Consider the following 46056-nt stretch of genomic DNA (forward strand, 5'->3'; position numbering starts at 1 on the left):
GATGGTCAGGGCGAATTGGGGTTGATTGGCGGGTGCGAACATTCCGTGTTCCTCGAGTTTTGCAACGTGCGCCGATTACCTGAAAGGCCTCGACGTACGCCAAATGTTCGGAGGCATCGACCTGCAAGACGCGTCGATGCCTGTAACGTTCAGCTGCGGTTAAACGACGGGTGAGCGCCAGTCATCGGAACCGGAAGTGCCGGAGACTTCGTGGGTCCAGGTGATTTTGCGGTAGGTGAAATGCACCTCTTCCAGGTGTGTGTAGTGCAGGTTTTCCGGGTCCTGGCAGTTGTGCATCTTGTTGTTGATGGCAACGATGATCGCGTCTTCCAGTTTGGTGGTGTAGTAGTGCTCCTGGGTGCCTTGTGCGGAGGTGCGGAACCACTGGATCTCGATTTCCGTCATGCGCTCGCCGGACGTCAAGGCGGCTTGCAGCAGCGGCGAAGCCTTGTCGAAGACCTTGGTGACCACAGCGGGTTTGTGAATGCGCTGACCGGTTGGCTGACCGGATTGCGGGTCACGCGGGATGATCACGTCGTGGGTGAACGCCTGAACCATGACCTGGTCTTCGTGACCTTCCTGGTAGGAATTGCCAACGGAATCGGCGGTGAACGCGCCGGCAGTGATCAGGCCTTGTTTTTCGCCGGTAATGGACATGTATGCGGGTGTAGCCATGGGGGGTGCTCCTTGCTGAAATTTCAGGGGTTCCCAGAGGGCAAAATCGCCCGATGGGTGCCTGAGTCCTAGTCAAGGAACGTGCCAGAAATATTGAGGGCCAATAAAATCGGGTAGATTAAGTGTTTTTAGCCGATTTTTGAAACATTTAGACGCCAAATGACCCCAAAAAGTGCGCAAGAAGTTGCGCAGTAATGTGCAACTTCTTGCGCACTCCTCTGTAAGCCTCGAAAAGCAAAGCGTGCAGAAAGGTGTCCACAGCTTTATCCACATTTTTTTGCGCAACTTCTTGCGCAGTTGGGCCCTGACGCATCATCCGATTTCAGGGGCGAAATCATGGCAATCACCTGCCCAGTTTTTTCCTCATCAATAGCCACAAAAAACCTGCTTTCTCCCTTACCTGTGCATGAACAGAATACAAATTCCCACGCACAGGAAACGACAGGAGTAAGTCATGACGTTCTCGATTATCGGACGTTGCCCCGAGACCGGGCAGCTCGGCATTGCCATCAGTTCTTCAAGCATTGCGGTGGGCGCGCGTTGTCCCTGGGCGCGGGCAGGGGTCGGAGCGGTGTCTACGCAGAACATCACGCTGCCGGCGCTGGGGCCGCAGATTCTCGATCTGCTGGAGCACCAGCATCTGGAGGCTGAGGCGGCGCTGGACAAGGCCCTGAGTGCCAACGGCTGGAGCCAGTATCGGCAAGTCACGGTGATCGATGCGTCCGGGCGGATTGCCTGTTTCAGTGGCAAGGAGTCGCTGGGCGTGCACAACGCCGTGAAGGGCGAGCAGTGTGTGGCGGCGGGCAATCTGCTCAGCGATGTGCGGGTGATCGAGGCCATGGTCGCGGCGTTCGAGGCCGAGCCAGGGCAGTTGGCCGATCGGCTGCTGGCGGCGATGCAGGCTGCCATGGCCGCCGGTGGCGAGGCGGGGCCGGTGCATTCCGCAGCGCTCAAAGTGGTGGGCGATTACACCTGGCCGATCATCGACTTGCGGGTCGACTGGGCCGAGGAAGATCCCATCGGTCAGCTCGCGGGTCTCTGGCAGGCCTACCGGCCGCAAATGCAGGACTACCTGACCCGCGCGCTCAACCCGACAGCGGCCCCGAGCTACGGAGTGCCGGGGGATGAGTGAGGTCTCCAGCCGCGACCTGTTGGAGCGCCTGGTCGGCTTTGCCACCGTCAGCCGCGACTCCAACCTGGAACTGATTCGCTACATCCAGGATTACCTGGCCGGGCACGGCGTGCAGAGCGAGCTGTTCTACAACGACGAAGGCACCAAGGCCAATCTGTTCGCCAGCATTGGCCCGCAGACCTCCGGTGGTGTGGTGCTTTCGGGCCACACCGATGTGGTGCCGGTCGACGGGCAGGCCTGGACGGTGGAGCCGTTTCGCCTGAGCGAAAACAATGGGCGTCTCTACGGGCGCGGCACGGCGGACATGAAAGGCTTCATCGCCTCGGTGCTCGCGGCGGTTCCGCTCTTTGTGCAGCGCCCGCTTCGGGTCCCCGTGCATCTGGCGTTTTCCTACGATGAAGAAGTGGGTTGCCTGGGTGTCAGGCCGATGCTCGAAGAGCTGCAGAAGCGTCCGCACAAACCTGCACTCTGCCTGATCGGCGAACCCACCGAGCTCAAACCCGTGCTCGGTCACAAGGGCAAACTGGCGATGCGCTGCGAAGTGCGCGGCGCCGCCTGCCATTCGGCCTATGCGCCTTATGGGGTGAATGCGATCGAATACGCCGCGAAGCTGATCGGTCGGCTGGGCAGCATCGGCGAGCAACTGGCGCATCCTGATCACCATGATCCGCGTTTCGATCCGCCGTATTCCACGGTGCAAACGGGGGTGATCAAAGGCGGCAGGGCATTGAACATCGTGCCGGCTGAATGCGAGTTCGATTTCGAGGTCAGGGCGCTGCCGAACTTCGATGCCCAGCAGGTGGCCAGCCAGTTGCAGGCATATGCCGAGCAGGAGCTGTTGCCGAAGATGCGGGCGGTGCAGGCGGATACGGACATCAGGTTGCGGCCGCTGAGCGCCTATCCCGGTTTGGCCACGCCGCCGGAGAGTGAGGCGGCGCGGTTGCTGGCGATCCTTAGCCAGTCTTCGGATTTCGGCACCGTGGCTTTTGGTACCGAGGGCGGGCTGTTCGAGCAGGCCGGGATTCCGACGGTGGTGTGCGGGCCGGGCAGCATGGATCAGGGGCACAAGCCTGACGAGTTCGTCTCGGTGGAGCAGTTGCGCGGGTGCGATGCGATGCTGGGGCGGTTGGCGGATTATCTGAGCTCAGACACAAACATCGCCCCCTTGTAGGAGCTGTCGAGTGAAACGAGGCTGCGATCTTTTGATTTTGAAGAGCAAGATCAAAAGATCGCAGCCTGCGGCAGCTCCTACAGGGGATTGGATTGGTTCTGCCCGGCCACCTTCTGACTCAACTGCTCCCGGCAAAAATCCACGAACAATTGCGCAGGCTTGGTCAGTTGACTGCGCTTGAGGCGCGCGGCCGCGAGGCCCGAGGCGGTCACCGGTTCCTTGATATCCACCGACACCACCTTCTTCCCATCATAAGTACATTCCGAATGCGGCCGGGTCACCAGGATCGAGAAGCCGAAGCCCTGGCCGACCATGCCGCGCACCATCTCGATCGACGGCGAGCTGAACACGATGTTCGGCGTCAGATCCAGTTCGTGGAACAGGCTGACGAAGTAGGTCCGGCTCGGTTGCACATCGAGCAGGATCATCGGCTCGCCACACAGATCCCTCAGCGAAATGGCCTGCTGGTCGGCAAAGCGATGCCCCTCAGGGAGTAGGATGTAAGGCTTCTGCGGTGGCATCAGCGGGGTGGTCTGGATGGTGCTGTCCAGTCCGTGATCGTAGAGGAAGGCGACGTCGAAGGTGCCGGCAGTCAAGCCTTGCACCAGGTCCTGCTGCTCGCCGTCGCGGATGCGGATATCGACGCCCGGATACAGCTTGCGAAAGTCGGCAATCAATTGCGGCAGGTACAGCGGGGCGACCGTCTCGAAGCAGCCGATGTCGATCTGTCCGGACACCGTATCGTTGTCCGCCAGCGCATTCTGCTCGAACTCCCGAGCCATGCGCAGCAGCTCCTGCGCTTTGTGGTAGAAGCGTGTGCCGGTGGGCGTCAGGGATACGCCCTGGGCATGGTGGCGGATGAACAACTGGACGTTGAACGACTCTTCCAGGCTCTTGATCGCCGTCGATACCGAAGGCTGCGCGATGTAGAGCTGCCTCGACGCCTCCGCCACGCTGCCGGCTTCCACCGTGGTGACGAAGTACTTGAGTTGCCGCAAGGTATAGGAAGCCACACGCACCTCTTTGTTTTTCGCTGACGCAAGAATGCCTGGCTGAACCTTACCTCATGGCGGGGCCGGGCTGGCCAAACCCTTGCCAAGTTTTTTCTTATGTCCCGAGCATATTTTTAATAATTTTCCGATTCGCACGGCTGACGCACTATCTGTCCAATCAGATAACAACCCCGACCATCCAAATGGTCGTAAAGGGAGCGTAGCGTGTTCGACCTCGACTACTGGCAGCAGAGAGCTGCCCGGCAAACCTTCTCCGATAAAGCCTTGATCGATGGCCGGCAGATCTCTGCCGCTTCAGGCGCGACATTCGATTCGATCAACCCGGCCACCAACCAGTTGCTGGCCCGCGTTGCAGCCTGTGGCGAAGTCGAAGTGGATATGGCCGTTCGCAGTGCGCGCCGTGCCTTCAACGAAGGCCCTTGGGCGCGGATGGCACCGGTGGAGCGCAAGCGCGTGTTGCTGCGCCTGTCCGAGCTGATGCTGGCCCATCGCGAAGAGCTGGCCCTGCTCGATTCCCTCGACATGGGCAAACCGGTGATGGATGCCTACAACATCGACGTGCCGGGCGCTGCCCATGTGTTCGGCTGGTACGGCGAGGCGCTGGACAAGCTCTACGATCAGGTCGCACCCACCGCGCCATCGGCGTTGGCGACCATCACCCGTGAACCCTTGGGCGTCATCGCTGCCGTCGTGCCGTGGAACTTCCCGTTGGACATGGCGGCCTGGAAGCTCGCACCGGCATTGGCCGCCGGCAACAGCGTGGTACTCAAGCCCGCCGAGCAATCGCCGTTCTCGGCCCTGCGTCTGGCGGAGCTGGCGCTGGAAGCCGGCTTGCCGGCCGGCGTGCTGAACGTGGTGCCGGGTCTGGGTGAGTCCGCCGGCAAGGCGCTGGGCCTGCATCCCGATGTCGATTGCCTGGTGTTCACCGGCTCGACCCAGGTGGGCAAGTACTTCATGCAGTATTCCGCGCAGTCGAACCTCAAGCAGGTCTGGCTGGAATGCGGCGGCAAGAGCCCGAGCCTGGTGTTCGACGACTGCCGTGATCTGGATCTGGCGGCGGAGAAAGCCGCGTTCGGCATCTTCTTCAACCAGGGCGAAGTCTGCTCGGCCAACTCGCGTCTGTATGTGCAGCGTTCGATCAAAGACGAGTTCATCGAGCGGCTCATGGAGAAAGCCAAAGCCTGGATGCCGGGCGATCCGTTGAACCCGGCAAGCCGCGCCGGTGCCATCGTCGATGCCAGCCAGGCCGCGCGGGTGATGAGCTTTATCGAACGTGCCGGGCAGGACGGCGCGCGTCTGGTCACCGGTGGCCGGCGCTTGAGCTTCAACGGCTCCGACAACTTCATCGAGCCGACCATTTTTGCCGACGTCGCCCAGGACGCGTATCTGTCCCGCGAAGAGGTCTTCGGGCCGGTGCTGGCAATTTCCACCTTCGACAGCGAAGAGCAGGCGGTGCAACTGGCCAACGACAGCATCTATGGCCTGGCGGCCTCGGTCTGGAGCGACGATCTGAATCGCGCGCACCGCGTGTCCCGCGCCCTGAAGGCGGGCACCGTGTCGGTCAATACCGTCGACGCCCTGGACGTCACCGTGCCGTTCGGTGGCGGCAAGCAGTCGGGGTTCGGTCGCGACCTGTCGCTGCACTCTTTCGATAAATACACCCATTTGAAAACCACCTGGTTTCAATTGCGTTGAATTGCACTTGACTAATTAACCGCGCACTCACTGTGTGCGGTTTCAAGAATAAAAAAGATGTCCCGACGCGGAGAGTCAATCGCGTACTTGCGGCCGCGTGGTCGTGACTGCCTCAGTAACCAATCACAATTAAAAAGTGAGGGAGCTTTATATGTTCAAGTCTTCGAGCGTTACAGCGGTTGCTGGTATTTCAGCACTCCTTGCATTCACGGCACCGGTCATCGCTCATTCCGAGAGCCTGACGGTGATTTCCTTCGGCGGTGCCACCAAGGCGGCGCAGGAAGGGGCTTACTTCAAACCCTTTGAAAGCAGCGGCGCCGGCAAGGTGGTGGTGGGCGAGTACAGCGGTGAGCTGTCCAAGGTCAAGGCCATGGTCGATGTCGGCCAGGTCAGCTGGGATGTCGTCGAGGTGGAAAGCCCCGAGCTGGTGCGCGGCTGCGAGGAGGGTCTGTTCGAACGGATCGACCCGGCCCTGATCGGTGATGCCGGCAACTACCTGCCGGGTGCGGTCAGCGAATGCGGCGTGGCCAGTTATGTGTGGTCGATGGTGCTGGCCTACAACGCGGGCAAGGTGGGCGCGGCGCCGACGTCCTGGGCGGACATGTGGAACCTGCAGCAGTTTCCGGGCAAGCGCGGTCTGCGCAAGGGCGCCAAGTACACCCTGGAAGTGGCGCTGCTTGCCGATGGTGTGAAGCAGCAAGACCTCTACAAGGTGCTCAACACCAAGGAAGGCGTGGACCGGGCGTTCAAGAAGCTCGATCAGATCAAGCCTTCGATCCAGTGGTGGGAGGCCGGCGCACAACCGCCACAATGGCTGGCCGCCGGCGATGTGGTGATGTCCGCCGCCTACAACGGACGCATCGCGGTGGCGCAGAAGGAAGGCTCGAAACTGGCGATCTCGTGGAACGGTCACCTCTACGATCCGGATCACTGGGCCATCGTCAAAGGCAGCCCGAACAAGACGCTGGCGCAGAAGTTCATCGTGTTCGCCAGCCAGGCCAGCGGGCAGAAAACCTTCTCCACCCAGATCCCGTACGGGCCGATCCGCAAGGACGTGCTGGAGCAGTTGCCGGCCGACACCCTGGCGCAACTGCCCACCGCCCAGGCCAATCTGGCCGAAGGGCAACTGGTGGACGCGACTTTCTGGGTCGATCACGGCGAAGAACTTGAGGAACGTTTCAACGCCTGGGCCGCACGTTAAGCGCTGCTGTTTTTAGATAACTAACGGGCTCGCGTCTTTTGAAACGAGCCCGTTAGTTGTTTTTAGTGCCAATAGTTTCCCGCAGAAAACGACAAAGCTTTTTTCTGGCTAATAACGACAAAAATCATAATTTCGTTATTCGCGCACTCTGAACACAATACAAACACCCCGCAAATAAAGTTTAAGCGCGGAACTTGATTATCAAACTGTCGCGACACCGTCGCCTCTTTGAAGGACACAAGCATGACAACTAACAAGATTGAAATCGATACGCTTGTTGTCGGGGCCGGCCAGGCTGGCGTCGCCATGAGCGAACACTTGACCAAGCTTGGGGTTCCGCACCTGGTGCTGGAGCGTAACCGCATCGCCGAAGCCTGGCGCACCGGTCGCTGGGATTCGCTGGTGGCCAACGGTCCGGTCTGGCACGACCGCTTCCCGGGCCTGGCCTTCGAAGGGCTGGAACCGGACGAGTTCGCCTCCAAGGAGCAGGTGGCGGCCTATTTCGAAGCCTATGCCGAGAAGTTCGAAGCGCCGATTCGTACCGGTGTCGAAGTGAAGAAAGTGGTGCGCAACGCTGATCGTCCGGGGTTCACCATCGAAACCTCCGAGGGTGTGATCGAGGCCAATCGCGTGGTGGCGGCGACCGGTCCGTTCCAGCGTCCGGTGATTCCGCCGATTGCCCCGAAAGACAGCCCGATCACGCAGATTCACTCGGCCCAATACTTCAACCCTCAGCAACTGCCCGAAGGTGGCGTGCTGGTGGTGGGCGCCGGTTCTTCCGGTGTGCAGATCGCCGATGAATTGCAGCGCTCGGGCAAGCAGGTCTACCTGTCGGTCGGCCAGCATGACCGTCCGCCTCGCGCCTATCGCAACCGCGATTTCTGCTGGTGGCTGGGGGTGCTGGGGCTGTGGGATGCCGAAGTCATGCAGCCTGGCCGTGAGCACGTGACCATTGCGGTCAGCGGCGCCAGGGGCGGGCAGACCGTGGACTTCCGCGAGCTTGCCCAGCAAGGCGTGCAGCTGGTGGGCCTGACCCAATCCTTCAATGATGGCGTGGTGACCTTCCAGCAGGACCTGGCCCGCAACATCGCTGCCGGTGACGAGAACTACCTGTCGCTGCTGGATGCGGCAGACGCCTACATCGCGCGCAATGGCCTGGACCTGCCGGAAGAGCCTGAAGCGCGCCGAACCCTGCCGGACCCGGACTGCATCACTAACCCGATCCTGGAGCTGGATCTGGCCGAAGCGGGCATCACTTCGATCATCTGGGCCACCGGTTATGCCGTTGATTACAACTGGCTGCAAGTCGACGCTTTTGACGACAAAGGCAAGCCTCGTCACCAGCGCGGCGTATCGAGCGAGCCGGGGGTTTATTTCGTCGGGCTGCCGTGGCTGTCGCGTCGCGGGTCGAGCTTCATCTGGGGCGTCTGGCACGACGCCAAGCACGTCGCCGGCCACATTGCCACCCAGCGCCAGTACCTGCAGTACCGCGATCCGTCGCAGCGCTGAGTCATTTTTCATACATTCATTTTCAGGACATTTTCGATGCCAACTCACACACGAATTCGCATGTTCAACACCAAGGACACCTATCCGAACCAGTCCCTGGACAACGACCTTTGCCAGGCGGTACGGGCGGGTAACACGGTGTATGTCCGCGGCCAGATCGGCACCGATTTCGAGGGCAATCTGGTGGGTCTGGGCGACCCGGCGGCCCAGGCCGAACAGGCGATGAAGAACGTCAAACAGTTGCTGGAAGAGGCGGGGAGCGATCTTTCGCACATCGTCAAAACCACCACTTACATCATCGACCCGCGCTACCGCGAGCCGGTTTATCAGGTGGTGGGCAAGTGGCTCAAGGGCGTGTTCCCGATCTCCACGGGGCTGGTGATTTCCGGGCTGGGGCAGCCGCAGTGGTTGATGGAGATCGATGTGATTGCGGTGATTCCGGATGATTGGAAAGCGGATTAATCGCCGCTTGTTGATGCAACACTAAACCCTGTGGGCTTGCTCGCGAAGAGGCCGGCACATTCAATATCGATGTTGCCTGACACGCCGCCTTCGCGAGCAAGTCGAATCGTCGCACCGCCGCTCCCACAGGTTATGTGGTCTGTCTCAGGTTCAGGGGGTTGCCGGCAGCAGGAACCGGGCAATCACCGGCAAGTGATCGGAGATACGCAACGTATCATCCTGCCGCACCGTCGCCTCGACCCGCTTGATCCGCGGACTGTAGAACAGGTAATCGACAGTACGGTCCGGGCCATTCAGGCCGGGATCATTGGGATACTGAGTCAACCAGCGAGCACGGTCGATACCGCTGGCTTCGTTGTTGGTGGGGATCATCGGGTACTTGTCCCACAGCACATGCAGGGCGCTGTCGGCGGAGTAGGGCGTGCGCTGTTCGCTGGGCAGGCGCTGGTACTGCCCGAGCGGCAACAGATTGAAATCCCCACCGATCAGCCACGGCGTGCCGCGGCTTTCAAACTTGTCGAGCACCTTGGCCACAGCGGTCACCTGCGCCTGCAAGGTCTCGTCCGGTTGCGTCACACGGTCCAGGTGAGTGTTGAGCACGGCCATCTGGCCGCCATCGTTCAGGGGCAGATAAGCCGCCAGCAAGGCATTTTTCGGCTTGAACTGACGACTGATCAAGTTGGCCTTCGCCACCGGCAATTGCAGGCGCTGGGCGTGATCGATCTGAAAGCGGCTCAGGGTCGCCAGCTGCCGGCCGACACTGCCGAAGATGTGCGGATCGGGGACAAAATCGGCTTTCCAGTCGTAGGCGGCGACACTGCACGGGTACAGGTCGGCGACCCGTTCGTGCAGCAGTTTGAGCTGGTTCTGGTAATCGCTGGCCTTGGCGCCATCGTCCAGTTCCTGCAACAGCACCACGTCCGGCTGCTCGTCACGAATCACCCGCGCCACTTCGTCGAGGCTGAAGGCCATGTCTTCGGGGGTGGGCGATTCGTCGGTGCCGTGGGCCAGGTCATTCCAGAACACGTAGCGCTTGCCCGCCAGGTACTGGACGTTCCAGGTCATGACCTTCAGCGCCTGACCGGACGCCAGGGTCGGTGCCCGGGTGCTGCAACTGACCGGCAGCACTTCCCGGGCGTCGGGGCGCCAGGTGAGGCTGTAGATCGACAGGCCGATCAGCACAATCGCAATCAACAATGCCAGCAAGGTGTAGCGCAGCAGTCGGGTCATGGCTCGGCTTAACGCGTTACGAAAGTTGGTCCCGAGGATACCCGAGCCACAGGTTCAATCCCAATAGGCGCCGTGCTACAAGGTTGCGTGCCACGCTCAGCGTGGCCCTTCGATTTTTTCCGGCACCTCGCCGATCAGCATGAACAGGCGGAACAGCACCACGCTGGTGAACAGTTGCAGGAAACTGTGGGCGCTGTCGATCAGCAGCGAAATCACCGGGTTCTGCGGTTCGGGATAGACCGCCATCGTCGCGCCCTTGAGCAGCCACAAGGGCCCCATCACGCACAGGATGCACACCAGGATGCGGATGAAATGACCGCGGGTCAGGCGCAGGCTTTCTTTCATCGCCGCCAGTGGCGACAGGCCTCGCAGCACCAGCAGGTATTCGCCGAAGGCCAGGGCGACCATCAGCCAGATGCCCGGCAGGAAATACAGCGACAGGCCCAGCAGAATCAGCAGGGTATTGAGAGCGGTCAGCAGGGCGAAGCGCGGCCACAGGTAGGCGGACCGGGACAGCAACTCACGGTTGCTCGGCGATTCGCCCCGGCTGCGGGCGTCGAGAAACAGGATCAGCGCGGCGGTGTACAGCGGATACACCAGCAGGCCCACGATCACGCTGATGCCGGGGATCGTGTCTGGCTCGGTGGAGTGGTCGACCACCTGTTGCAGCAAGGCTTCGATGATGACAAGCGGCAGGCACAGCTGGACGATCTGGCCCAGATTGCGCTTGAAGAAATACAGAGAGTCACGCAGTACGTCGAACGGGTTCATCAGTCGGCATCGTCGGTATAAAACAGTCACTCACTGTAACCGATGATGTACCGCCTGAAGCAAACGTAAACATTCGGTAAAGGTCATTGAAACATCCGGCATCAACCTCCATTAGGGATGAGCACCTTATCCACAATGGGTAAGGGCGACGATTTTCCCGGCAATCTACGAGGTCGCCATGAACAACGAAGAACAAACCCTGATCGATGGACTGTTTTCCCGGCTGCAACAGGCCGAAACGGACGCAGCCCCGCGCGATGCCCAGGCTGAGGCGCGGATCAAGGAACACCTGAACCGCCAGCCGGCGGCAGGTTATTTCATGACCCAGGCGATTCTGGTGCAGGAGGCGGCCATCAAGCGCCTCGATGAACAGAACAAACAGCAGGCCCAGCAGATCCAGCAGTTGCAGGCCGATCTTCAGCAGGCCAGGGCGCAGACAGCGGCGCCGGCTCCGAGCAGCGGTGGTTTCCTGTCGAGCATTTTTGGTGGCGGATCCCGCGATCCACAGCCTGCGCCGAGCCAGAGCGCACCGATGTCCGGCGGTGGCGGCTGGCGCGAGCCGGGGCGCTCTTCGTTCAATTCGCAGCCGCCGCAGCAGAACTTCGGTGCGCCGCAGCAAAACTATCCACAGCAAGGTTATGCACCTGCGCAACAGGCTCCGGCGGCCGGCAGCAGTTTCCTGGGTGGCGCTCTGAAAACTGCGGCGGGCGTGGCAGGTGGCGTGATGCTGGCCCAAGGCATCAGCAGTCTGTTCAACCACAATCAGCAACCGCAGGAAATCGTCGAAGTCATCAAGGAAGAGCCGGCCCAGGTCAGCGACCAGGGCAACAATGATTGGGGCGATGATCAGCGCATGGCCAACAACGATTCCTGGGGCCAGGACTCGGGTGGTTTCACCGATGCCGACTACAACGATGACAGCTCATCGTTCTTTGGCGGCGACGACGACTCCTACGTCTGATGCACCATTCGTCCGGAGCGCTGCGGCGCTTCGGGCCGATTATTCGCGGAATTCGCCTTCGCACTGGCATACTGGGCGCCTTTTCGGGCCTGGTGCCTGACCAGCCTGTGCTCTTTTGAAGGTGTCCGGTGAAAAAAATCGCAGTGTTCGCCGATGTCCAGAACCTCTATTACACCGTGCGTCAGGCCTACGGTTGTCACTTCAATTACGCCGCCTTGTGGGCTGAAATCAGCAAACAGGGGCAGATCGTCGAGGCCTACGCCTACGCCATCGATCGCGGCGACAGCAAACAGCAGCAGTTCCAGCAGATCCTGCGCAACCTGGGCTTCACGGTGAAGCTCAAGCCCTACATCCAGCGCAGCGATGGCTCGGCCAAGGGCGACTGGGACGTGGGCATCACCCTGGACATCATGGACGCGGCCGATCACGTCGACGAAGTGGTGCTGGCCTCCGGCGACGGGGATTTCGACATGCTGCTCGAGCGCATCATCAGCAAGCACGGCGTGCAGGCGGTGGCCTATGGCGTGCCGGGCCTGACCGCCAACTCGCTGATCCGCGCCGCCAGCCGCTACGTGCCGATCGAAGGCGCGTTGCTGCTCAAGAATTGATTTATACGGAGTTGTAAAAGGTTGGAACGCATCGCAGTCATCGACTTTGAAACCACCGGGATCTCCCCTAGCAGCAGCTGCCGCGCCACGGAAATCGCCGTGGTCATCCTCGAACAGGGGCGCATCGTCGATCGTTATCAGAGCCTGATGAACGCCGGCGTGCGTGTGCCGGCCTTCATCGAGCAGCTCACCGGCATCAGCAACGCCATGCTGCGCACCGCACCATCGGCCGAACAGGTGATGAACGAGGTTAACGAATTCGTCGGCATCACGCCGTTGCTGGCGCATAACGCCGCGTTCGACCAGAAGTTCTGGGATTTCGAACTGGGCCGCATCAAACGCACTCGTCTGCAGAACTTCGCCTGCTCACTGCTGCTGGCCCGCCGCCTGATGCCGGCGGCGCCGAACCACAAACTCGGCACCCTCACCACCTTCGCCAACCTGCCCCACACCGGCAAGGCCCACCGCGCCATGGCCGACGCCGAAATGGCGGCCAACCTGATGGCGCATCTGGCGGATGAGTTGCGGGAGAAGCATGGGGTAAGGGAGTTGTCCCATGAGTTGCTGTGCAAGTTGCAGAAGGTGCCGGCGGCGAAGATCAATGAGCATCTGAAGCGCCATCGCGGCATCTGAAAACATCCTGGTTTACGTCCATCCCTGTAGGAGCTGTGTGTTTAACGGCCATGTGAGATCGGCGATTCGTCCTGCGAAACGTTGGGAATCGTCCGTCTTGTCCGGCTTCTGTGGCATCTCTAACCTTTGGGACGTCGCTGCCAAATCAGCGACCAGGTCTGCAAGCCTGCCGATAGTTTGTTAAGCACCTACCAGCGCTCCTATAATCGCGTCGCTTTATCAAGCGTCCATCGATTTATGGTGGCTGTGTGTGGGAGACCTTCGGGTCTGCCGAGGTTGCCTAACGACTCGGTCTTGCAGCCCATGCACAGCTGCCACCCACCACCTGCAAGTGATGCTGGTAGCTCCCACTGTCGTTAGGAAGTTCACCATGATCAAACATTCTCCAAATCCCCTGAACACACCGCTGGGTTCGCCTGCGGGACATGCCGGGGCTGTTGTCGGCGAGTTTTAGCGGGGCTTGATTCCGTGTAGGAGCGAGGCTTGCCCGCGAAGGCGTCGGTACAGTCAGCGTTGATGTCGAATGTACCGGCCTCTTCGCGGGCAAGCCTCGCTCCTGCAAGGGTTTGGGGTGTTTTCAGGGTTTGCCGTTGTTTTCGATATGCCCCAATGGCACGCGCTTTTCGATTGCGCTGGACAGGACGATCGAGGTTTTGCTGAAGCCGAAGGTGGCGATTCGGTTGATCAGGTCTTCGAGTTCCGGCATCGAGCCGACCGCCGCCTGCATGATCACGCAGGGGTCGCCGGTGACCCGGTGGCATTCGGTCAGTTGCGGGATTTTGATCAGGTCGTCGTAGGCTTTCTGGTTGCCGTGCTGGTTCAGGCGCAGTTCGATGACGCACTGGATCGGCAGGCCCAGCTTGGCCATGTCGACTTTGGCCTGGTAGCCGGTGATCACGCCGCTGGCTTCGAGCTTGGCCACCCGTTCGGCGACGGCCGGGGCGGACAGGTTGACCTTGCGCGCGAGGTCCGCGTAGGACGCGCGGCCGTTTTCCAGCAGGGCGCTGAGCAGCATGCGATCGTATTTGTCCATCACGGTGACTCCTGAAAATGGCCGACTTTCGAAATCACGGTTTAATGCCATCAACTCCGTGTTTTGAAAAGTGTACTGGCGCATTAAACAAGTTTTGTAACTTATTTTTCGCCAACAGCCTTTTTAGAATAGCGGTTCACCTGTCCTGCCTGTGAGCTGCCCCCATGCCCGGCCTTCGTCGCTTTCCCTTGCCCTTGATCGCTGCCTTTTTCGCCTTGTACGTGATCTGGGGTTCGACTTATCTGGTGATCCGCATCGGCGTTGAATCCTGGCCGCCGTTGCTGTTGGCCGGCATTCGTTTTGTGATCGCGGGCACGCTGATGTACGGCTTCCTGCGCTGGCGCGGGGCTCCGGCGCCGACCTGGGCGCAGTGGAAAGCGGCGGGGATCATCGGCGTGTTGTTGCTGGCGGGCGGCAATGGCGGGGTCAGCGTGGCCGAGCACATGGGCGTGGCCTCCGGGGTGGCGGCGCTGGCGGTGGCGACGGTGCCGCTGTTCACCTTGCTGTTCGGTTATTTCTGGGGCTCGCGCAATACCCGCCTTGAATGGGCCGGGATTGTGCTGGGGCTGATCGGCATTGCCATGCTCAACCTCGGCTCCAACCTGCAGTCGAGCCCGTTGGGCGCAACCTTGTTGATCCTGGCGGCGGCCAGTTGGGCGTTCGGTTCGGTCTGGAGCAAGCATCTGCCGTTGCCCCAGGGCGCCATGGCTAGCGCCGTGGAAATGCTGGTCGGTGGCGTGGTGTTGCTGATCGGCAGCGCGGTCAGTGGCGAGCATCTGGAGAAGGTGCCGCCCATCGAGGGCTGGATCGCCCTGGCGTACCTGACAATCTTCGGTTCGATCATCGCCTTCAACGCCTACATGTACCTGTTGAAACACGTGCGCCCGGCGGCGGCTACCAGCTATGCCTACGTCAACCCGGCGGTGGCGGTGTTGCTGGGGATCGTGTTTGTCGGCGAGACCATCGGTATCGCAGAAGCATTGGCGATGCTGGTGATCATCAGCGCCGTGGTGCTGATCGGCCTGCCGCAGTGGCGCCGCCCGGTTGTACCACCGGTGGCGAAGGTCGTGCCGACGGCGGTGCCGACAGAATCCCGCGTGAATTAGGGTAAACTGCGCGGCATTGCAAACTCGTTTCCGCACAACCGCGCTGAATTTTCCTACGGTACTTCCATGACTTTCGCCACCCTTGGCCTGATCGATCCCTTGCTGCGCTCTCTCGAGAAGCTCGGCTACCAGACCCCGACGCCGGTTCAGGCACAGGCCATTCCGGCAGTGCTGGCCGGTCGCGACCTGATGGCCGCCGCCCAGACCGGCACCGGCAAGACCGCCGGTTTCGCCTTGCCGCTCCTGCAATTGCTGGCCATGGAAGGGCCGAAAGTCGCCGCCAACTCGGTGCGCGCACTGATTCTGGTGCCGACCCGCGAACTGGCCGAGCAGGTTCACGAAGCCGTGCGCCAGTACGCCGAGAACCTGCCGCTGCGCACCTACGCGGTGTACGGCGGCGTCAGCATCAACCCGCAAATGATGAAGCTGCGCGGCGGCGTCGACCTGCTGGTCGCGACCCCGGGCCGCTTGCTGGACCTGTTCCGCCAGAACGCGCTGAAATTCAATCAGCTGCAAACCCTGGTGCTGGACGAAGCCGACCGCATGCTCGACCTGGGCTTCTCCGAAGAACTGGCGAACATCTACCGGGCACTGCCGAAAAAGCGCCAGACGCTGCTGTTCTCCGCCACCTTCTCCGATGACATTCGCCTGCTGGCCGGGCAGATGCTCAACGACCCGCTGAGCATCGAAGTCAGCCCGCGCAACGTGGCGGCCAATACCGTCAAGCAGTGGATCGTGACGGTGGACAAGAAGCGCAAGCCGGAACTGTTCGTGCACCTGATGCGCAAGGGCAAGTGGAAGCAGGTGCTGGTGTTCGCCAAGACCCGTAACGGCGTGGATGCACTGGTGGAAAAACTCCAGGGTCTGGGCGTCAATGCCGACGGCATCCACGGCGACAAGCCGCAAGCGACACGTCAGCGTGCGCTGGACCGTTTCAAGATCGGCGAAGTGCAGATCCTGGTCGCCACCGACGTTGCGGCCCGTGGCCTGGATATCGAGGACCTGCCGCTGGTGGTCAACTTCGACCTGCCGATCGTGGCCGAGGACTATATCCACCGCATTGGCCGCACCGGCCGCGCGGGTTCGACCGGCGAAGCGATTTCCCTGGTGTGCGCCGATGAAGTGAATCTGCTGTCGGCCATCGAAATGCTGACCCGTCAGACCTTGAAGCGGCAGAACGAGCCGGAGTTCGAGCCGGAGCACCGGGTGCCGGAAACCGACGCCAGCGGTCAGGTGATCAAGAAGCCGAAAAAACCGAAGAAGCCGAAGGTTTCCGGTGGTGGCGGCAAGCGCAATCTGGGCAAGTGGGTGGACAGTGGGGATGCCGCGCCGGCGGAGCCTGCGGTGAAGCCTGTGCGCAAGGTGCCGGTGTTCAATACGGGGCCGCGTAAGCGCAAGCCCTAAAGGCAGCTTCAAGCTTCAAGCTTAAAGCTGCAAGCGGCAAGTTAAAACGGCGCCGTCTTGCAGCTTGCAGCTTAAAGCTTGCCGCTGCTCCTGAGCCACTCCACCATCCCCAACCCCGCCGCCCGCCCACTGGCGAAGCACGCGGTCAGCAGATAGCCCCCGGTCGGCGCCTCCCAGTCGATCATTTCCCCCGCGCAGAACACCCCAGGCACCTGCTTGAGCATCAGGCGCTCGTCCATCGACTCGAACAACACACCGCCAGCGCTACTGATGGCTTCGTCCAGTGGCCGGGTTTTGACCAAGGTCAGGGGCAGGGCCTTGATCGCTTGGGCCAGCGACGCCAGGTCGGCGAAGGTGTCGGCAGAGGTCAGTTCGCGCAATAGCGCGGCCTTCACGCCGTCGATGCTGAGCTGGCTGTGCAGGTGCTTGGACATCGAGCGAGAGCCACGGGGCTTGCTCAGGGCGGCGAGGATTTTATCCACAGGTCGGCCGGGCAGCAGGTCGATATGCACGGTGGCGCTGCCCTGTTGATTGATCGCCTCGCGGATCGGTGCCGACAGTGCATAGATCAGGCTGCCTTCGATGCCGGTGGCGGTGATCACGCATTCGCCGAGGCGTGGCACGTCGTCGTTGAGGCCGATGGCGACGTTTTTCAGCGGGGCGCCGGCGAATTTGCTGACCAGCAATTCGCTCCATGCCTGCACCTCGAAGCCGCAATTGCTCGGCTGCAGGGGCGCCAGTCCTACGCCGCGCTTCTCCAGTTCCAGCATCCAGGCGCCATCGGAACCCAGGCGCGCCCAGCTGCCGCCGCCGACGGCGAGCAGGGTGGCGTCGGCCTGTACGGTTTTTTCGCCGTCGGGGTTGTGGATAAGCAAGTTGCCTTGTGTGTCCCAGCCCAGCCAGCGATGGCGGGTGTGGATAACTACGCCGCTGTCGCGCAGGCGCTTTAGCCAGGCGCGCAGCAGGGGTGCGGCTTTCATGTCGGTGGGGAATACCCGGCCGGAGCTGCCGACAAAGGTTTCGATGCCCAGGTCGTGAATCCACTGGCACAAAGCGTCCGCGCCGAAGCCGCGCAGCAGCGGCGCAATCTGCGGGGCGCGCTCGGCGTAGCGGGAGAGGAAGGCGGGGTAGGCTTCGGAGTGGGTGATGTTCATGCCGCCGACGCCGGCCAGCAGGAACTTGCGGCCTACCGAGGGCATGCCGTCGTAAAGGTCGACCTGGATGCCGGCCTGGCTCAACACTTCGGCCGCCATCAGACCGGCGGGGCCGCCGCCGATGATGGCGACTCGGGAAGAGGAGGGTGTTGAAGGCTGGGTCATGGCGTGCGCTGCGGTCTGGCGGGATAGGCCGGGCATTCTAGCAGCCACAAAACCCTGTGGGAGGTGAGTTTGAAAGGGGTGATCAAAAAGTGATCAGTAGTCTGTAGGCCATAGGCGGCAAGGCCTGCAGTCCCTTTCACTCAGGTTATCCACAGGCGGCTCCACAGCCATTGTGGGTAAAGCATCCACAACTCAGTGACAGCCTGATGACGCCCAGACCCGCTGTGCGCTGTGATGCAGGATGCCGTGGCGGCGGGCCAGGGCCTTGCGGTCTTTGCTGTAGCCGCCGCCGATGACCCCGACCACCGGGATATCGCGGCCCAGGCAATGGCGCATGACGCTTTCATCCCGGGCGGCAACGCCCTGGTCGGTGAGTTTCAGGTAACCCAGGGCGTCGTCCTTGTGCACATCCACGCCGGCGTCGTACAGCACCAGGTCGGGCTGGTAGAGCGGCAGCAGGTAGTTGAGCGCGTCGTCCACCACCTTCAGGTAATCGGCATCGCCCATGCCATTGGGCAGCGGAATGTCCCAGTCGCTTTCGGCCTTGCGTGCAGGAAAATTCTTTTCGCAATGCAGGGAAACGGTGATCGCTTCCGGGGTGTCGTGCAGGATGCGTGCGGTGCCGTCGCCCTGATGCACGTCGCAGTCGAAGATCAGCACGCGGTTGACCCGGCCGCTTTGCAGCAGGAAATGGCTGATCACCGCCAGGTCATTGAAGATGCAGAAGCCAGCCGGATGGTCGTAATGCGCGTGGTGGGTGCCGCCGGCCAGATGGCAGGCCAGGCCATGTTCCAGTGCCTGCTCGGCCGCCAGCAGCGAACCGCCGACCGCCCGCACGGTGCGCCGGGCCAGGGCCTCGCTCCAGGGCAGGCCGAGGCGCCGTTGATCCTCGCGGGACAACTCGCCACCCATGTAGCGTTCGATGTACGAAGGGTCATGGGCGAGGGCGAGAATCTCCGGCGGGCACAATTGCGGGCGCAGCAGGTCGGCGTCGCGGGTCAGCCCGCTTTCCACCAGGTGATCGCGCAGCAGGCGAAACTTGTCCATGGGGAAGCGGTGATCCGCCGGAAACTCCGGGCTGTAGTCTTCGTGGTAAATCAACGGCAGGGGCATGGCTGAAATGTCTGACATTAAGGCAGGTAGGAACGAGTGAAGGATCCTACCAGCGTTGTAGACTGGCGACATGGAAATGGGGGAACGGACCGATGGAACCGATACTGCAATTGGAAAGCGCGCGACTGCTGATGCGTCAGTGGCGTGATGAAGATTTGCCGGATTTTGCCGCGATGTGCGCCGACCCGCAGGTCATGCGCTATTTTCCCGCGCCCCTGAGCCGTCTGGAGAGCGCGTCGATGATCGGTCGGGTGCGCGGTCATTTTGCCGAGCACGGTTTTGGCCTCTGGGCGCTGGAACGCAAGGACACCGGCCAGTTCATCGGCTTTACCGGGCTGGGCATGGTCGGCTTCGACGCACCGTTCACCCCAGCCATCGAGATCGGCTGGCGCCTGGCGCGCCAGCATTGGGGCCTGGGTTATGCCAGTGAAGCGGCGTGGACCGCTCTGCGCTGCGGGTTTGATCGTTTGGTGGTGGATGAAATCGTCTCCTTCACCGCCGACAGCAACCTGCCTTCGCAGAAAGTCATGCAGGCCATCGGCATGCACCACGACCCGCTCGACGACTTCGAGCACCCCAAACTCGACGCGGGTCATCCTCTACGCCATCACGTGCTCTATCGCATCAATCGTGAGCAATGGCTGCAAACCTTGCATGGATAACCTGACACGGACGTTTACAATGGCCCCTTGTTGGCCCGGGCCAGAATTTGAATCGACCGACGCAGCCAGAACTGCGCGGCGTTGTGTTGAGTGAGGAGAGTCTGAATGAGCCATGTGTTGGAAGATCTGGTGGACCTGCTGACCCTGGAACCGATCGAGGAAAACCTGTTCCGTGGCCGCAGCCAGGACCTGGGGTTTCGTCAGTTGTTCGGTGGCCAGGTACTCGGCCAGTCGCTGTCGGCGGCCAGTCAGACCGTTGAAGAAGCCCGCCATGTGCATTCGATGCATGGTTACTTCCTGCGTCCGGGCGATGCCGGGTTGCCGGTGGTGTATCAGGTTGAACGGGTCCGCGATGGCGGCAGTTTCAGCACCCGCCGGGTGACGGCGATCCAGAAGGGCCATCAGATTTTCACCTGCAGCGCCTCGTTCCAGTACGACGAGAAGGGCTTCGAGCACCAGTCGCAGATGCCTGAAGTGGTCGGCCCGGAAAACCTGCCGTCGGAGCTGGAGATCACCCAGCAGCGCGCGCACCTGATCCCGGAGAAGATGCGCGAAAAGCTGCTCTGCCCCAAGCCCATCGAGTTTCGCCCGATCACCGAAAAAGACCCCTACAACCCGCAGCCGTCGGATCCGATCAAGTACGTCTGGTTCCGTGCCGACGGTGCGTTGGCCGACACCCCGGCGCTGCACAAATACCTGCTGGCCTATGCCTCGGACTTCGGTCTGCTGACCACGTCGATGCAGCCTCACGGCAAGTCGGTCTGGCACAAGGACATGCAGGTCGCCAGCCTCGACCACGCGCTGTGGTTCCACCAGGACCTGCGCGCCGATGACTGGCTGCTGTACGCCATGGACAGTCCATGGGCCGGCAATTCCCGCGGCTTTTCCCGTGGCAGCGTGTTCAACCGCGCCGGGCAACTGGTGGCCTCGGTTACCCAGGAAGGCTTGATTCGTCACCGTAAGGATTGGGCATGAGCCTGGCCGACGTACGCCACTGGGTGTTCGACATGGACGGCACCCTGACGGTCGCGGTGCATGACTTCGCGGCGATTCGCGTGGCCCTGTCGATTCCGCCTGAAGACGACATTCTCACGCATCTGGCAGCGCTGCCGGCCGAGGAGGCCGCGGCCAAGCATGCCTGGCTGCTGGAACACGAGCGCGACCTGGCGCTGGGCTCGAAGCCGGCGGTCGGCGCTGTCGAACTGGTGCGGGAGCTGGCCGGACGCGGTTATCGGCTGGGCATCCTCACGCGCAATGCTCGCGAACTGGCCCATGTCACGCTGGAGGCCATTGGCCTGGCTGACTGCTTCGCGGTGGAGGATGTGCTCGGTCGCGATGAAGCACCGCCCAAGCCGCACCCGGGCGGTTTGCTGAAGCTGGCAGAGGCCTGGAATGTGCCGGCGAGCGAGATGGTGATGGTGGGCGATTACCGTTTCGACCTGGATTGCGGTCGCGCGGCGGGGGCGCGGACGGTGCTGGTGAATCTGCCGGATAATCCGTGGCCTGAGTTGACGGATTGGCATGCGGTGGATTGTGTTGAGTTGCGGCGGATGCTGTTGGCTTGAGTTTGTTGGTGTCTGATTAACCGTCTTCGCGAGCAAGTCGAAGAGGCCCTTCCTGACGCTACAAAAACTACTGTCCGAACAACGCCTTTTGGCCTTCGGGCGAAGTAAACATCCCTTCCCCGTTATGCCCCACACCGGGCACCTCGACCAGTTGCTGGTTCAACCCCTGCGGTGCCAGCCGCTTCAGGTAATCGACATAAAACCGCCCGCGGGCCAGTCGGTAAGGCCCTTGCGCCTTGGCCTCACAGCGCTTGTCCAGCGCCGGATGGTTCGGGTCGATGTCCTGCTGCCCCAACAGATAAACGACGTCACGCTTGAGGTACTTTTCCTGCAGCTGCGTGGGGCTTTGTCCTTCGGCATAGGCGGGCAGATCCGCCAGGCCGTACTTCCAGCGATTGAAGTCCGGGCAGGCGGCGTGATTGAAAGCCACCGGTCGACGCTCATCGAAATACGCATAGGAAGACGGGTTGGCGACCACGTAGCGCAAATGCACGCCAGCGGCTTCAAGCGCGGCTTGATCGTGGCCCAGCAGGGCATAGCGCTGGACCACCTGGGCGCCGCCGGAGTGGCCGGCGATGACGATCTGCTTCACATCCGGAAACTGCTGGCGATTACTCAGTCGGGCGATGATTTCGTCCAGGGCTTCGAACGAACTCAGGCGAAACGGCGCGGTGGATTCGCCGCCAGCCATCCATTCATTGCCTTGCCAGCGCAGCACCGTGTCGGCCACGGGATGCAGCGCGACGTCGGTTTCATTGAGAAATTGCGGGGCGATCACCAGGGTCGTCGCGCTTTGCCCGGCCAGTTCCACGGCCTTTTCCGCGCTTTGCAGGTAGGTCTGCGCATTACGCGGACGACCGTGAACGACAATCAGCACACGTTCGATCTTGCCCGGAGCGGGGCTGAGCCCCACCGCGATCTCGCCTGATCTCAACAACAGGCGACCCGGACTGATTTCCTTGACCCCCTGCTCGGCAGCCTGGGTACTCGCACACGTGAACAACAACGCCAACAACCATTTATTCATCTACAGATTTTTCGTCGCAAAGGTATCGCACTGGCCAACCTGGCCCTGGGCGAATCCGGTTTTGAACCAGCGCACCCGTTGCGCTGACGTACCATGGGTAAACGAGTCGGGTACCACGCGGCCCTGACCCTGTTGCTGCAAACGATCGTCGCCAATGGCATTGGCGGCGTTCAGTGCTTCTTCGATGTCGCCCGGTTCCAGCCAGTTCAAGCGCTTCTGCGCATGGTTGGCCCAGACTCCGGCCAGGCAGTCGGCCTGAAGTTCCTGGCGGACCAGCAAGCCACCGTCGCCTTCCATCTGCCGGCCCTGCTGGCGAGCCGTCTGAATCTTCGCCGAGACGCCGAGCAAGGTCTGCACATGGTGTCCGACTTCGTGCGCAATCACGTAGGCCTGGGCGAAGTCACCGGCGGCGGCAAAGCGTTGCGACATTTCCTGGAAGAACGCCATGTCCAGGTAGACCTTCTGGTCCGCCGGGCAATAGAACGGACCGGTCGCCGACGTGGCCATGCCACAGGCCGAGTTGACGCGATTGCTGAACAGCACCAGGGTCGGGTCCTTGTATTGCCGCCCGCCCTGCTGGAAAACCTCGCGCCAGGTGTCTTCGGTGTCGCCCAGGATCGAGCGCACGAATTCGGCCCCTTCATCGTTGGCCGGCGGCGCCTTGCGCGTCTGGTTGCCGGCCGGTGCCGACTGCTCCATTTGACCGGTGAGCTGGCCGAGAATCTGCAGCGGATCCTGGCCGGTGATCCAGCCGATCCCGACAATCAGAAGGATGGCCGTCAGGCTCAGACCCTTGCCGCCACCGAATCGCATCCCGCCACCACCACTGCCGATGTCATCGCCGCGGGCATCGACCACGTTGTCGCTGCGCCGGCCTTTTCTCCATAGCATGTGGGAATCCTCTGATTGGTCGTGCGATGAGTGTTGCTGCTGTGCAGGAGCGGCGCCAGTCCGGTCGTCAGACAGTGCCTGGCGCCCTGGGTTCGGTGACGGGAGAGTTCGATGATGGACGGAGGCGTACCCTGTAGGCGCTGCCGAGTGAAACGAGGCTGCGATCTTTTGATTTTTTAAGAGCAGGATCAAAAGATCGCAGCCTGCGGCAGCTCCTGCAGGTTGCTGGTGTTGAAGGTGTCGCAGGCTTCAATGCGACCTGTGTCGAAGCCGGATTTGAACCACTTCACCCGTTGCGCCGAGGTGCCGTGGGCGAAGGTCTCGGGCCGAACCTGGCCGCTGGCCTGACTTTGCAGATTGTCATCACCAAACACCGTGGCAGCCTGCAGCGCCGCTTCCACATCGCCCGGTTCCAGCCAATCGAGGCGCTGCTGCGCATGGTGTGCCCAGACGCCGGCCAGGCAATCGGCCTGCAGCTCTGCGCGAACCTCCAGGCCGCCATCGCCCATCACCGGTTTCTGGTCCCGCAGCGCTTGCTCGAAAGGCTCGGAAAGCCCCAGCTCCAGCTGCACGTGATGGCCGATTTCGTGGGCGATGATGTAGGCGCGGGCGAAGTCAGCGACCACGGAAAACCGCTGCTCAAGGTTCGTGAACAGCGCCAGGTCGAGGTACACCTGTTGATTGCTCGGGCAATAGAAGGGCGCGCTGGCGGGGCCGCACTCGGAGGTCATGTGGTTATCGAACACCACCAGCGTGGGCGGTGAGTAGTGACGTCCGGTTTGGGCGAACAGCTTCGTCCAGGTGTCTTCGGTCTCGCCCAGGACGGACTGGACGAACTTCAGTTGCTGGTCTTCGTCCGGCGTGGAGTTCAGCGTCGAGTGAAGTACGGCGCCGGTCAGCGCGATGGCCGCGAGCCCCGCACCGAAAAGTTTCCCTGTGTGCTTGCGGGCATCCTTGCCCTGTCGGGTGTCGTTGACGTTGTCGCTGGGTCTGGCTTTTTTCCATAGCATGTTTGCGGTCCTTCATGGATGGGCGGGATTCGCCGTGGGCCATGAATAACCTCATTGAAAATGCGCTGTGGGAAAAATGTGTAAGGCCAGGTAAGACCCCGGTCGCCCTGACGGCAATCCGAGGCCCTTTCCCATCACACGTCGAACGCGTCCCACACCGGTGCGAAGTCCGGGCTGACCTGGCGTTCGCGATTGGACAGACCTGGGATCAGGCGACGATCCTCATCATCGAGCTGCATGCTCGATCTCCTGTTCGTAAGCGGTAACGCCAGCAATGTGCCGGGCGGCGATGTAGCCGAAAGTCAGCGCCGGGCCGATGTTGATGCCGCCGGCCGGGTAGTGCCCGCCCATGATGCTGGCCATGTCGCCACCGGCCGCGTACAGCCCGGCGATGACCTGGCCCGCGTCGTCGAGGACCTGGGCATGGGGGTTGACCTTGAGCCCGGCAAAGGTGCCGAAGCAGCCGGGCCGGACCTTCACGGCATAGAAGGGGCCTTGTTCGAGGACGGCGACGCAGGGGTTGGGCTGATGCAGCGCATCCCCCTGTTTGCGGTTGTAGGGCGTCGAGCCACGGCCGAATTGCGGGTCTTCGCCGTGGCGGGCATGGCGGTTGTAGTCCGTCACAGTGGCGCTCAAACCCTGCGGATCGATACCACAAGCCTGCGCCAATTCCTCCAGGGTATTGCCGGTTTTCAGATAGCCGCTGCGGACAAAGGATGACAGCGGTACGGGAAACGGCCGGGAGATGCCCAGGCCATAACGCCGTTGAAAGGCGTGATTGCAGATCAGCCATGAGGCGACTTCTTCACCTTGGGGCGCGGCGGCGACCATGGCGGTGACGTAGTCGTAATAGCCGTTGGCCTCGTTGACGAAACGCTGGCCGGTGCTCAGGACGCCGATGATGCCGGGCTTGCCGCGTTCGATGATGTGCGGGAAGTGGCCGATGCTGCCGTCGCCGTGGGGCACTTCGGACACCGGGGCCCAGGCGACGGGGGACTGCATGTCGGTATCGACGTGGGCGCCGACACGTTCGCCCAGGCGCAGGCCATCGCCGGACACGGCCAGCGGTGGCAGCGCCAGATGCTCACGGCCGGTGGGCGTGCGCGGGAACAGGGCCTTGCGCCGCTCGATGTCATTGGCAAAACCACCCGCGGCCAGCACCACGGCCTTGCGCGCCTTGATCCGTACCGAGCCCTTGGCAGTGCTGATGACCGCGCCGCACACCTGTTCGTTTTCCCGCAGCAGATCGGTGACCGGCGCCGACTCCCAGAGCAGCACGCCCAGGTCCTCGGCGGACTTCGCCAGACGCGCCACCAGCGCCACGCCATTGACCAGTTGCATCGCCCGGCCATGGACGGCGAGGTCGAGCAAATGACGGGTAAAACGCTGGGTGACATGCCAGGCGGCGGGCAGCGAGCGGGTCAGGTTGAGAAACGCGCCAAGGTCGGCGCCGGCCATGATCGGCATGCCCATGAAGGAGGTTTCGCGCATGGTTTTACGCAGGCGCTTGAGCAACCTGCCGACCTTTCTGGCGTCGTAGGGCGCGGCGATCACAGAACGTCCGCCGGTGCCGGCGCCGGGGGTGTCGCCATGGATGTCGGCAATGGCGTTGCCGTCGGCGAATTGCAGCGAGGTGTGTTGTTCGAAGAACGCCACCATCCTTGGGCCGGCCTCCAGAAAGGCGTCGATCATCGGCCCGTTGAAGCGCTCGCCCAACTCGTGGCGCAGGTAGGTGCGCGGCAGTTCCACGTCTTCGACGATCCCGGCGCGGCGCGCCAACGGATTGCACGGCACCCAGGCCCAGCCGCCGGACCAGGCGGTGGCGCCGCCGAACACCGGGTCTTTCTCGACCACGATCACTTTCAGGCCATGCCATGCCGCCGTCACGGCTGCCGACAATCCGGCCGCGCCGGAGCCGACGATCAGTACATCGCAATCAACGTCGGGCAGAAAATGCGGCTCGGCAGGCATTGTTCGGGCTCCAGCAATCTAGTTATTTTGGAATCTGATTCCAGAAAATATAAGAACTGCTCTGAAGTGAGGCAAGGTCTTCGCCGTTAAAGCGGGCGGTTATCGGACAGTCAGTTCCAGATTTCGCTATTCATCGGTTGTCTTCTAGAATCGGGCAAATTTTCCGTGGAGACGCCCATGGCCGGCAGTCAGATCGAACGTGTTTTCAGTGTGCTCGAAAGCCTCACCAGTGACCCTCGCGGCCTGCCGATGCAGACCCTGGCCGAGCAACTGGACATCCCCAAAAGCGCCACCCACCGGCTGCTTGCGGAGCTGATCCGCTTGGGTTACGTGCGGCAGAATCCGGAGAATTTGCGTTATCACCTGTCGACCAAACTGGTGGCGATGGGCTTTCGGTACCTGTCGAGCAGTGGCGCCGATATCGTGCAGCCGGTGCTCGACCGCCTGGCCCAGGAAACCGGCGAACTGGTGCGTTTGGGTGTGATCGAGGGCGAGCGGCAGACCTGGATCGCCAAGTCCCAGGGCGCCCGTTCCGGTCTACGTTACGACCCGGACATGGGGCGCGATGCGCCGCTGTTCTACACCGCTTCCGGGCATGCCTGGCTGGCGTGCATGAGCGATGCGCAGGCGTTATCGCTGGTGGAGCGACAGGTGGAGGATCGGCCGCTGGAGCTGGGGCCGAATGCGCCGCGCTCCAATATCGAACTGCTCGATCGGCTGCACCTGGCGCGGGAGCAGGGGTATGCCTGTGTCGAGGAAAGCTCGGCGGTGGGCACCTCGGCGATTGCCGCGGTGGTGCGTCATCCGGCGGATGGGCGGGTGATCGGGGTGCTCAGCATTGCCGGGCCGAGCGCGCGGATGCCGGGGGCGCGGTTGCATGGGTTGGCGCCGCTGTTGCTGGCGTTTACCGATGAGCTGTCGGCGGCGAGTCTGGCTTCTGAGTTGTTTAGCTAAGCCTTTACACACATCTCCTGTGGGAGCGAGCAAGCCCGCTCCCACATTTGGATATCGCTGACTGTTCAAACTGTGCGCTGTTCGAACACTTTCACCACTTGTACATTCTAGAAAGTGGAACTCGGTTCTAAATTGTTGGAATTCACCCCTCCAACAACAACCAAAAGAGGACCGCACCATGACTTCGCCCCTTCGCATCGCCCTGATCGGTGCCGGCAACATGGGCCAACAGCATTACCGGCATCTGATTACCCTGAGCGAGGCGACGCTGTGCGCCGTGGCCGATCCCGGTCCGCAGGCTGCCGACATCGCGGTGCAATGGGGTGTGGCGCATTTCGCCGATCACCGTCAGATGCTGGAGCAGGCCAGGCCGGACGCGGTCATCATCGCCAATCCGAATAATCTGCACGTCAGCACCGCACTCGATTGCCTGGCCGCCGGTGTGCCGGTGTTGCTGGAAAAGCCGGTCGGCGTGCATATGGATGAAGTCCGCGAGCTGGTGGCCGCGGTGAAAAACACCGGTGTACCGGTGCTGGTCGGTCATCATCGTCGGCACAACCCGCTGATCGTCCGCGCCCATGAGCTGGTGCATGGCGGCGCCCTCGGGAGGTTGACCACGGTCACGGCGCTCTGGCAGCTGCGCAAGCCCGACAGCTATTTCGAAACGCCGTGGCGTCGTGAAGAGGGCGCTGGGATGTTGCTGACCAACCTGATCCACGATCTCGACCTGTTGCGCCATTTGTGTGGCGAGGTGCGTCAGGTTCAGGCGATCACCAGCAACGGGATCCGCGGGTTCGCCAATGAGGATTGCGCGGCGGTGCTGCTGCAATTCGACAACGGCGCGCTGGGCAGCCTGACCGGTTCCGACGCGGTGGCGGCGCCCTGGAGTTGGGAGCTGGATTCGGGGGAGAACCCGGTATATCCGATTCAGGCCGATCAGCCGTGCTATCTGCTGGCCGGGACAGGCGGGGCGTTGAGCATTCCGCAACTCAAGCGCTGGTACTACACCGAGGCCGATGGCGGCTGGCATCAGCCTTTGCAGGTCAGTCAGGAGGCCTTCACGGCTGATGAGGCCCTGCGGGTGCAGTTGCAGCATTTTGTGCGCGTGGCACGTCGCGAGGTCGAACCGCTGGTGAGCGTCGCCGATGGCGCCCGCACGCTGGCGCTGATCGAAGCCATTCGCCAGGCCGCCGAAACCGGCCAGGCCTGCACACCTTCGCTGATCGAGGAATGACCATGAGTGAGCGGATTTTTTCCCTGGCCAGCCTGACCGTGCTGGAACTGTCACCGCCCGAGATGGTGGAAGTGGCGGCCCGCGCGGGCTACAGCCATGTCGGTCTGCGCCTGGTACCGGCCACGCCTCAGGAGCATCATTTTCCATTGGTGGCCGACAGCGATTTGCGTCGCCAGACCCTGGCGCGTCTGCGGGACACCGGCATCGGCGTGCTGGATGTGGAAATCCTGCGACTGAAACCGGAAACCGTGGTGGCCGATTTCGAACGAATTCTGGCGGTGGGCGCCGAGCTGGGGGCCAGCGAGCTGCTGGTGGCCGGCAACGATCCCGACGAGCGACGAATGACGGACAACTTCGGCGAACTCTGTGACCTGGCGGCGTCTTATGGACTGCACCCGCATCTGGAGTTCATGCCCTGGACCGAGGCGCGGGATCTTGCGCAAGCGGTGCGCATCGTCGAGGCCGCCGGGCGCGAAAACGGTGCAGTGCTGGTCGACGCGTTCCACTTCGACCGCTCTGGATCAAGGCTGGAAGAGCTGGCCAGGGTCGCCCCGTCACGGTTACGGTATGCGCAGTTGTGCGACGTTGCGGGGCCAAGGCCGGCGGACATGGCCGAGATCTTGCGTCAGGCGCGCAACGAGCGACGTTTTCCCGGTGAAGGCGATTGTGATTTGCCAGGATTGTTGCGCTGTTTGCCGGCTAACATTGCATTGAGCCTGGAGATTCCCACGGTGCATCTGCTGGAGCAGGGTGTGAGTGGGTTGGACCGGGCGCAGATGGCGCTGGACAGGACCCGGGAATTGTTGGCGCGGATTTGAGCGGTACTGCGTACCTTTCGCGGGCAAGCCTCGCTCCTACAGGTCTAATGTCGAACCGTAGGAGCGAGGCTTGCCCGCGAAGCGTTTGATTTTTTGATGTATTTAAAGGAACCCCAATGACCGTCAGCACCCCGCTTTCCGGCGTCAATCAGCCCTTCAAAGGGATTCTGCTGATCGTTGTCGCAACCTTCCTCTTCTCCAGTCACGACGCCATCTCCAAGTACCTGTCCGGGTTCTATCCGATCGTGATGGTGGTGTGGGCGCGTTATGTGGTTCACACGCTGTTGATGGCCGGGATTTTCCTGCCGCAATCCGGGGTCGGGGTCCTGCGCACGAAGCGGCCGATGCTCCAGGTGATCCGCGCCCTGTGCCTGCTGGGCACCAGCCTGTTTTTCACCACGGGCCTGATGTACATCCCGTTGGCGGAAGCCACATCGGTCAACTTCCTCGCCCCGGTGCTGGTCACCGCGCTGTCGGTACCGCTGCTCAAGGAGCGGGTGACGCGGGGCCAATGGCTGGCGGTGATTTGCGGTTTCAGCGGGGTGCTGATCATCGTCCACCCCGGTGGTGAATTGTTCACCCCGGCGGTGTTGCTGCCGTTCTGTTCGGCGCTGTTTTTCTGCTTCTATCAGTTGCTGACGCGCAAGCTCAGTGAAGTCGACAGCCCGACCACCAGTAACTTTTTCGCAGGGCTGTGCAACACCTTGGTGATGAGTGCGTTGGTGCCGTTTTTCTGGCAGGTGCCGACCCTGGGCCATGGCGCGATGATGCTGGCGCTGGGGGCCTGCGGGATGACCGCGCACCTGTTCCTGACCCAGGCCTTCCGCCTTGCCGCACCGGCCTTGCTGGCGCCGTTCAGCTATTGCCAGATCATCTTTGCCGGCCTGCTGGGCTGGCTGCTGTTCTCCCATACGCCGACCCTGACCACCGTGATCGGTATCGCCGTGATCTGCTGCAGCGGGCTGGCGGCGGCCTGGCAGCAACGTCGCCGCTGAGTCCGATCCTGACGCCCCACAAATCGCGGGCAAAAAAAAGCGCAGGCCCGATCAAGGGCCTGCGCCGAGGGAACATCAGTCTTCTACTTTCGGGATCTTGCGCGGTGCCATGAAGTACATCCAGATCAGTGCGATGAAGTACATCGCCGGAATCAGGGTGAACAGCACGGTGTAGTTGTTGTTGGTAGCGGTCAGAATGTGGCCGACCAACTGGGTCATGAACATCCCGCCGATCGCGGCGCACATGCCGCCGAAACCGAACACCGTACTCATCATGTGCTTGGGCGTGTAGTCCATCACCAGGCTCCAGATGTTGGCGGTCCAGGCCTGGTGCGCACCGATGGCCAGGGAGATCGCGAACACCGCCACCCACAGGTTGCTCGAGCCGGCCGCGATGATCACGCCGATGATGCAGCAGGCGAACAGCAGCATGGACATCAGGCGAGCCTTGATCGGGTTGACGCCGCGGCCGATCAGGAACGAGGACAGGATCCCGCCGCCGACACTGCCGAAGTCGGCGGTGAGGTAGATGATGATCAGTGGAATACCCATCTGGGTCACGTTGATGCCCAGGTTGTATTGCTGATTGAGGAACGGTGGCAGCCAGTACAGGTAGAACCAGAACACGGGCGCGGTGATCGAGTAGGCGAGAGCGAAGGCCCAGGTGCCGCGCATGCGCAGGATCTTCGAGAAAGGCACGCGGGTCTGTGCAGGTTCGACTTCGTTCTGGATGTAGTCCAGCTCGGACTGTTTGACCCGTGGGTGATCTTCCGGGTTGTAGTACTTCAGAGCCCACAGCACCAGCCAGATACCGCCCAGTGCCGACATGCAGATGAACGCGGCCTGCCAGCCCCAGGCGTGGAGGATCAGCGGCAACAGCATCGGCGTGAACATGGCGCCGACGTTGGTCCCGGCGTTGAAGATACCGGTGGCCACGGCGCGCTCGCCGGCCGGGAACCACAGGCGCGTGGTCTTCACGCAGGCCGGGTAGTTGGCGGCTTCGGTCAGGCCGAGAATGAAGCGGCAGACCATGAAACCGGCCGCCGAGGTGGCCAGGCCGTGGGCACCGGTGGCCAGGCTCCAGAGCAGCACCGCGCAGAAGAACACGCGCTTGACGCCGACCCGGTCGATCAGGCGGCCTTGCAGCACGAAACCGATGGCGTAGCCGACCTGGAACCAGAAGTTGATGTTGGCGTAGTCCATCGCCGTCCAGCTCATTTCCTTGGCGAGGATGGGCTGCATGACGCCCAGGGCGGCGCGGTCGATGTAGTTCAGGGTGGTGGCGAAGAACACCAGCGCCAGCATGCCCCAACGGGTCTTGCCGACGGCCATGGCGCCGCGGATTTTGTCACCGATACCGCCAGTGGCGGCACTCATGGCCGGAGCCATGCGAGAGCTTTGAGTAGGGTTCATCTGGGCCATCCGTTCAATGACTGACAAGCGAAGCTCGTCTGGACTTCATGGGCGCGTGATCAGTCGAGGGCAACGGGCGCGGGACTGATCGGCTGGGTTCGTCGACTGACGGGTTATTCAGCGAGCGGCACGGCGATGCCAGCGGTGCGCAGGATTCGGATGGACGCCAGGCAGGGCGTAATGACGGTAGCTGGAGCGAGCAGGGCGTTGAATGAGCACATGAGCTTTTACCCGTTTTTTGAAATTTTTATGTGGTGTTCTGGGTCTGTTTACCTGAGACCAGCGGTTCGTGGACCGGCCTCAATGTGGTGTTGATGTTGCGCAGTGAACAAAAAATCGTCAATTCGCCAAAGGCCATTTTGTTCGATAATCGAACACAAAACTAACCGGGTAGTACACTTTAAATTGCTGTGTTCGTTTATGGGGCCAATAATTCATCCAGGCGTAACGCTTTCCCTGTAGGAGCTGCCGAAGGCTGCGATCTTTTGATCTTGATTTGGATTTTGATTTTTAAAAGCAAGATCAAAAGATCGCAGCCTTCGGCAGCTCCTGCATGAAGCATCAGCGTGCAATGCCCCTTACAAGATTCCCTCCACCACCGGGAGCCGAAACATGCAGCGTTCCATTGCCACCGTATCCCTGAGCGGTACCCTGCCGGAAAAACTCGAAGCCATTGCTGCCGCCGGCTTCGATGGCGTCGAGATTTTCGAGAATGACCTTCTCTACTACGACGGCAGCCCGCGGGAAATTAAACAGATGTGCGCCGATCTCGGGATCGCCATCACGCTGTTTCAACCGTTCCGGGACTTCGAGGGCTGCCGCCGTGAACGCCTGTCGCGCAACCTGGAGCGGGCCGAGCGCAAGTTCGACCTGATGCAGGAGCTGGGCACGGATCTGGTGCTGGTGTGCAGCAACGCCTCTGCGGATTCGGTGGGTGATGAACAAATTTTAGTCGATGATTTGCGCCTGCTGGCCGAACGTGCGGGTGCACGCGGTCTGCGCATCGGCTACGAAGCGCTGGCCTGGGGCCGTCACGTCAATACTTATCAACAGGTGTGGAACATCGTCCGCCAGGCTGACCATCCGAGCCTCGGCGTGCTGCTCGACAGCTTCCATACCCTGTCGCTCAAGGGTGATCCCGGTGCGATCGCAGAGATTCCCGGCGACAAGATCTTCTTCGTGCAGATGGCCGACGCGCCGATCCTGGCCATGGACGTGCTGGAGTGGAGTCGGCATTTCCGCTGCTTCCCCGGCCAGGGCGAGTTCGATCTGCCGGGCTTCCTCGCGCCGATCATCAAGAGCGGCTATACCGGGCCTCTGTCGCTGGAGATCTTCAACGACGGCTTCCGCGCCGCGCCGCCACGGGCCAATGCCGCCGACGGTTTGCGCTCCTTGCTGTACCTGGAGGAGAAAACCCGCCAGCGCCTGGAACAGGAAGCTCGTGAGACTGCCAATCGCGAAATTCTGTTCGAGACACCCAAGGCCAGCGAATACAACGGCGTGGAGTTTCTCGAGTTCGCCGTGGACGAAAGCCTCGGCGCCAAGCTGTCCCACTGGCTGGAGCGCCTGGGCTTCGTCAAGGCTGGCCAGCATCGCTCCAAGAGCGTCAGCCTGATGCGCCAGGGTGATATCAACCTGATCCTCAACTCCGAGCCGTACTCCTTCGGTCACAGTTTCTTCGAAGCCCACGGCCCATCGCTGTGCGCCACCGCCGTGCGGGTCAAGGACAGTGCCAGCGCATTGGCGCGGGCCGTGGCCTATAAAGGCCAGCCCTATCGCGGTCTGGTAGGCCCGAACGAGCTGGAACTGGCCGCCGTGCGCGCGCCGGATGGCAGCCTGATTTATCTGGTGGACCAGAACGCTGATGTTTACGGCACCGACTTCAACCTCGTGCCAGACGCGCAGACCAACGGTGGCCTCAAGCGCATCGACCACATGGCCATGGCGCTGCCCGCCGACAGCCTCGACAGCTGGGTGCTGTTCTACAAGAGCCTGCTGGATTTCGAGGCCGACGACGAAGTGGTCCTGCCCGATCCCTATGGCTTGGTGAAAAGCCGTGCCCTGCGCAGCCGGGACAGTTCGATCCGCCTGCCGCTGAACATTTCCGAGAACCGCAACACCGCGATCTCACACGCGCTGTCGAGTTATCGCGGTTCAGGTGTGCATCACATCGCCTTCGATTGCGACGATATCTTTGCTCAGGTCAGTCGGGCGAAAGAGGCGGGCGTTCCGCTTCTGGACATTCCGCTCAACTACTACGATGACCTGGCGGCGCGTTTCGATTTCGACGACGAGTTCCTCAGCGAACTGGCCTACTACAACGTGCTGTACGACCGCGATGCCCAAGGCGGCGAGCTGTTCCATGTGTACACCGAGCCGTTCGAAGGGCGATTCTTCTTCGAGATCATTCAGCGCAAGAACGGCTATGCCGGTTACGGCGCGGCGAACGTGGCGGTGCGCCTGGCGGCCATGGCCAAATCCCGGAGTGGTGCCGTACGTCAGGCAAAGTTGTAGGAAAATCGTAAATCGATTCGACAAACCGCTGCCGCACGGCTTCCTTCACCGTGCGGCGCGGCTCATAATCGCCAGCTTGTGCATGATGGCCGTGAGCCCGCAATGACAATGACTTCAGACCTCTCCGCAGCCCCCGGGCAACCCGTTGCCGAACCGCGCAAGAGTCGCAAGAACAACCCGGAAAAAACCCGCGAGAACATCCTGCAGGAGGCGATCGTCGAGTTCGTCCAGCAGGGCCTGTCCGGCGCCCGCGTCGATGCCATCGCCGAGCGTATCCACACCTCCAAACGCATGATCTATTACTACTTCGGCAGTAAGGAGCAGCTCTACGTCGAGGTTCTGGAAAAGCTCTACGGCGATATCCGCAGCACCGAAAACCGCCTGCACCTGGCTGAACTGGCACCGGTGGATGCGATTCGGCGGTTGGTGGAATTCACCTTCGATCACCATGATCGCAATGTCGATTTCGTGCGGATCGTCAGCATCGAGAACATTCACAACGCCGAGTATGTGAAGCAGTCCGATGCCATCAAGGCGATGAACAACACCATCCTCGATTCACTGGGCGAGATCCTGCGTCGCGGTGCCGAGCTGGGCGTGTTCCGCAGTGGTCTTGATCCGTTGGACGTGCATTTGCTGATCAGTTCGTTCTGCTTCTATCGCGTGTCGAACCGTCATACCTTCGGCGAGATTTTTCAGATCGACCTGCCGGACGAAGCGATCAAGCAGCGTCATCGCGAGATGATTTGCGAGTCGGTGCTGCGCTACCTGCAAGTGTGAGGGGATCGCAGCCTGTTGCAGGCTGCGATCTTTTGCTTTTCAGCCATTCATGCTCTGAAAATGCGCCAGCATTCGCTGCGCATCCGGCACCACGCCGCTGAACAATTCAAACGCCTTCACCGCCTGGAACACCGCCATGTTGCCGCCATCGAGCGTGCGGCAACCGAGGGCGCGGGCGTTGCGCAGCAGTTCGGTTTCCAGCGGGAAATAGACAATCTCCGCCACCCACAACTCGGCACGCAGCAGCTCCGCCGGCACCGGCATGCCCGGCAGTTTTTTCATGCCCATGGGCGTGGTGTTCACCAGACCGTCGGCTTCGCTCAAGGTGCCCGCCAGGTCATGGCCGGACACCGCGCGGCCCTCGCCGAAATGCTGGTTTAGGTTGTCGGCCAGGCTCTGGGCGCGGCTCGTGTCCACATCGAAAATGCTCAGTTGCTGCACGCCTTCGCTCAGTAGCGCGTGAGCCACCGCTGCGCCTGCGCCGCCGGCACCCATCTGCACCACGCGTTCGACGGCAACGCCTTTCAGGCCCCGACGAAAGCCTTCGGCAAAGCCCAGGCAATCGGTGTTGTGGCCGATGCGTTTGCCGTCCTTGAGAACCACAGTGTTGACCGCGCCGATGCCCCGGGCTTCGGGCGACAGTTCATCCAGCAGCGGGATGATCGCCTGCTTGCACGGGAAGGTGATGTTCAGACCGGTGAAGTTCATGCGCTCGGCGGCGGTCAGCAGGTCGGGCAGGGCGTTGTTGTCCAGTTGCAACTGATCGAGGTCGATCAGGCGATAGAGGTAACGCAAGCCCTGGGCATCGCCTTCATGCTCGTGCAGCGAGGGAGTACGGGAGGCCTGGATGCCGGCGCCGATCAGTCCGGCCAATACGCTTTGATTCTGGTTCATGACGTTCACCCTTTCAGACGCTGGCTGAAATGCTCCAGCGCCAGGCGATAACCGTGGCTGCCGAACCCGGCCATGACCGCAATGGCAATGGCGGACACGAAGGAATGATGGCGGAACGGCTCACGGGCGTGGACGTTGGACAGGTGGACTTCGATCACCGGCAATTCGCTGGCAACCAGCGCATCGCGGATCGCCACCGAGGTGTGGGTCCAGGCCGCCGGATTGATCACGATCCCGGCGCAACGGCCGCGGGCTGCGTGAATCCAGTCGATCATTTCGCCTTCATGGTTGGTCTGGCGAAACTCCACCGCCAGCCCGAACTCTTCAGCGGTGCGCCCGCACAGGTTTGAAATATCGGCCAGGGTTTCGTAGCCGTAATTCGCCGGTTCACGGGTACCGAGCATGTTCAGATTGGGGCCGTTGAGCACCAGAATGATGGGGGACATCGAGGTTTCTCCACTTATTATTTTTGGCATTTGGCCAGGAATAAAGCCTGTGGAGATAAATTGTACTAGATGGTTAATTTGGTCAATTGAAGAGGTGGTCAGTCGGCTGTTTGTGTTCGGTGATCGAACAAAGACAGAGTCTGCACCGATCCTGTAGCAGCTGGCGAAGCCTGCGTCCGGCTGCGCAGCAGTCGCAAAACCTGAGAACCCTATTTACCTGAAACAACGCGCTGGCTGATATCACGACTGCTGCGCAGCCGGACGCAGGCTTCGCCAGCTGCTACATGGATCGTCGCTTTAGCGTGGTAGATGCTCAACCAGAAAATCAATGAACGCCCGCAATCTCAACGGCATATGCCGACTCTGCGGATAGAGCAGGGTAAACGGCCGCGAACGCCCGGCATAAGGTTTGAGCACCTCCACCAACGAGCCATCCGCCAACTCCTTCTCCACGATAAACCGATACGTCTGAAACAATCCCGCCCCGTGCTTCGCCAGCGTCACGCCGCCCAAAACGTCATCGGAGCAGACGAAATTGCCTTCCGCCAGGATCTCCCGCTCCACGCCGTCTTCATTGAACAACCAGGCAATGCGCCGACCGCTGCTGGGCAATTCGTACTGAATGCATTCGTGCTGCTGCAAATCGTCGAGGGTCTGCGGCGTTCCGGCCTGCTTGAGGTACTCGGGGCTGGCGATCATCACCAGCGCGGCGTCCTCCAGTGGCCGGGCGATCAGGCCCGAGTCCGGAATCGCCCGCACGCGAATCGCCATGTCATAGCCTTCGCCGACGAAATCGATGTTGCGGTTGCTGATGTGCGACTCGACCTTCACCGCCGGAAAACGCGCACGAAAGGCCGGCATCAACGGCAGGATCCGGTGATGGGCATAGGTGGTCGGAATACTGATGCGCAGGGTGCCGGACGGTACCTGCTGCTGACCCATGACTTCACGCTGGGCTTCCACCAGTTGCGCCAGGGCCTGGCGACATTCCTCGTAGTAGCGCCGGCCACTGTCGGTCAGCTTCACGCTGCGGGTAGTGCGCGCAAACAGCCGCACACCCAGACGCTCCTCCATGCGCGACACCGATCGGCTCACCGCCGCAGGCGTCACCCCGGCCACCAGCGCCGCCGCAGTGAAGCTGCCAGCCTCGGCGGCCAGGCAGAACAGCTCGATGCTGCCCAATTGAAGATCGTCGAATTGTCGCTGCATGATTGATTACACCAGGGATCAAATGAAGTGTGTAACGCAGTATTTATCAGAAGCCCTCGCGCGGATACAGTGAACCGTCAGCCTTTCTCAACCAGCCGAGCAGGAGAAGCAGCATGCCTTTCGTCAGCGTACGTATCACCCGTGACGGCGTCACCCGCGAACAGAAAGCCCAGGTCATCGCCGAAATCACCGAAACCCTGCAACGCGTCCTGGGCAAGCCCCCGGAACTGACCCACATCGTGATCGAGGAAATCGACACCGATAACTGGGGCTACAAAGGCATTACCACGACTGAGTATCGAAAGAATCTGCCGGGGTGAATTGCTCGGGCACAAAAAAGCCGTCTATCAAGACGGCTTTTTCGCATCTGGCGGGCCGCAATCACCGTCGGGTCAGCAACACCCCGGACTCCATGTGATGGGTCCACGGGAACTGGTCGAACATCGCGCATTGGGTGATGCGGTGGGTGTCGTGCAGTTGGGCGATGTTGGCCGCCAGGGTTTGCGGGTTGCAGGAGATGTAGAGAATGTTGTCGAAGCGCCGGGTCAGTTCGCAGGTGTCCGGGTCCATGCCGGCGCGGGGCGGGTCGACGAAGACGCTGCCGAATTCGTAGCTTTTCAGGTCGATGCCGTGCAGGCGGCGGAATGGCCGCACTTCGTTCAGCGCTTCAGTCAGTTCTTCGGCGGACAGGCGCACCAGCGTGACGTTATCCACAGCGTTTTCGCTGAGGTTGCTCAGCGCCGCGTTGACCGAGGTCTTGCTGATTTCGGTCGCCAGGACTTTGCGCACGCGGGTGGCCAGCGGCAGGGTGAAGTTGCCGTTGCCGCAATACAGCTCCAGCAGGTCATCGCTGCGGTCGCCGAGGGCTTCGTACGCCCAGTTGAGCATCTTCTGGTTCACCGTGCCGTTGGGCTGGGTAAACGCGCCTTCCGGCTGGCGGTAGCTGAAGGTGCGACCGCCGACTTCGAGTTTTTCCACCACGTAATCGTGGCCGATGACTTCGCGTTTACCCTTCGAGCGGCCGATGATGCTGACGCCCAGATCGGCCGCCAGTTTCGTGGCCGCCGCGTGCCAGTGCTCGTCCAGCGGGCGGTGATAGCACAGGGTGATCATCGCATCGCCGGCCAGGGTGGTCAGGAACTCCACCTGGAACAGCTTGTGGCTCAGGGCCGAGCTGGCCTGCCATGCCGCCTTGAGCTGCGGCATCAACTGGTTGATGCGCAGGCTGGCGATCGGGAACTCTTCGATCAGGATCGGCGTGCGTTTGTCTTCCTGGGAAAACATCGCGTAATGGCGCTCGCCGGCTTCGCGCCACAGGCGGAACTCGGCGCGCAGGCGGAAGTTTTGCAGCGGCGAATCGAAGACGACCGGCTCCGGGGCATCGAAAGGGGCCAGCAGGTCACGCAGACGCGCGACCTTATCTTCGAGCTGGACGGCGTAGGCCTGGGAATCAAAAGTCATGCGTTGAACCAACCGAGCTTGATCACGAACAGAATCGACAGAATCACCAGCGCCGGGTTCAGCTCACGACCGCGACCGGACATCAGTTTGATGGCGGTCCAGGCAATGAAGCCGAAGGCGATGCCGTTGGCGATGGAATAAGTGAATGGCATGGCCAGGGCGGTAATCACCACCGGGGCGGCCACGGTGATGTCGTCCCAGTCTATTTCCGCCAGGCCAGATGTCATCAGCACGGCGACGAACAGCAGCGCCGGTGCGGTGGCGAACGCCGGAACGCTGCCGGCCAGTGGCGAGAAGAACAGCGCCAGCAGGAACAGGATGGCGACGACGATAGCCGTCAGACCGGTGCGGCCGCCGGCGCTCACGCCCGCGGCGGATTCGATGTAGCTGGTGGTGGTCGAGGTGCCCAGCAGGGAACCGGCCATTGCCGCCGTACTGTCGGCGATCAGGGCGCGGCCCATTTTCGGCATGTGGCCGTCCTTGCGCATCAGGCCGGCGCGCTTGGCGACGCCGATCAGGGTGCCGGAGTTGTCGAACAGGTCGACGAACAGGAAGGCGAAGATCACGCTGACCAGACCAATGTCCAGCGCGCCCTTGATGTCCAGTTGCAGGAAGGTCGGTGCCAGCGAAGGTGGCATCGATACCACGCCACCGAACGGGGTGAAGCCCATCACGATGGAGACGATGGTCACCACCAGAATGCCGATCAGCACTGCACCGCGCACGGCCAGCGCTTCCAGGGCGACGATCAGGGCAAAACCGAGGGTCGCGAGGATCGGTGCCGGTTGTTTCAGATCGCCCAGGCCGACCATGGTCGCCGGGTTGCTGACAACGATGCCGGCGTTGTGCAGGGCGATCAGGGCCAGGAACAGACCGATACCGGCGGCAATCGCCGAACGCAGCGGCAGCGGGATGCTGTTGATGATCCATTCACGGATGCGGAAGATCGACAGCAGGAAGAAGCACACTGCCGAGATGAACACCGCACCCAGCGCCACTTGCCAGGTGTGGCCCATGTGCAGGACCACGGTGTAGGTAAAGAAGGCGTTCAGGCCCATGCCCGGTGCCAGGGCGATCGGGTAGTTGGCGATCAGACCCATCACCGTGGAGCCGATGGCGGCTGCCAGGCAGGTCGCGACGAAGACGGCGCCCTTGTCCATGCCGGTTTCGCCGAGGATGCTCGGGTTGACGAACAGAATGTAGGCCATGGCCAAAAAGGTCGTGACGCCTGCGAGAATCTCGGTGCGTACGTTGGTGTTGTGTGCCTTGAGTTGAAACAGCCTTTCCAGCATGCCTGCTCCCCGTGGCGCGCCCGGCGCCGTGAATGTATCGATCTCAACAGCAAAGCACAGACCGGTGTAGGCGCCTGGGATTTTTCTGTGGGTCGGAAAAAGCCGCGCATCATACCAGTCGCGTGGGGTTATGGCTGCTTATGGTAGTGATCGTCGTCGATGTTTTGCGTTTTGCCCGAGTCAGCCATACTGCGCGCCTGTTCTCGGGGGTGTGTACTTCATGAAAATGCGTCTGTTGATCCTGCTGGCCATGCTTTTGGGCGCACAAACCGCCCTGGCGGCCCCGGCGCCGCCTTTGACCCAGGTCAAAGTGCTGAAAGTCGAATCGCCCGGTTGTGGCTTTGAAAACATCGATGAAGGCCAGACCCAGACGCGCTGCAATCACAGCGGGCCGAACATCCGGATCTATGTGCTGGAAGTGGGGTATGGCCGCAGCCAGCCTCAGGTCGGGCTGGATGGGTTCGACCTCAATGGCACCCGCACGCCGGTCTGCGTCTACGACAACGGCAACCTGACCGAATGCGCGCCGGGTCGAAAAACCGTCGGCAACCTGTACATTTTCGATATGGCCGGCAAGCAGGAGGGCACCTTCACCTTCAGCAACACCTCGATCAACGCGCCGGGCAACACAATGTCGACGCAGCTCTACATCAAGTAGCGTTGTTTCCTGGCGCGGCGGGCCTCGAACAGGGGTAATCAAAGCTGACTACGCTTTAAGGATCATCCTGTGGACTGTGCCCATGACCTTTAGAGCCTTGATTACCCTCGCCGAGGGCATTGATGACCTGCAAGCCGTCACCCTGATCGACGTTCTGCGTCGCGCCAAAGTGGAAGTGGTGGTGGCGAGCATCGAAGGACGACGCATGCTCACCTGCGCTCGCGGCACCCGCCTGACCAGCGACGCCATGCTCATCGACCTGCTGGCCCAGCCTTTCGACCTGATCGTCCTGCCCGGGGGCGACGTCGGTGCACAGCACCTGGCCGCCCACCAACCCCTGCAACAACTGATCAAGGACCAGGCCGCCGCCGGTCGCCTGTTCGCCGGCATCGCCGAAGCCCCCGCGCTGGCCCTGCAAACCTTCGGCGTACTGCGCCAGCGGCGCATGACCTGCCTGCCCTCCGCCAGTCACCACCTCTCGGGCTGCAACTTCGTCGATCAACCGGTGGTGGTCGATGGCAACTGCATCACCGCCCAGGGCTCGGGTGCCGCACTGGCCTTCGCCCTGACGCTGGTGGAGCAGTTGTGCGGCAAGGCCACGCGCTCGGCGGTGGCGGGGGAGTTGTTGGTTTAGAGCCTTCAAGCCTTGGCTTCTTCTTCCGCCGGCACATGCATCCGATCCCGCTGGGCTAGAGTCGGGAACAGTTTGATCCAGGTCCCGGTCACCACCAGTGTGCCAATCCCGCCCATGACCACCGCCGGCACGGTGCCGAACCAGTGGGCGGTGAGGCCGGATTCGAATTCGCCGAGCTGGTTGGATGCACCGATGAACAGGCCATTTACCGCGCTGACCCGGCCGCGCATTTCGTCGGGGGTTTCCAGTTGCACGAAGGAGGCGCGGATCACCATGCTGATCATGTCGGCCGCGCCCAGCACGACCAGTACCGCCAGCGAGAACCAGAACGAGGTCGACAGCCCGAATGCGATGGTGGCCACGCCGAATATGCCCACGGCGGTGAACATCACCCGACCGACATTCCGCTCCACGGCGAATCTGGCCAGGAACAGCGACATCAGCAACGCCCCCACCGCCGGTGCGGAACGCAGCAGACCCAGGCCCCAGGGGCCGGTGAGCAGAATGTCCTTGGCGAACACCGGCAACAGCGCCGTGGCGCCGCCGAGCAGCACGGCGAACAGGTCCAGGGAAATCGCGCCGAGAATGTCCGGACGGCTGCGGATGAAACGGATGCCGGCCAACAGTGAATCCAGGGTCGCCTTGCCCTTGTTCAGCGGTGTCTGCCGGGCCGGCAGGTTGAGCATCAGCGAGCAGGCAATGACATACAGCAGCACGGTCGGGCCATACACCCACACGCTGCCGAAGGCATAGAGCAGGCCGCCGAGGGCCGGGGCGACGATGGTGGCCGATTGCTGGGCCGATTGCGCGGCGGCCACGGCCCGGGGGAACAGGGCGCTGGGCACGATGCTCGGCAGCAGGGCCTGGGTGGTCGGCATCTCGAAGGAGCGGGCGCCGCCGAGCAGGAAGGCGAGGATGAAGATCATCTCCCGGGTGATGTGGTCGGTGGCGCTGCCAATGGCCAGCGACAGGGCGATCAGCGCCTGCAGGGATTGGCAGATCGCCGCGACCTTGCGCCGGTCGTAGCGGTCGGCCACGTGTCCGGTGTGCAGCATGAACAGCACCCGCGGCGCGAACTCCACCAACCCCACCAGACCCAGGTCAAGCACATTGCCGGTCAGCTGATAGAGGTTCCAGCCGATCGCCACAGTGAGCATCTGAAAGCCGCTGGCGGTGAAAATCCGCGCGAACCAGAAAGCGAGGAATGGGCGGTGGTGGCGTAGCAGCAAAGGCTCTTGGCTGGGCATTTGAGGGCAGATCTGCAGGTGGGGAAGGGGCGAGATTATCACCAACCTGTAACTGAAAGTTGCAGAGTCATGAAATTTAGTTAGCTAGACACCGATCTCCAGTTCCTGGGGACCCCTTGTGTGTGGGCTTGCTCGCGAAGAGGCCGGCACATCCAACGTCGTTATCGCCTGACCCACCGCTTTCGCGAGCAAGCCCGCACACAGGGGGGATCACTGGTGTTGCCGATTTTTTTGTTGGCCAATCGCCATGAGGCAACTTGTCACGCGGCAAAAGACCACGCAGTTCATCGCCTGAAATGGGACTACTCTTTCAACGTTGCTTGATCCAGATCAAGACCTTCCAGGGTTTTGATCCGGCGGCCGCAAGGCCAGACTCCCTGCGTAGCGATGCGTGTAAAAAAAGAACAAACAGAGATTCGCCACACTCCATTACCCGTGGGGGCCGTGGATGCAGGCTTCCAGCCCGCAGCCGTACTACCTGACAGAGGAAGACTTATGTTCGGTTTAGAGGCACTTGATCTCGCCCGAATCCAGTTCGCGTTCACCATCTCGTTCCACATTCTGTTCCCTGCCATCACCATTGGCCTGGCGAGTTACCTGGCGGTACTCGAAGGTCTGTGGCTGAAAACCAACAACGGTACCTACCGTGACCTCTACCATTTCTGGTCGAAGATCTTTGCCGTCAACTTCGGCATGGGCGTGGTCTCGGGGCTGGTCATGGCCTATCAGTTCGGCACCAACTGGAGTCGCTTTTCAGACTTCGCCGGTTCCGTGACAGGTCCGTTGCTGACCTATGAAGTACTCACTGCGTTCTTCCTCGAAGCCGGTTTCCTGGGGGTGATGCTGTTCGGCTGGAACAAGGTCGGACGCGGGCTGCACTTCTTCGCCACGGTCATGGTCGCCATCGGCACGTTGATCTCGACCTTCTGGATTCTCGCCTCCAACAGCTGGATGCAGACCCCGCAAGGCTTTGAAATCGTCAACGGCCAGGTGATCCCCACCGACTGGCTGGCGGTGATCTTCAACCCCTCGTTCCCCTATCGCCTGATGCACATGGCCACGGCAGCGTTCGTCGCCACAGCGTTCTTCGTAGGCTCCTCCGCGGCCTGGCATTTGCTGCGCGGCAAGGACAACCCGGCGATCCGCAAAATGCTTTCGATGGCGATGTGGATGGCCTTGATCGTCGCGCCGATCCAGGCCGTGATCGGCGATTTCCATGGCCTCAACACCCTTGAACACCAACCGGCGAAAATCGCTGCGATCGAAGGCCACTGGGAAAACAAGGGTGACGAAGCCACGCCGCTGATCCTGTTCGGCTGGCCGGACATGAAAGAGGAAAGGACCAAATTCGCCGTCGAGATTCCCTATCTGGGCAGCATCATCCTGACCCACTCCCTGGACAAACAGGTGCCGGCACTCAAGGAATTCCCGCCTGAAGACCGGCCCAATTCGACCATCGTGTTCTGGTCGTTCCGGATCATGGTCGGTCTGGGTTTCCTGATGATCTTCACCGGCCTGTGGAGCCTCTGGCTGCGCAAGCGCGACACGCTCTACACCTCGCGTCCGTTCCTTTACCTGGCGTTGTGGATGGGCCCGTCCGGCCTGATCGCGATTCTCGCCGGCTGGTTCACCACGGAAATCGGCCGCCAGCCGTGGGTCGTCTACGGTCTGATGCGTACGGCGGATGCGTCCTCCAACCATAGCGTCATGCAGATGAGCATCACTCTGATCCTGTTTGTCGTGGTGTATTTCGCGCTGTTCGGTGCCGGCCTCGGCTACATGATGCGTCTGGTGCGCAAGGGGCCGAAGATCGACGAAGGCAAGGAAACCAACGACGGTGGACCCGGCCAGAAACGCACGCCGGCGCGCCCCCTGTCTGCGGCCGACGATCACGCCGATGCCGACCACACCGTGACCAAGGAGATTTGAATCATGGGTATTGATCTTCCGCTGATCTGGGCCGTGATCATCATCTTCGGCATCATGATGTACGTGGTCATGGACGGCTTCGATCTGGGGATCGGGATCCTGTTCCCGTTCATTCCCGGCAAGACCGACCGTGACGTGATGATGAACACCGTCGCCCCGGTCTGGGACGGCAACGAAACCTGGCTGGTGCTGGGGGGCGCGGCGTTGTTCGGGGCCTTTCCGCTGGCGTATTCGGTGGTGCTCTCGGCGTTGTACCTGCCGCTGATCTTCATGCTGATCGGGCTGATTTTCCGCGGCGTGGCCTTCGAGTTCCGCTTCAAGGCCCGGGACGAAAAGCGCCATCTGTGGGACAAGGCGTTTATCGGTGGTTCGATTGCGGCGACCTTCTTCCAAGGCGTGGCGCTGGGGGCGTTCATCGATGGCCTGCCGGTGGTCGACCGGCAGTTCGCCGGTGGTTCCCTGGACTGGCTGACACCGTTCACCCTGTTCTGCGGCGCCGCGCTGGTGGTGGCCTATGCGCTGCTGGGCTGCACCTGGCTGATCATGAAGACCGAAGGCAAGTTGCAGGAACAGATGCATGATCTGGCACGGCCTCTGGCGTTCGTGCTGCTGGCGGTGATCGGTATCGTCAGTATCTGGACGCCCCTGGCCCACGCCGAAATCGCCGCCCGCTGGTTCACCTTGCCGAACCTGTTCTGGTTCCTGCCGGTGCCGATTCTGGTGCTGGTGACGCTGTACGGTCTGGTTCGCGCGGTGGCCCGCAATGCCCATTACACGCCCTTCGTGCTGACGCTGGTGCTGATTTTCCTTGGCTACAGCGGTCTGGGGATCAGCCTGTGGCCCAATATCGTGCCGCCGTCGATTTCCATCTGGGACGCCGCCGCGCCGCCGCAGAGCCAGGGTTTCATGCTGGTGGGGACGCTGTTCATCATTCCGTTCATTCTGGGGTACACCTTCTGGAGCTACTACGTGTTCCGCGGCAAGGTGACTCATGAGGACGGTTATCACTAGTCGCGCTCTTGTGGGAGCGAGCCTGCTCGCGATGGCGTCGCTAGAGGCGCCATCGCGGGTTACTGGAGTAATGAATCATGTCTGGCAAGCATTCTCTGCATGACATTGAAGAGGCGGAAAAGAAGCCGTTGTGGCAGCGGCTTGGGTGGTTGGCGCTGATCTGGGTTGGGAGTGTCGGGGCGCTGTTTGTTGTGGCGAGTCTGATGCGGATGTTCATGAGCGCGGCTGGGCTGAGTACTCACTGATTGATTGGGTGGCCTGCTCGCTGATTTGCGGATGGAATCAGATCTACTGTGCGGGCTTGCTCGCGATGCTTTTTGGGTTGTGTAGATATCCATTACTGCGGGTGCGGCGGCTGTCGGTTCCGCCCTGACGGTCGGGTCACTTTTGGCAAACGCCCGGAAT

44 protein-coding genes are annotated in these 46056 nt (G+C 61.7%); 26 read left to right on the top strand and 18 right to left on the bottom strand.

The features are described from left to right. Positions 1–159: 159 nt before the first annotated feature. Complete coding sequence (locus HNO86_RS26675) at positions 160–675, bottom strand: Hcp family type VI secretion system effector (RefSeq protein WP_175379918.1); 516 nt, start codon at positions 673–675, stop codon at positions 160–162. A 454-nt stretch (positions 676–1129) separates the two neighbouring features. Here HNO86_RS26675 and HNO86_RS26680 point away from each other — a divergent pair, with 454 nt between their 5' ends. Then, positions 1130–1807, top strand: coding sequence for a DUF1028 domain-containing protein (locus tag HNO86_RS26680; protein WP_175379919.1), 678 nt, complete (start codon positions 1130–1132; stop codon positions 1805–1807). Continuing rightward, on the top strand, positions 1800–2978 hold the full coding sequence (argE, locus tag HNO86_RS26685; RefSeq protein WP_175379920.1) for an acetylornithine deacetylase: 1179 nt from the start codon (positions 1800–1802) through the stop codon (positions 2976–2978). Before HNO86_RS26680 ends, argE begins: the two co-directional genes overlap by 8 nt. Before the next feature lie 77 nt (positions 2979–3055). Here argE and HNO86_RS26690 read toward each other — a convergent pair whose 3' ends face one another. Then, positions 3056–3991, bottom strand: a complete 936-nt coding sequence (locus HNO86_RS26690) for a LysR substrate-binding domain-containing protein (RefSeq protein WP_175379921.1) — start codon at positions 3989–3991, stop codon at positions 3056–3058. A gap of 204 nt (positions 3992–4195) precedes the next feature. Here HNO86_RS26690 and HNO86_RS26695 point away from each other — a divergent pair, with 204 nt between their 5' ends. The 4 genes from HNO86_RS26695 (at position 4196) to HNO86_RS26710 (ending at position 8858) form a co-directional block, all read left to right on the top strand. Then, a complete protein-coding gene (locus HNO86_RS26695; protein WP_175379922.1) occupies positions 4196–5686 on the top strand; it encodes an aldehyde dehydrogenase family protein in 1491 nt (496 codons plus the stop codon). Between the two features lie 151 nt (positions 5687–5837). Then, on the top strand, positions 5838–6887 hold the full coding sequence (locus HNO86_RS26700) for an ABC transporter substrate-binding protein (protein ID WP_175379923.1): 1050 nt from the start codon (positions 5838–5840) through the stop codon (positions 6885–6887). Positions 6888–7130: 243 nt separating this feature from the next. After that, positions 7131–8396, top strand: coding sequence for an NAD(P)/FAD-dependent oxidoreductase (locus HNO86_RS26705; protein ID WP_175379924.1), 1266 nt, complete (start codon positions 7131–7133; stop codon positions 8394–8396). 36 nt (positions 8397–8432) lie between these two features. Beyond that, positions 8433–8858, top strand: coding sequence for a RidA family protein (locus HNO86_RS26710; protein WP_175379925.1), 426 nt, complete (start codon positions 8433–8435; stop codon positions 8856–8858). A gap of 150 nt (positions 8859–9008) precedes the next feature. Here the strand turns inward: HNO86_RS26710 and HNO86_RS26715 are convergent, their stop codons facing one another. Both HNO86_RS26715 and HNO86_RS26720 read right to left on the bottom strand, forming a co-directional pair. Next, positions 9009–10088 carry an endonuclease/exonuclease/phosphatase family protein gene (locus HNO86_RS26715; protein ID WP_175379926.1) on the bottom strand — a complete coding sequence of 360 codons (1080 nt, stop codon included), beginning with the start codon at positions 10086–10088 and terminating at the stop codon, positions 9009–9011. A gap of 96 nt (positions 10089–10184) precedes the next feature. Further along, on the bottom strand, positions 10185–10859 hold the full coding sequence (locus tag HNO86_RS26720; RefSeq protein ID WP_175379927.1) for a YciC family protein: 675 nt from the start codon (positions 10857–10859) through the stop codon (positions 10185–10187). A 178-nt stretch (positions 10860–11037) separates the two neighbouring features. Between HNO86_RS26720 and HNO86_RS26725 the strand changes: the two genes are divergently transcribed. From HNO86_RS26725 to HNO86_RS26735, 3 genes are all read left to right on the top strand, one after another. Further along, positions 11038–11820: a DUF2076 domain-containing protein gene (locus tag HNO86_RS26725; protein ID WP_175379928.1), complete on the top strand. Its 783-nt coding sequence runs from the start codon at positions 11038–11040 to the stop codon at positions 11818–11820. 128 nt (positions 11821–11948) lie between these two features. Further along, the gene (locus tag HNO86_RS26730) at positions 11949–12428 is read left to right on the top strand and encodes an NYN domain-containing protein (RefSeq protein WP_096514962.1); all 480 of its coding nucleotides are present in this window, start codon (positions 11949–11951) and stop codon (positions 12426–12428) included. A gap of 21 nt (positions 12429–12449) precedes the next feature. Then, positions 12450–13061, top strand: coding sequence for a PolC-type DNA polymerase III (locus HNO86_RS26735; protein WP_175379929.1), 612 nt, complete (start codon positions 12450–12452; stop codon positions 13059–13061). A 577-nt stretch (positions 13062–13638) separates the two neighbouring features. On the opposite strand, the gene HNO86_RS26740 is transcribed toward HNO86_RS26735, so the two are convergent. Then, positions 13639–14094, bottom strand: coding sequence for an Lrp/AsnC family transcriptional regulator (locus HNO86_RS26740; protein WP_175379930.1), 456 nt, complete (start codon positions 14092–14094; stop codon positions 13639–13641). Positions 14095–14258: 164 nt separating this feature from the next. On the opposite strand from HNO86_RS26740, the gene yedA reads away from it, so the two are divergent. Both yedA and HNO86_RS26750 read left to right on the top strand, forming a co-directional pair. After that, entirely contained in the window at positions 14259–15200 is a 942-nt protein-coding gene (gene yedA, locus HNO86_RS26745) for a drug/metabolite exporter YedA (protein WP_175379931.1), read from the top strand. 66 nt (positions 15201–15266) lie between these two features. Further along, the gene (locus tag HNO86_RS26750; protein WP_175379932.1) at positions 15267–16604 is read left to right on the top strand and encodes a DEAD/DEAH box helicase; all 1338 of its coding nucleotides are present in this window, start codon (positions 15267–15269) and stop codon (positions 16602–16604) included. A gap of 71 nt (positions 16605–16675) precedes the next feature. On the opposite strand, the gene HNO86_RS26755 is transcribed toward HNO86_RS26750, so the two are convergent. Continuing rightward, complete coding sequence (locus HNO86_RS26755; RefSeq protein WP_175379959.1) at positions 16676–17923, bottom strand: TIGR03862 family flavoprotein; 1248 nt, start codon at positions 17921–17923, stop codon at positions 16676–16678. 192 nt (positions 17924–18115) lie between these two features. Then, positions 18116–19036 carry a histone deacetylase gene (locus tag HNO86_RS26760; protein WP_175379933.1) on the bottom strand — a complete coding sequence of 307 codons (921 nt, stop codon included), beginning with the start codon at positions 19034–19036 and terminating at the stop codon, positions 18116–18118. A gap of 92 nt (positions 19037–19128) precedes the next feature. On the opposite strand from HNO86_RS26760, the gene HNO86_RS26765 reads away from it, so the two are divergent. The 3 genes from HNO86_RS26765 to HNO86_RS26775 all read left to right on the top strand — a co-directional run bounded on the left by HNO86_RS26765 (position 19129) and on the right by HNO86_RS26775 (position 21263). Then, positions 19129–19698: a GNAT family N-acetyltransferase gene (locus HNO86_RS26765; protein WP_175379934.1), complete on the top strand. Its 570-nt coding sequence runs from the start codon at positions 19129–19131 to the stop codon at positions 19696–19698. Between the two features lie 105 nt (positions 19699–19803). Continuing rightward, on the top strand, positions 19804–20673 hold the full coding sequence (tesB, locus tag HNO86_RS26770) for an acyl-CoA thioesterase II (protein WP_175379935.1): 870 nt from the start codon (positions 19804–19806) through the stop codon (positions 20671–20673). Next, on the top strand, positions 20670–21263 hold the full coding sequence (locus tag HNO86_RS26775) for an HAD family hydrolase (RefSeq protein ID WP_175379936.1): 594 nt from the start codon (positions 20670–20672) through the stop codon (positions 21261–21263). Before tesB ends, HNO86_RS26775 begins: the two co-directional genes overlap by 4 nt. A 67-nt stretch (positions 21264–21330) precedes the next feature. On the opposite strand, the gene HNO86_RS26780 is transcribed toward HNO86_RS26775, so the two are convergent. The 4 genes from HNO86_RS26780 to HNO86_RS26800 form a co-directional block, all read right to left on the bottom strand. Then, positions 21331–22290 (bottom strand): alpha/beta hydrolase, encoded by a 960-nt coding sequence (locus HNO86_RS26780; protein ID WP_175379937.1) that lies wholly within the window; start codon positions 22288–22290, stop codon positions 21331–21333. Next, complete coding sequence (locus tag HNO86_RS26785) at positions 22291–23181, bottom strand: neutral zinc metallopeptidase (RefSeq protein ID WP_175379938.1); 891 nt, start codon at positions 23179–23181, stop codon at positions 22291–22293. A gap of 188 nt (positions 23182–23369) precedes the next feature. Then, on the bottom strand, positions 23370–24191 hold the full coding sequence (locus HNO86_RS26790; protein WP_175379939.1) for a neutral zinc metallopeptidase: 822 nt from the start codon (positions 24189–24191) through the stop codon (positions 23370–23372). A gap of 225 nt (positions 24192–24416) precedes the next feature. After that, positions 24417–26162, bottom strand: a complete 1746-nt coding sequence (locus HNO86_RS26800; protein ID WP_175379940.1) for an FAD-dependent oxidoreductase — start codon at positions 26160–26162, stop codon at positions 24417–24419. Between the two features lie 177 nt (positions 26163–26339). Here HNO86_RS26800 and HNO86_RS26805 point away from each other — a divergent pair, with 177 nt between their 5' ends. The 4 genes from HNO86_RS26805 to HNO86_RS26820 all read left to right on the top strand — a co-directional run bounded on the left by HNO86_RS26805 (position 26340) and on the right by HNO86_RS26820 (position 30163). Beyond that, a complete protein-coding gene (locus tag HNO86_RS26805; RefSeq protein WP_175379941.1) occupies positions 26340–27116 on the top strand; it encodes an IclR family transcriptional regulator in 777 nt (258 codons plus the stop codon). Positions 27117–27294: 178 nt separating this feature from the next. Beyond that, on the top strand, positions 27295–28350 hold the full coding sequence (locus HNO86_RS26810; RefSeq protein ID WP_175379942.1) for a Gfo/Idh/MocA family protein: 1056 nt from the start codon (positions 27295–27297) through the stop codon (positions 28348–28350). A gap of 2 nt (positions 28351–28352) precedes the next feature. Then, complete coding sequence (locus HNO86_RS26815) at positions 28353–29168, top strand: sugar phosphate isomerase/epimerase (RefSeq protein WP_175379943.1); 816 nt, start codon at positions 28353–28355, stop codon at positions 29166–29168. 116 nt (positions 29169–29284) lie between these two features. After that, positions 29285–30163, top strand: a complete 879-nt coding sequence (locus tag HNO86_RS26820) for a DMT family transporter (protein WP_175379944.1) — start codon at positions 29285–29287, stop codon at positions 30161–30163. A gap of 75 nt (positions 30164–30238) precedes the next feature. Here the strand turns inward: HNO86_RS26820 and HNO86_RS26825 are convergent, their stop codons facing one another. Then, on the bottom strand, positions 30239–31576 hold the full coding sequence (locus HNO86_RS26825; protein ID WP_175379945.1) for an MFS transporter: 1338 nt from the start codon (positions 31574–31576) through the stop codon (positions 30239–30241). A gap of 612 nt (positions 31577–32188) precedes the next feature. On the opposite strand from HNO86_RS26825, the gene quiC reads away from it, so the two are divergent. After that, positions 32189–34090 (top strand): 3-dehydroshikimate dehydratase QuiC, encoded by a 1902-nt coding sequence (quiC, locus tag HNO86_RS26830; RefSeq protein WP_175379946.1) that lies wholly within the window; start codon positions 32189–32191, stop codon positions 34088–34090. A 102-nt stretch (positions 34091–34192) separates the two neighbouring features. Beyond that, positions 34193–34870, top strand: coding sequence for a TetR/AcrR family transcriptional regulator (locus HNO86_RS26835; RefSeq protein WP_175379947.1), 678 nt, complete (start codon positions 34193–34195; stop codon positions 34868–34870). 39 nt (positions 34871–34909) lie between these two features. Here HNO86_RS26835 and HNO86_RS26840 read toward each other — a convergent pair whose 3' ends face one another. The 3 genes from HNO86_RS26840 to HNO86_RS26850 form a co-directional block, all read right to left on the bottom strand. Beyond that, entirely contained in the window at positions 34910–35764 is an 855-nt protein-coding gene (locus tag HNO86_RS26840) for a shikimate dehydrogenase (protein WP_175379948.1), read from the bottom strand. A gap of 5 nt (positions 35765–35769) precedes the next feature. Further along, positions 35770–36210, bottom strand: coding sequence for a type II 3-dehydroquinate dehydratase (aroQ, locus tag HNO86_RS26845; RefSeq protein WP_175379949.1), 441 nt, complete (start codon positions 36208–36210; stop codon positions 35770–35772). A 297-nt stretch (positions 36211–36507) separates the two neighbouring features. Beyond that, on the bottom strand, positions 36508–37419 hold the full coding sequence (locus HNO86_RS26850; protein WP_175379950.1) for a LysR family transcriptional regulator: 912 nt from the start codon (positions 37417–37419) through the stop codon (positions 36508–36510). Positions 37420–37532: 113 nt separating this feature from the next. Here HNO86_RS26850 and HNO86_RS26855 point away from each other — a divergent pair, with 113 nt between their 5' ends. Then, positions 37533–37739 carry a 4-oxalocrotonate tautomerase family protein gene (locus HNO86_RS26855; RefSeq protein WP_047533558.1) on the top strand — a complete coding sequence of 69 codons (207 nt, stop codon included), beginning with the start codon at positions 37533–37535 and terminating at the stop codon, positions 37737–37739. Positions 37740–37800: 61 nt separating this feature from the next. Here the strand turns inward: HNO86_RS26855 and trmA are convergent, their stop codons facing one another. Both trmA and HNO86_RS26865 read right to left on the bottom strand, forming a co-directional pair. Continuing rightward, positions 37801–38880, bottom strand: coding sequence for a tRNA (uridine(54)-C5)-methyltransferase TrmA (trmA, locus tag HNO86_RS26860; RefSeq protein ID WP_175379951.1), 1080 nt, complete (start codon positions 38878–38880; stop codon positions 37801–37803). Next, positions 38877–40172 carry an NCS2 family permease gene (locus HNO86_RS26865; protein WP_175379952.1) on the bottom strand — a complete coding sequence of 432 codons (1296 nt, stop codon included), beginning with the start codon at positions 40170–40172 and terminating at the stop codon, positions 38877–38879. The genes trmA and HNO86_RS26865 overlap by 4 nt, the downstream gene beginning before the upstream one ends. 220 nt (positions 40173–40392) lie before the next feature. On the opposite strand from HNO86_RS26865, the gene HNO86_RS26870 reads away from it, so the two are divergent. Continuing rightward, on the top strand, positions 40393–40830 hold the full coding sequence (locus HNO86_RS26870; RefSeq protein WP_175379953.1) for a DUF4879 domain-containing protein: 438 nt from the start codon (positions 40393–40395) through the stop codon (positions 40828–40830). A gap of 82 nt (positions 40831–40912) precedes the next feature. Then, a complete protein-coding gene (locus HNO86_RS26875; protein WP_175379954.1) occupies positions 40913–41464 on the top strand; it encodes a DJ-1 family glyoxalase III in 552 nt (183 codons plus the stop codon). A 5-nt stretch (positions 41465–41469) separates the two neighbouring features. Here HNO86_RS26875 and HNO86_RS26880 read toward each other — a convergent pair whose 3' ends face one another. Beyond that, the gene (locus HNO86_RS26880; RefSeq protein ID WP_175379955.1) at positions 41470–42711 is read right to left on the bottom strand and encodes an MFS transporter; all 1242 of its coding nucleotides are present in this window, start codon (positions 42709–42711) and stop codon (positions 41470–41472) included. 495 nt (positions 42712–43206) lie between these two features. On the opposite strand from HNO86_RS26880, the gene HNO86_RS26885 reads away from it, so the two are divergent. From HNO86_RS26885 to HNO86_RS26895, 3 genes are all read left to right on the top strand, one after another. Further along, the gene (locus HNO86_RS26885) at positions 43207–44640 is read left to right on the top strand and encodes a cytochrome ubiquinol oxidase subunit I (protein ID WP_175379956.1); all 1434 of its coding nucleotides are present in this window, start codon (positions 43207–43209) and stop codon (positions 44638–44640) included. A 3-nt stretch (positions 44641–44643) separates the two neighbouring features. After that, a complete protein-coding gene (cydB, locus tag HNO86_RS26890) occupies positions 44644–45651 on the top strand; it encodes a cytochrome d ubiquinol oxidase subunit II (RefSeq protein WP_175379957.1) in 1008 nt (335 codons plus the stop codon). A gap of 77 nt (positions 45652–45728) precedes the next feature. Then, complete coding sequence (locus HNO86_RS26895; protein ID WP_175379958.1) at positions 45729–45896, top strand: DUF2474 domain-containing protein; 168 nt, start codon at positions 45729–45731, stop codon at positions 45894–45896. The last annotated feature ends 160 nt before the right edge of the window (positions 45897–46056 follow it).

Origin of the sequence: Pseudomonas sp. C1C7 (genome assembly GCF_013359595.1) — a bacterium.
In the GTDB taxonomy this organism is placed as follows: Bacteria; Pseudomonadota; Gammaproteobacteria; order Pseudomonadales; family Pseudomonadaceae; genus Aquipseudomonas.

What these genes read in the sequence shown, in the direction of transcription:
- HNO86_RS26700 (WP_175379923.1), top strand. Translation starts at nt 5,838, where the DNA reads ATGTTCAAGTCTTCGAGCGTTACAGCGGTTGCTGGTATTTCAGCACTC.
- HNO86_RS26715 (WP_175379926.1), bottom strand. Translation starts at nt 10,088, where the DNA reads ATGACCCGACTGCTGCGCTACACCTTGCTGGCATTGTTGATTGCGATT.
- HNO86_RS26705 (WP_175379924.1), top strand. Translation starts at nt 7,131, where the DNA reads ATGACAACTAACAAGATTGAAATCGATACGCTTGTTGTCGGGGCCGGC.
- quiC (WP_175379946.1), top strand. Translation starts at nt 32,189, where the DNA reads ATGCAGCGTTCCATTGCCACCGTATCCCTGAGCGGTACCCTGCCGGAA.
- aroQ (WP_175379949.1), bottom strand. Translation starts at nt 36,210, where the DNA reads ATGTCCCCCATCATTCTGGTGCTCAACGGCCCCAATCTGAACATGCTC.
- HNO86_RS26675 (WP_175379918.1), bottom strand. Translation starts at nt 675, where the DNA reads ATGGCTACACCCGCATACATGTCCATTACCGGCGAAAAACAAGGCCTG.
- HNO86_RS26840 (WP_175379948.1), bottom strand. Translation starts at nt 35,764, where the DNA reads ATGAACCAGAATCAAAGCGTATTGGCCGGACTGATCGGCGCCGGCATC.
- HNO86_RS26755 (WP_175379959.1), bottom strand. Translation starts at nt 17,923, where the DNA reads ATGACCCAGCCTTCAACACCCTCCTCTTCCCGAGTCGCCATCATCGGC.
- trmA (WP_175379951.1), bottom strand. Translation starts at nt 38,880, where the DNA reads ATGACTTTTGATTCCCAGGCCTACGCCGTCCAGCTCGAAGATAAGGTC.
- HNO86_RS26710 (WP_175379925.1), top strand. Translation starts at nt 8,433, where the DNA reads ATGCCAACTCACACACGAATTCGCATGTTCAACACCAAGGACACCTAT.
- HNO86_RS26850 (WP_175379950.1), bottom strand. Translation starts at nt 37,419, where the DNA reads ATGCAGCGACAATTCGACGATCTTCAATTGGGCAGCATCGAGCTGTTC.
- HNO86_RS26790 (WP_175379939.1), bottom strand. Translation starts at nt 24,191, where the DNA reads ATGCTATGGAAAAAAGCCAGACCCAGCGACAACGTCAACGACACCCGA.
- HNO86_RS26885 (WP_175379956.1), top strand. Translation starts at nt 43,207, where the DNA reads ATGTTCGGTTTAGAGGCACTTGATCTCGCCCGAATCCAGTTCGCGTTC.
- HNO86_RS26875 (WP_175379954.1), top strand. Translation starts at nt 40,913, where the DNA reads ATGACCTTTAGAGCCTTGATTACCCTCGCCGAGGGCATTGATGACCTG.
- HNO86_RS26870 (WP_175379953.1), top strand. Translation starts at nt 40,393, where the DNA reads ATGAAAATGCGTCTGTTGATCCTGCTGGCCATGCTTTTGGGCGCACAA.
- HNO86_RS26760 (WP_175379933.1), bottom strand. Translation starts at nt 19,036, where the DNA reads ATGCCCCTGCCGTTGATTTACCACGAAGACTACAGCCCGGAGTTTCCG.
- HNO86_RS26825 (WP_175379945.1), bottom strand. Translation starts at nt 31,576, where the DNA reads ATGAACCCTACTCAAAGCTCTCGCATGGCTCCGGCCATGAGTGCCGCC.
- tesB (WP_175379935.1), top strand. Translation starts at nt 19,804, where the DNA reads ATGAGCCATGTGTTGGAAGATCTGGTGGACCTGCTGACCCTGGAACCG.
- HNO86_RS26855 (WP_047533558.1), top strand. Translation starts at nt 37,533, where the DNA reads ATGCCTTTCGTCAGCGTACGTATCACCCGTGACGGCGTCACCCGCGAA.
- HNO86_RS26865 (WP_175379952.1), bottom strand. Translation starts at nt 40,172, where the DNA reads ATGCTGGAAAGGCTGTTTCAACTCAAGGCACACAACACCAACGTACGC.
- HNO86_RS26820 (WP_175379944.1), top strand. Translation starts at nt 29,285, where the DNA reads ATGACCGTCAGCACCCCGCTTTCCGGCGTCAATCAGCCCTTCAAAGGG.
- HNO86_RS26720 (WP_175379927.1), bottom strand. Translation starts at nt 10,859, where the DNA reads ATGAACCCGTTCGACGTACTGCGTGACTCTCTGTATTTCTTCAAGCGC.
- HNO86_RS26800 (WP_175379940.1), bottom strand. Translation starts at nt 26,162, where the DNA reads ATGCCTGCCGAGCCGCATTTTCTGCCCGACGTTGATTGCGATGTACTG.
- HNO86_RS26815 (WP_175379943.1), top strand. Translation starts at nt 28,353, where the DNA reads ATGAGTGAGCGGATTTTTTCCCTGGCCAGCCTGACCGTGCTGGAACTG.
- HNO86_RS26765 (WP_175379934.1), top strand. Translation starts at nt 19,129, where the DNA reads ATGGAACCGATACTGCAATTGGAAAGCGCGCGACTGCTGATGCGTCAG.
- HNO86_RS26895 (WP_175379958.1), top strand. Translation starts at nt 45,729, where the DNA reads ATGTCTGGCAAGCATTCTCTGCATGACATTGAAGAGGCGGAAAAGAAG.
- HNO86_RS26785 (WP_175379938.1), bottom strand. Translation starts at nt 23,181, where the DNA reads ATGCTATGGAGAAAAGGCCGGCGCAGCGACAACGTGGTCGATGCCCGC.
- HNO86_RS26750 (WP_175379932.1), top strand. Translation starts at nt 15,267, where the DNA reads ATGACTTTCGCCACCCTTGGCCTGATCGATCCCTTGCTGCGCTCTCTC.
- HNO86_RS26810 (WP_175379942.1), top strand. Translation starts at nt 27,295, where the DNA reads ATGACTTCGCCCCTTCGCATCGCCCTGATCGGTGCCGGCAACATGGGC.
- HNO86_RS26725 (WP_175379928.1), top strand. Translation starts at nt 11,038, where the DNA reads ATGAACAACGAAGAACAAACCCTGATCGATGGACTGTTTTCCCGGCTG.
- cydB (WP_175379957.1), top strand. Translation starts at nt 44,644, where the DNA reads ATGGGTATTGATCTTCCGCTGATCTGGGCCGTGATCATCATCTTCGGC.
- yedA (WP_175379931.1), top strand. Translation starts at nt 14,259, where the DNA reads ATGCCCGGCCTTCGTCGCTTTCCCTTGCCCTTGATCGCTGCCTTTTTC.
- HNO86_RS26775 (WP_175379936.1), top strand. Translation starts at nt 20,670, where the DNA reads ATGAGCCTGGCCGACGTACGCCACTGGGTGTTCGACATGGACGGCACC.
- HNO86_RS26805 (WP_175379941.1), top strand. Translation starts at nt 26,340, where the DNA reads ATGGCCGGCAGTCAGATCGAACGTGTTTTCAGTGTGCTCGAAAGCCTC.
- argE (WP_175379920.1), top strand. Translation starts at nt 1,800, where the DNA reads ATGAGTGAGGTCTCCAGCCGCGACCTGTTGGAGCGCCTGGTCGGCTTT.
- HNO86_RS26780 (WP_175379937.1), bottom strand. Translation starts at nt 22,290, where the DNA reads ATGAATAAATGGTTGTTGGCGTTGTTGTTCACGTGTGCGAGTACCCAG.
- HNO86_RS26680 (WP_175379919.1), top strand. Translation starts at nt 1,130, where the DNA reads ATGACGTTCTCGATTATCGGACGTTGCCCCGAGACCGGGCAGCTCGGC.
- HNO86_RS26835 (WP_175379947.1), top strand. Translation starts at nt 34,193, where the DNA reads ATGACAATGACTTCAGACCTCTCCGCAGCCCCCGGGCAACCCGTTGCC.
- HNO86_RS26880 (WP_175379955.1), bottom strand. Translation starts at nt 42,711, where the DNA reads ATGCCCAGCCAAGAGCCTTTGCTGCTACGCCACCACCGCCCATTCCTC.
- HNO86_RS26740 (WP_175379930.1), bottom strand. Translation starts at nt 14,094, where the DNA reads ATGGACAAATACGATCGCATGCTGCTCAGCGCCCTGCTGGAAAACGGC.